General features: G+C 42.4%; 51 protein-coding genes and 1 riboswitch (1 of these 52 running past the window's edge). Of the genes, 15 read left to right on the plus strand and 36 right to left on the minus strand.

From position 1 onward, the window contains the following. A partial coding sequence (locus NFS43_RS13730; RefSeq protein ID WP_251552237.1) for a hypothetical protein occupies positions 1 to 246 on the plus strand: 246 nt, incomplete at its 5' end. On the opposite strand, the gene NFS43_RS13735 is transcribed toward NFS43_RS13730, so the two are convergent. From NFS43_RS13735 to NFS43_RS13805, 15 genes are all read right to left on the minus strand, one after another. Then, complete coding sequence (locus NFS43_RS13735; protein WP_251552238.1) at positions 205 to 1,614, minus strand: MATE family efflux transporter; 1,410 nt, start codon at positions 1,612 to 1,614, stop codon at positions 205 to 207. The genes NFS43_RS13730 and NFS43_RS13735 overlap by 42 nt on opposite strands. Then, positions 1,607 to 2,485 (minus strand): DUF4422 domain-containing protein, encoded by an 879-nt coding sequence (locus NFS43_RS13740; RefSeq protein WP_251552239.1) that lies wholly within the window; start codon positions 2,483 to 2,485, stop codon positions 1,607 to 1,609. Before NFS43_RS13740 ends, NFS43_RS13735 begins: the two co-directional genes overlap by 8 nt. 18 nt (positions 2,486 to 2,503) lie before the next feature. Then, the gene (locus tag NFS43_RS13745) at positions 2,504 to 3,211 is read right to left on the minus strand and encodes an acyltransferase (RefSeq protein WP_251552240.1); all 708 of its coding nucleotides are present in this window, start codon (positions 3,209 to 3,211) and stop codon (positions 2,504 to 2,506) included. Positions 3,212 to 3,216: 5 nt separating this feature from the next. Then, positions 3,217 to 4,437 (minus strand): hypothetical protein, encoded by a 1,221-nt coding sequence (locus NFS43_RS13750; RefSeq protein ID WP_251552241.1) that lies wholly within the window; start codon positions 4,435 to 4,437, stop codon positions 3,217 to 3,219. A gap of 155 nt (positions 4,438 to 4,592) precedes the next feature. Beyond that, positions 4,593 to 5,762, minus strand: a complete 1,170-nt coding sequence (locus NFS43_RS13755) for a CDP-glycerol glycerophosphotransferase family protein (RefSeq protein WP_251552242.1) — start codon at positions 5,760 to 5,762, stop codon at positions 4,593 to 4,595. After that, positions 5,749 to 6,642 (minus strand): glycosyltransferase family 2 protein, encoded by an 894-nt coding sequence (locus NFS43_RS13760; RefSeq protein WP_251552244.1) that lies wholly within the window; start codon positions 6,640 to 6,642, stop codon positions 5,749 to 5,751. The genes NFS43_RS13755 and NFS43_RS13760 overlap by 14 nt, the downstream gene beginning before the upstream one ends. Continuing rightward, entirely contained in the window at positions 6,642 to 7,793 is a 1,152-nt protein-coding gene (locus NFS43_RS13765) for a glycosyltransferase family 4 protein (protein WP_251552246.1), read from the minus strand. The genes NFS43_RS13760 and NFS43_RS13765 overlap by 1 nt, the downstream gene beginning before the upstream one ends. Next, positions 7,790 to 7,996 carry a GDP-mannose 4,6-dehydratase gene (locus NFS43_RS13770; RefSeq protein ID WP_251552248.1) on the minus strand — a complete coding sequence of 69 codons (207 nt, stop codon included), beginning with the start codon at positions 7,994 to 7,996 and terminating at the stop codon, positions 7,790 to 7,792. The genes NFS43_RS13765 and NFS43_RS13770 overlap by 4 nt, the downstream gene beginning before the upstream one ends. 17 nt (positions 7,997 to 8,013) lie before the next feature. Then, positions 8,014 to 8,409, minus strand: a complete 396-nt coding sequence (gene tagD, locus NFS43_RS13775; RefSeq protein ID WP_251552250.1) for a glycerol-3-phosphate cytidylyltransferase — start codon at positions 8,407 to 8,409, stop codon at positions 8,014 to 8,016. A 245-nt stretch (positions 8,410 to 8,654) separates the two neighbouring features. After that, complete coding sequence (gene cps2T / locus NFS43_RS13780) at positions 8,655 to 9,941, minus strand: beta 1-4 rhamnosyltransferase Cps2T (RefSeq protein WP_251552251.1); 1,287 nt, start codon at positions 9,939 to 9,941, stop codon at positions 8,655 to 8,657. Positions 9,942 to 10,090: 149 nt separating this feature from the next. Beyond that, complete coding sequence (locus NFS43_RS13785) at positions 10,091 to 10,768, minus strand: sugar transferase (protein WP_420910333.1); 678 nt, start codon at positions 10,766 to 10,768, stop codon at positions 10,091 to 10,093. 19 nt (positions 10,769 to 10,787) lie between these two features. Continuing rightward, the gene (galU, locus tag NFS43_RS13790) at positions 10,788 to 11,681 is read right to left on the minus strand and encodes a UTP--glucose-1-phosphate uridylyltransferase GalU (protein WP_251552252.1); all 894 of its coding nucleotides are present in this window, start codon (positions 11,679 to 11,681) and stop codon (positions 10,788 to 10,790) included. 387 nt (positions 11,682 to 12,068) lie between these two features. After that, positions 12,069 to 12,833: a tyrosine-protein phosphatase gene (locus tag NFS43_RS13795; RefSeq protein ID WP_251552253.1), complete on the minus strand. Its 765-nt coding sequence runs from the start codon at positions 12,831 to 12,833 to the stop codon at positions 12,069 to 12,071. Positions 12,834 to 12,941: 108 nt separating this feature from the next. After that, positions 12,942 to 13,646, minus strand: coding sequence for a CpsD/CapB family tyrosine-protein kinase (locus NFS43_RS13800; protein ID WP_277613944.1), 705 nt, complete (start codon positions 13,644 to 13,646; stop codon positions 12,942 to 12,944). Continuing rightward, the gene (locus tag NFS43_RS13805; protein WP_251552254.1) at positions 13,636 to 14,385 is read right to left on the minus strand and encodes a YveK family protein; all 750 of its coding nucleotides are present in this window, start codon (positions 14,383 to 14,385) and stop codon (positions 13,636 to 13,638) included. The genes NFS43_RS13800 and NFS43_RS13805 overlap by 11 nt, the downstream gene beginning before the upstream one ends. 251 nt (positions 14,386 to 14,636) lie before the next feature. On the opposite strand from NFS43_RS13805, the gene NFS43_RS13810 reads away from it, so the two are divergent. Next, positions 14,637 to 15,431, plus strand: coding sequence for an SGNH/GDSL hydrolase family protein (locus NFS43_RS13810; RefSeq protein WP_251552255.1), 795 nt, complete (start codon positions 14,637 to 14,639; stop codon positions 15,429 to 15,431). Between the two features lie 99 nt (positions 15,432 to 15,530). On the opposite strand, the gene NFS43_RS13815 is transcribed toward NFS43_RS13810, so the two are convergent. Beyond that, positions 15,531 to 15,686: a YwzD family small protein gene (locus NFS43_RS13815; RefSeq protein WP_251552256.1), complete on the minus strand. Its 156-nt coding sequence runs from the start codon at positions 15,684 to 15,686 to the stop codon at positions 15,531 to 15,533. A gap of 281 nt (positions 15,687 to 15,967) precedes the next feature. Here NFS43_RS13815 and NFS43_RS13820 point away from each other — a divergent pair, with 281 nt between their 5' ends. The 5 genes from NFS43_RS13820 to NFS43_RS13840 all read left to right on the plus strand — a co-directional run bounded on the left by NFS43_RS13820 (position 15,968) and on the right by NFS43_RS13840 (position 25,084). Then, positions 15,968 to 17,185 carry a C40 family peptidase gene (locus tag NFS43_RS13820; protein WP_251552258.1) on the plus strand — a complete coding sequence of 406 codons (1,218 nt, stop codon included), beginning with the start codon at positions 15,968 to 15,970 and terminating at the stop codon, positions 17,183 to 17,185. Positions 17,186 to 17,334: 149 nt separating this feature from the next. Continuing rightward, complete coding sequence (gene tagU, locus NFS43_RS13825) at positions 17,335 to 18,276, plus strand: polyisoprenyl-teichoic acid--peptidoglycan teichoic acid transferase TagU (protein WP_251552259.1); 942 nt, start codon at positions 17,335 to 17,337, stop codon at positions 18,274 to 18,276. 437 nt (positions 18,277 to 18,713) lie between these two features. Continuing rightward, positions 18,714 to 20,330 (plus strand): SWIM zinc finger family protein, encoded by a 1,617-nt coding sequence (locus NFS43_RS13830; protein WP_251552315.1) that lies wholly within the window; start codon positions 18,714 to 18,716, stop codon positions 20,328 to 20,330. 331 nt (positions 20,331 to 20,661) lie between these two features. After that, positions 20,662 to 23,565 (plus strand): DEAD/DEAH box helicase, encoded by a 2,904-nt coding sequence (locus tag NFS43_RS13835; protein WP_251552261.1) that lies wholly within the window; start codon positions 20,662 to 20,664, stop codon positions 23,563 to 23,565. A 211-nt stretch (positions 23,566 to 23,776) separates the two neighbouring features. Beyond that, positions 23,777 to 25,084 carry an ATP-binding protein gene (locus tag NFS43_RS13840; RefSeq protein ID WP_251552264.1) on the plus strand — a complete coding sequence of 436 codons (1,308 nt, stop codon included), beginning with the start codon at positions 23,777 to 23,779 and terminating at the stop codon, positions 25,082 to 25,084. A 318-nt stretch (positions 25,085 to 25,402) separates the two neighbouring features. On the opposite strand, the gene NFS43_RS13845 is transcribed toward NFS43_RS13840, so the two are convergent. Then, positions 25,403 to 25,615 (minus strand): hypothetical protein, encoded by a 213-nt coding sequence (locus tag NFS43_RS13845; protein WP_251552265.1) that lies wholly within the window; start codon positions 25,613 to 25,615, stop codon positions 25,403 to 25,405. Positions 25,616 to 25,644: 29 nt separating this feature from the next. Further along, positions 25,645 to 25,728, minus strand: a riboswitch (cyclic di-GMP riboswitch). Between the two features lie 196 nt (positions 25,729 to 25,924). Between NFS43_RS13845 and NFS43_RS13850 the strand changes: the two genes are divergently transcribed. After that, the gene (locus NFS43_RS13850) at positions 25,925 to 27,235 is read left to right on the plus strand and encodes an ATP-binding protein (RefSeq protein WP_251552266.1); all 1,311 of its coding nucleotides are present in this window, start codon (positions 25,925 to 25,927) and stop codon (positions 27,233 to 27,235) included. 30 nt (positions 27,236 to 27,265) lie between these two features. Here the strand turns inward: NFS43_RS13850 and NFS43_RS13855 are convergent, their stop codons facing one another. Beyond that, positions 27,266 to 27,778, minus strand: coding sequence for a hypothetical protein (locus tag NFS43_RS13855; RefSeq protein ID WP_251552267.1), 513 nt, complete (start codon positions 27,776 to 27,778; stop codon positions 27,266 to 27,268). A gap of 164 nt (positions 27,779 to 27,942) precedes the next feature. Here NFS43_RS13855 and NFS43_RS13860 point away from each other — a divergent pair, with 164 nt between their 5' ends. Together NFS43_RS13860 and NFS43_RS13865 are read left to right on the plus strand one after the other, a co-directional pair. Then, positions 27,943 to 28,122 carry a hypothetical protein gene (locus NFS43_RS13860; RefSeq protein WP_251552268.1) on the plus strand — a complete coding sequence of 60 codons (180 nt, stop codon included), beginning with the start codon at positions 27,943 to 27,945 and terminating at the stop codon, positions 28,120 to 28,122. A gap of 80 nt (positions 28,123 to 28,202) precedes the next feature. Next, a complete protein-coding gene (locus NFS43_RS13865) occupies positions 28,203 to 29,249 on the plus strand; it encodes an acyltransferase (protein ID WP_251552269.1) in 1,047 nt (348 codons plus the stop codon). 30 nt (positions 29,250 to 29,279) lie between these two features. Here NFS43_RS13865 and NFS43_RS13870 read toward each other — a convergent pair whose 3' ends face one another. Both NFS43_RS13870 and NFS43_RS13875 read right to left on the minus strand, forming a co-directional pair. Next, entirely contained in the window at positions 29,280 to 29,732 is a 453-nt protein-coding gene (locus NFS43_RS13870) for a hypothetical protein (RefSeq protein WP_251552270.1), read from the minus strand. Positions 29,733 to 29,944: 212 nt separating this feature from the next. After that, positions 29,945 to 31,636: a methyl-accepting chemotaxis protein gene (locus NFS43_RS13875; RefSeq protein ID WP_251552271.1), complete on the minus strand. Its 1,692-nt coding sequence runs from the start codon at positions 31,634 to 31,636 to the stop codon at positions 29,945 to 29,947. A gap of 388 nt (positions 31,637 to 32,024) precedes the next feature. Between NFS43_RS13875 and NFS43_RS13880 the strand changes: the two genes are divergently transcribed. Together NFS43_RS13880 and NFS43_RS13885 are read left to right on the plus strand one after the other, a co-directional pair. Next, positions 32,025 to 32,390 (plus strand): flagellar protein FlaG, encoded by a 366-nt coding sequence (locus NFS43_RS13880; protein ID WP_251552272.1) that lies wholly within the window; start codon positions 32,025 to 32,027, stop codon positions 32,388 to 32,390. A 110-nt stretch (positions 32,391 to 32,500) separates the two neighbouring features. After that, positions 32,501 to 32,773 carry a late competence development ComFB family protein gene (locus tag NFS43_RS13885; RefSeq protein ID WP_251552273.1) on the plus strand — a complete coding sequence of 91 codons (273 nt, stop codon included), beginning with the start codon at positions 32,501 to 32,503 and terminating at the stop codon, positions 32,771 to 32,773. A 96-nt stretch (positions 32,774 to 32,869) separates the two neighbouring features. Here the strand turns inward: NFS43_RS13885 and NFS43_RS13890 are convergent, their stop codons facing one another. Then, positions 32,870 to 33,796: a metal ABC transporter substrate-binding protein gene (locus NFS43_RS13890; RefSeq protein ID WP_251552274.1), complete on the minus strand. Its 927-nt coding sequence runs from the start codon at positions 33,794 to 33,796 to the stop codon at positions 32,870 to 32,872. Between the two features lie 505 nt (positions 33,797 to 34,301). Between NFS43_RS13890 and NFS43_RS13895 the strand changes: the two genes are divergently transcribed. Continuing rightward, a complete protein-coding gene (locus NFS43_RS13895; RefSeq protein ID WP_251552275.1) occupies positions 34,302 to 35,177 on the plus strand; it encodes an alpha/beta fold hydrolase in 876 nt (291 codons plus the stop codon). Between the two features lie 159 nt (positions 35,178 to 35,336). Here NFS43_RS13895 and NFS43_RS13900 read toward each other — a convergent pair whose 3' ends face one another. The 10 genes from NFS43_RS13900 to NFS43_RS13945 form a co-directional block, all read right to left on the minus strand. Next, on the minus strand, positions 35,337 to 36,260 hold the full coding sequence (locus NFS43_RS13900) for a bifunctional helix-turn-helix transcriptional regulator/GNAT family N-acetyltransferase (protein WP_251552276.1): 924 nt from the start codon (positions 36,258 to 36,260) through the stop codon (positions 35,337 to 35,339). A 230-nt stretch (positions 36,261 to 36,490) separates the two neighbouring features. Next, positions 36,491 to 37,753, minus strand: a complete 1,263-nt coding sequence (locus NFS43_RS13905; RefSeq protein ID WP_251552278.1) for an oligosaccharide MFS transporter — start codon at positions 37,751 to 37,753, stop codon at positions 36,491 to 36,493. Between the two features lie 13 nt (positions 37,754 to 37,766). Then, on the minus strand, positions 37,767 to 38,762 hold the full coding sequence (locus NFS43_RS13910) for a glycoside hydrolase family 43 protein (protein WP_420910334.1): 996 nt from the start codon (positions 38,760 to 38,762) through the stop codon (positions 37,767 to 37,769). A 589-nt stretch (positions 38,763 to 39,351) separates the two neighbouring features. Then, complete coding sequence (locus NFS43_RS13915; RefSeq protein WP_251552280.1) at positions 39,352 to 40,734, minus strand: sugar porter family MFS transporter; 1,383 nt, start codon at positions 40,732 to 40,734, stop codon at positions 39,352 to 39,354. Positions 40,735 to 41,250: 516 nt separating this feature from the next. Further along, a complete protein-coding gene (locus NFS43_RS13920; protein WP_251552281.1) occupies positions 41,251 to 42,453 on the minus strand; it encodes a response regulator in 1,203 nt (400 codons plus the stop codon). 1 nt (position 42,454) lies between these two features. Further along, on the minus strand, positions 42,455 to 44,254 hold the full coding sequence (locus NFS43_RS13925; protein ID WP_251552282.1) for a cache domain-containing sensor histidine kinase: 1,800 nt from the start codon (positions 44,252 to 44,254) through the stop codon (positions 42,455 to 42,457). Beyond that, positions 44,244 to 45,254, minus strand: a complete 1,011-nt coding sequence (locus NFS43_RS13930) for a substrate-binding domain-containing protein (RefSeq protein ID WP_251552317.1) — start codon at positions 45,252 to 45,254, stop codon at positions 44,244 to 44,246. The genes NFS43_RS13925 and NFS43_RS13930 overlap by 11 nt, the downstream gene beginning before the upstream one ends. Before the next feature lie 169 nt (positions 45,255 to 45,423). After that, entirely contained in the window at positions 45,424 to 46,848 is a 1,425-nt protein-coding gene (araA, locus tag NFS43_RS13935) for an L-arabinose isomerase (protein WP_251552283.1), read from the minus strand. A 37-nt stretch (positions 46,849 to 46,885) separates the two neighbouring features. Next, positions 46,886 to 47,587, minus strand: coding sequence for an L-ribulose-5-phosphate 4-epimerase (locus NFS43_RS13940; protein ID WP_251552284.1), 702 nt, complete (start codon positions 47,585 to 47,587; stop codon positions 46,886 to 46,888). A 2-nt stretch (positions 47,588 to 47,589) separates the two neighbouring features. Further along, positions 47,590 to 49,221 (minus strand): xylulokinase, encoded by a 1,632-nt coding sequence (locus NFS43_RS13945; RefSeq protein ID WP_251552285.1) that lies wholly within the window; start codon positions 49,219 to 49,221, stop codon positions 47,590 to 47,592. A 271-nt stretch (positions 49,222 to 49,492) separates the two neighbouring features. On the opposite strand from NFS43_RS13945, the gene NFS43_RS13950 reads away from it, so the two are divergent. Then, the gene (locus tag NFS43_RS13950) at positions 49,493 to 50,584 is read left to right on the plus strand and encodes a GntR family transcriptional regulator (RefSeq protein WP_251552287.1); all 1,092 of its coding nucleotides are present in this window, start codon (positions 49,493 to 49,495) and stop codon (positions 50,582 to 50,584) included. A 144-nt stretch (positions 50,585 to 50,728) separates the two neighbouring features. On the opposite strand, the gene NFS43_RS13955 is transcribed toward NFS43_RS13950, so the two are convergent. Further along, the gene (locus tag NFS43_RS13955) at positions 50,729 to 52,123 is read right to left on the minus strand and encodes a glycoside-pentoside-hexuronide (GPH):cation symporter (protein ID WP_251552289.1); all 1,395 of its coding nucleotides are present in this window, start codon (positions 52,121 to 52,123) and stop codon (positions 50,729 to 50,731) included. Between the two features lie 2 nt (positions 52,124 to 52,125). Continuing rightward, positions 52,126 to 54,522: a hypothetical protein gene (locus NFS43_RS13960; protein ID WP_251552290.1), complete on the minus strand. Its 2,397-nt coding sequence runs from the start codon at positions 54,520 to 54,522 to the stop codon at positions 52,126 to 52,128. Positions 54,523 to 54,707: 185 nt separating this feature from the next. On the opposite strand from NFS43_RS13960, the gene NFS43_RS13965 reads away from it, so the two are divergent. Then, on the plus strand, positions 54,708 to 55,583 hold the full coding sequence (locus NFS43_RS13965; RefSeq protein WP_251552291.1) for a helix-turn-helix transcriptional regulator: 876 nt from the start codon (positions 54,708 to 54,710) through the stop codon (positions 55,581 to 55,583). A gap of 89 nt (positions 55,584 to 55,672) precedes the next feature. Here the strand turns inward: NFS43_RS13965 and NFS43_RS13970 are convergent, their stop codons facing one another. From NFS43_RS13970 to NFS43_RS13980, 3 genes are all read right to left on the minus strand, one after another. Further along, positions 55,673 to 56,146 (minus strand): hypothetical protein, encoded by a 474-nt coding sequence (locus NFS43_RS13970; protein WP_251552292.1) that lies wholly within the window; start codon positions 56,144 to 56,146, stop codon positions 55,673 to 55,675. A gap of 381 nt (positions 56,147 to 56,527) precedes the next feature. Further along, complete coding sequence (locus NFS43_RS13975) at positions 56,528 to 56,806, minus strand: DUF3949 domain-containing protein (RefSeq protein WP_251552293.1); 279 nt, start codon at positions 56,804 to 56,806, stop codon at positions 56,528 to 56,530. 92 nt (positions 56,807 to 56,898) lie between these two features. Then, positions 56,899 to 57,671 carry the 3' portion of a 3D domain-containing protein gene (locus NFS43_RS13980; protein WP_251552294.1) on the minus strand. It continues 307 nt past the right edge of the window, so only the last 773 of its 1,080 coding nucleotides appear in the window; its start codon lies off the right edge, out of view; the stop codon is at positions 56,899 to 56,901.

Below are 57,671 nucleotides of genomic sequence, written 5' to 3' on the forward strand. Positions count from 1 at the left end.
GATTTGACACCCCGTATCATACCAAGAGGGCTCTTTTTTGTTCAAGTCCCCGAAAATCCTTCTAACAGGAATGCTCCTTTCTCAGTGTTTACATTACCTGCAATGTTTGGCCACTTATCAATAAAAAGTACAGACTTACATTTTGCCAAGTATGCAAAAAAACTGAGCCTTAAAACCCTGCTCCAACCAATAAATAATAGAATGTCAGCTCTTATTAACTCTAACGAGTTTGCGGAAAACCGTTAATTTGCAAATTTTAACTAAGTTTATAAATTCCCCTTTCATTAATAGTAATGATAATACCACAGTACATACTACATAAATCACAAACCCCAAAATAGAATTAAGTCCATATCCACATACTAAGTATAAAACTACTTCAACTATCAAATAGAAAATCTCTTTTAATGAAAAACTAATTTCTTTGTGATCAAGACTGCAGAGTATCAACCAAACAATAGCTGAAAGAAATGTTCCAACAGCAAAAGCCTCTTTTACATGGTATAAAGAATAACAAACAATATTAAACACAAACCCAACAAATATAACTATGACAAGCTTAATAAAATATTTATGCTGTTCTTTATTTGCTTTATATAGATTCACATAAATACTTTTAATTATTATATAGAATAATTGTGCGCCAAATAACAAAAATATAACTTTTGTTGACTCTAAATATTTTTGCAAGAAATGTTCCAATATGAACTTCACCGGAAAAGCACACGAAATAAGTGCCACCGCAAAAACCATCACAGAATTTCGGATTTGGTGTATCTTATTTATATCTTTCTCTTTGCAAAAATAGTTATACATCGTAATTGATATTGGAGTAACTGCAACATTCATGAAATTCTGCATACTAACAGCAAACGAGTATTGCGCAAAAGCCGTACTATTCATCAATAATTTAACAAACCACAGGTCCAACCCCGTTAGTAAAATTGATGAAAAGTTCCCCAAAGTTAAGAGAATTCCACTTTTTATGTTATCAAGTAATACATAAGGTGAAAACCTAAAGAAGTGAAAGCTCAACTTTGTTTTTCTTTGAATATAAGTTTCCAATATAATCCAAAGTACAACATCTACAATGATAAAAACAAAAATATATGGATATGGATTATCCGTTCTAACAATAAAAATTAAGATTATATCTAAAACAAAATATGAAATAGTTGTCCCGTTCAGGACCCGCCCATATATGTCAAATTCACCAACTGATTGGTATAGATATTTAAAATAAGCCACCATATTTGCTGGCAGGATTGAAAGGCCAAATAACACAAGGATTGGATCTCTTGCAAAAACTCCAATTAGGACCCCTATAATATTCACTACAATCTGGAATATCCTTAATGTCGAAAGACTATCTATTAATGAAGCCCTTCCTATTTCAGAAAGATTTTTTCCCCCATATTTCAAATAAACTCCGTCAACATAACCCAAATGTAGCAATCCAGCATACGCCGCATAAAGCTGAAAGGTTTTTATCGATGCGTAGGTATCAACCGTGAGAAAACGTGGCAAAATAAAGCTACTTAACAAGCTAAAGCATAGATTAATAATATTAGCGATTAAGACAACAGTCATTCCTCGCTTAAGTGAATTATTCATGATTCTTTTCTCTTCTGATAACCAGCAAGCCAAGGATTCTAATGTATCTAACTGCAGTCAGTAGACTATGATGTTTTCTTATAAAACGAATAAGTTTCGCCTTCAAATTATCATGCTGGTACTCATAAAAACCATCTGTCTCTGTATTTCTTACTTCAAGTCTGTAAATTTCTTTTTGAGTAAACTTATTGTAAAACCATACTAATAATAGGTATTCTGAAATAAATCCATCTACTCTAGGTATTCTTTCTTCTCCCCTTAAGCTTATTTCGTTATCATATTTTTTCAATACCTCAAAAACCCAAGAAGAATACTCATCAAATATATCTTTCGAGGTTATAAGCATATTTCCCCAAATGGTAAAACGGCCATACATAACTTTTTTAAAGCTTTCATATAATTCTGGATAATCACTTTTTATGATTTTATTGATAATAACCCAGTGCTTGTCCTGTTTTTCATCCGGTCTATTTGGATAGAGCTTTCCATAACCAGGATATTTCACAGTAGGATAAGCCATTATAACTTTATATTTACCTAAAATAGTCCTTATTTGATCGGCCGTCAGGATATCATCTTCATATGATTTTGATTTTCCGGAATACCCAAAAAAATATCTTCTATAATGGCATATCCCTGTGTATTTAATGGTATCTGGCATATTCTTCCACGCCCAATACTGAGCTGTCAATTCGCAATAATACGGATTCTCCATCGCAATATTATCTCCTGTATCATCACATAAGTACCCTAACTGAGATGCTTCTTCATCTGACAGAACATTGCCAACTTTAATGACACTATATCCATTAGGAACTAATGCATCATCAAATTTCTTATGCGTAACTACGAGAATATTTATATCATTCATTCTTCTTACCCCATCTGTTTATAAAAAATGATAATGCTTACCTTTAAATTGATACATAAGGGATTTATTCCTTGTACCAATTGGCTTTGCCGGAACTCCACCAGCTATAATAAATTCCTCAACATCCTTCGTTACTACAGCCCCCGAAGCTGCTACAGATCCCTTGGAAAGACGCACGCCTGGCAAAACAGTCACATTACTGCTTAGCCAAACATAGTCCTCAACAACAACAGCTTGGCCCTCATCAAGGCATCTAAAGTATTCATCATTAACAGAGTGCTGTAATGTCCATATTTGTACACCCGAAGATAAATTTACATTATGTCCTATTTCAATGCCCATTCTTCCATCTAGAATGCATTTGTCCCCAATCACACTATCTCCAATTGTTATATTCCACGGTTCTCTTATCTCGAAACCATAGTAAAGTACTGTTTTGGGAGTCATCTTCATTCCATATATATACTTCAATATAATCTTTCTCCAAGTATGAGACGGAAAATAGGCTAATAAAAACAGTTTGTATCTGATAAATCCATCAATCCACATTATTACAGCTGCTATAATGGATTTTTTATACTTCTTTTCCGGTGAAGCGCTCCTATAATCGCCCGTATTTCCATTCTTTTGTTTTCTCAAAAATCGTTTTCTCATTAATCGAGCATAAATCGACGTAAGAATTGCTTGGGCTATAACTATTAAAAGCAATAATGCAATCTTAATCATAAACCTCATTCCTTCTGATAATATTTACTTGCACTGAAAAAGATCATCACCACGGGCATATACAAAATTTTATTAGTGTCTGTAAAAATAAGGTTAACGCTAGTTATAGCCAAATATACAATTAACATAAAAAGGAGCAAATAATGTTCGTCATCAATCTTGTTTCTAAACAGTATTAATTTAGATATCATCGCTCGATACAAAATACACATCCATATAAGACCAATAGCCCCAAACTTACTTACAAAACCTATAATTCCAACATCACTTTGATAGAAATTTCCATTCCCCCCCAGAAGAATCGATGAGGTTGATAATGTCTCAGATCCACTTAAGAACCCTAGTCCTGTCAGTGGGTATTCTAGGAATTTATCCCAATAATAATCTAAAGCTTTAAACCTCACCGCAATTCCCATATCTTCTTGGAACAGGGTATTAATGGATACCATTATATTTGATAAAAACAAACCAATTACGCAAAAGCCCAGTAACGCGTATAATAATATTTTTATCTTTATGCTCGTTTTTTTATTAAATAAAATACCTATTATTAGTGCAACAATAAGGTAAAGCATGAGACTTCTGGTCTTAATAATAAAGTACAAGTTTATGCATAATAATATCAAATAACTGATGTATAAGCGCTTTTCCTTCGTACTAATATCCCTAGCAAGAAGCTTAGAAATAGCAATAAAGAATCCAAGTATTAGCGCCAAACTACCTATTTCGAACCGTGGAGTATCATATCGATATTTTATATACGTATCTAGCCTTAATATATCTACTCCGCCAAGCAAAGAAACATATTCTACTATAGATATAACTGAACATATTATGGCTACAATTACAATTGCCTTTTTCAAATACTCTATAGCATCTTTATTTTTACAATAATGTTTCATAGCAAACGTCGCCAGAATGGCTGCAACATAATAAATGGATTCCTTAATCGTGTAATACCATGGTTGATCATAACGCAGTCTTGCAACAACAATTGATACCAGAATCATAGCAATAAATAATATGTTGGCAAGCAAAAAACCATCTTTATAAATTTTTATTCTAGAAAAAAGGAACAATACTATAGATATCAGTATTATAAATATTGCTTGCTGGTCCACATTGTAAACACTGCTGTTTATATAATTATAAAAGCCGAAAAAGGAAGCAAGTCCATTTACAAACAAAAATATATATAATCTTGATACTTTTATTTTTCCTTTCATAGACTATGCCATTCCTTTCATCACAAGCCTCTCTATCTGAGACTCCTAATTCTGCTTTTCACTGTTTCATCGATACATATCTCGCGCATACCAAGGAATCCCACTTGTGTAATCTTTGATATATGTTGGGCGGCCTGTTGATGCTAAATTATTCTCTATAGTATCTTCGATATAATCTTTTCGTATATATTATAACTAGAAGTAGCTTCCAGAACTGAATTCAAGTAGTTACTTATTGAGTGATACCTGTCTTCTTCAAAACATGAATCTTTGAAATAAGCAATTAAATCTTCGCTTGTCAAACATATTTTACCCGGTAACGTTGATTCTACATTATCAAACACAAAACCTCTATTATCCCGGTATTCATCAAAGTCCGGAATAAAAAATGCTAAAGATCCACCTGTAAGTACATAATCTATAAAAACAGATGAATAATCTGTTATCATCCCACAACTTCCAGCAATAAATCTATACAACGGCACTTTTTCTTCTAATAGCAACTGATCGTTAATAAGTTTTATATTTGGACAATTATCCAAGTAATCCAGATGTTCAACCGAATCCAACGGATGAGGTTTGACATAAAGCAATCTTGATTGCTCCATCAGAAGTTTATTTATGCTTTTCCATTCTTCTTTACTTAGATTGAATAGCTTATTTTCTATGATTGTTGCATCTTGCCTACTCAGCAATAACTTTGAATTGGTCTTTCTAAATGTCGGCATATAGATATAGTAATCACTTCCGTTTGCTTTAGAATACCTAAACTTTTCAAAAAGATAATCGTTTCGTGGCTGCCCACATATATATACCTGTTCTTTCTTTGCTTTAAATATTTTAGTAAATAACTCTTGAAAGACAGGCGCTGTTACAGAATAATAGTCACCTGTAGTAATTCCATGAGAAACATCTTTTTCATTCATGTACCCTATCTTTTTCAGGGGCATGCCATGCCACAATAGAACATGCTTTTGCTTTTTAGACTGAAAATCATATAAACCATGAGAAGAGATTAGAATTTTCGAACGCATATAGTAAAAAACAGAAGCCACAGAATATTTTGGAACGATGAGCGTCCTTATGTTGCGATTCTGAAATTCGTCTTCAATCCAACTTTGTATGTTTTCTTTTTTATTTTTATCTTGTAAATGCCAAACAAACGTATAGTCTTTTAATTTCGAGTTTTTCAACATAAAAGCATATAACGCTTGTGGATTGTCGCTAAAATCAGGATTAGAGCAGAAAGAAATCATTTTTCCTTTGGGCATTACTACATTTATCGCAGTAAGTATTGCTTTAACACTTTTTTTAAAATTGCCCAATTTTCCTTCTCCTTCCACACATTTGTTTAATTAGTGCGAGTATAGTCATCTCAATTGTTGAATAACCCATTGCAACTTTTAAAGCAGCTCTTTTAAATGCCCCGATTTTGTTATATTCAACTTCAAAGTAATATCTTGCTTTCATCATCAATTTATTGATTTGAAGTTCTTTCAAATACTTCTTTGTTGTCACTGAGTGCATGTGGTCATAATAAACATCTGTCACCAGTCCGCACTTATATCCTTGTTTTTTTAGTCGAAATGAAATTATTCTTTCTTCACAGTATAAAAACAACGTTTGATCAAAAAGACCAACTTGTTCTAATGCATCTCTTTTAAATGCAAGGAACGAGCCTGGTAGAACATCCACATCCATGATTTTTTGGGAGAAGTTCACTTTTCTTATTTTTTTTGAATTCCTTTTTCTATATACTGAAAAGCACATTCCAAGATCAAATTGATAATTAGGTAAATCCCAATAAGGGGCGTTTGAGATATTACCGTTAATATCATTCATAACTGGTGCCAATAAAGCATATGGTGTAGTTTGCAATAAATACTTAATCTCTTCTACCGTTTCATTGGTAAATAAAACATCTGGGTTTGCAATTACAATCATGTCACTATCAAAACTATCTATAGCATATCGAATTCCGACATTATTTCCGTATGCATATCCCCCATTTCGGTCGCTTTTAATAACATGACATTTGTTACTCTGGTTATTCAGCAATCTTTCGTACGAATCATTAGTTGAACAATTATCGACCACAACGATACGATCAATTGCTGAATAATCCTTTATACTATGAATTAAGTAATTTGTAGTTGTGTAATCATTATAATTCAACACAATTACCGCCAACTTATTGTTTCCCATTAACTCTGTTCCCCTATACTTTTGCTATAAGCCTCAAGAACTTGTTTTCCTATGGTTGTCCAGCTCAATCGAACTTCAATGTCCTTTTTACCATCTTTAGCGTATTTTTCTGCAATATCAGGGTTGTCTAAATAGAAGCATAAAGCATCGGCAAGTTGATCGGGATCTCTAGATTTTACAAGTAAACCAGTTTCTTTGTCTTTAACAACCGTCAAAAATTCACCTTCTGTTGTAGCAACTATTGGCTTCTCATATGCATACCCTAACTGAACAACACCACTCTGATAAATCTGTAAATATGGTAATGCAACAATATCTGAAGCACAAAAGTAATATTTGATTTCATCATCGTCAATAAACCGAATATCAGCCCGAACAAATTCTCCAATCTTCAATTCATCAATTATCTGCTGATAAATAGAAAAATCATCTTTCCATACCTTTCCGGCAATAACACAAAGCGATTCCGGATGTTTATCTGCCACCTTACGCATAGCCTTCAACAGAACATCGACACCTTTAACTTTCTTTATCTGTCCAAAGAATAAGATAACCTTCTTGTTTTCTGGTAATTTCAGATAATTTCTGCTTTCTTCTTTTGTTGCTTTCTCAGCATATTCCATAAAATGACCATGCGGAATATATACAATCTTCTCTTTTGATACACCAAAGTCATAAACCAGTGTCTTCTCATTCATTCTAGCTTGATTAATGACCAAATCTGAATGTGAATAAATCCTTTTATGAAAGTGAAAATCGTAGAATTTCTTATTAAACGGCAATAGGTCATGGATAGTCGTTACAACCTTAACTCCATGCTTTCTAAGCACCTGATGATAGTGGAAATCCAAAGGAGAGAAGATGTACCACTGAACATGAACAATCTTTACATTACTTTGAAGGCAATATTTCACAACTCTTTCCCAACTCCGACGATAACTTAAGAACTTGTTTACTGGCCACTTTTCCTTGCTATAGTTATAAAAATAGTTTAAATAGGTAACATCACTGTAGGAGGAAACATCATCATCTTCTATTCCGCACACTACAATATCTACACCAATTTTCTTAAGTGCACGAGCAAGAGAAAATGTATATTTATTGCTCACTTCTGGTATTTGGTTTAAAAACAAAACCTTCTCTTTTATCATAATGCAACTCTCCAATAATAAAGCATGTCTTCAGTGGTCTGATTCATAGGAATTTTCTGATGCCAACCGATATCTTTTTTCAGCTTTGTTACATCGCCAACAATAATTTTCTCGTCTGTCTGGCGAAGTAGTTTGGAGTCAAGTTTGATTTCCGTTCTGCCGCCAAAGAATGACATACGGAACTGTGTTTTTGTAATAATCATGGTTTCTTTCTCCGTTCTTACTTCTTGATCAAATCATTTTTAATCTGAGTAGTGCTAATTTCAGGTGTTCTAGGCAGATAGACCACTTCTACTCCTTCATCTTTCAAGAAATCAAATTTTCCTTTCCAGTCATCGCCCATTACAAAAGTATCAATGTGATACTCATGAACATCAGTTTTCTTTTGTTCCCAGCAAATTTCTGGAATAACCAAATCGACATAACGAATTGACTCAAGAAGAGCTTTTCTCTGTTCATATGTGAAATAACATTTCTTCCGTTTTTCATTCCAGTTAAACTCATCAGTCGAAAGTACAACTACCAGATAGTCTCCAAGCTCTTTAGATCTACGAAGCAAATTAATGTGACCATAATGTAAAAGATCAAATGTGCCATAAGTAATAACGCGTTTCATTCTAGTACCTCTCTTGTTTTTGATAATTATATTTTCAAAATTTTTGTCTAGAATTGTTTTTGAAAACTCTATTTTCTTAACCCTTTCACCCTTCAAAAAACCTTCAGATTATAATTCTCATGCTCCTCAAGCGGAACATGTATTAGGGAAAGAACTTCTCTTATATCATCCCATGTCTAAAGCACTACCAAGTACAAAATATTAAAGTCGTCCGTATCAATTTAGCACATTCAAATTTAATCTGCTTACACAGACCTCAAAAAATCATGTTTAAACTCATATACATCATGCCCTTGTTTCTGCCCAAGGAACACTTTCTCATATTCATCCACTATGAACTGCCAGCTATATGCATCAGCAATGCGAATCTTGGCCTTTTTGCCATACTCAGCAACCTCCTCGGCACTCATACTATCAGCATTCTCAATCAGTGTAGCCAGATTGTCATCTTCTTTGGTCCAGTAGAGGGCCGCATCTTCTGCAACTTCACGATTGAAGCCTACATTTAAGAGTAAATTGAGGTCTGTGGAGCCCAAAGCCTCCAGCAGAGATGGATTTGTACCGCCAACTTCGTGCCCATGAAAATATCCATACGCATTTTCACGTATCTTCTTCAGCAGCTCTTGGTCATAAACCGTACCTACAAACTTGATTCTTGAGTCACTCTTGTAGTTTAGCTTCTGTTCCAGTTCATCCAGAAACTTATCATTGACATTGGTGATGATTGCGAAGTCATGTGTAGAACTAGACTTCATAAATTCACGAATCATCGTCTCATAATTGTTTTCAGGTACAAATCTACCAACTACAAGATAGTATCCTTTTGCCGTCAATCCCTTTTGCTGATACCAGTTAATCAACCTTCTATCATTATCAGCAAGCTGACTCTTACTGGTCTCTGCACCATAAGCAATAAATGTGGTCTGAGGATTGGCTCCTCGAATACCCTTGCCATCATAATACTCGTGAATATACTTTTCGATGTTTACAGAATCACAGATAGCAAGGTCACAGTACTTTACCATTATCTGCTCTGATACTTTCCAGTACCTTCTAATCGGCGCAGACCACTTCGCCCTCATCCACTCATGTCCATCTGGGTTCAGAAAAACCTTGCCGCCAAGTTTGTGGATTTTCTTATAGAAGTGCGCGGCAAAAGGGCCGATGCGGCAAGCCATGATATACACGATTGGATGAGGAATCTTGTGTGTTTTGATATATTTACAGCATTCGTTAAGAGCTGCCACATCATAGTAAATAGCCTGAGCTGGACCAACATTCGGAACACGAATCTTGAAACAGTGGGCATTGTGGTAAAAAAATTCTGTGTCAGAGATTTTAGTCACTCCGTCCACTTTGGTTTCATCCATGCTGCCATCACCGTTAGCTTTGCATGCCACATGATATTTGACTTTTTCGTTATTCTGGTGATATTCAGTTAGCTTATTTATGAAAGTCTCATAACCGCCATATGCACCAAGACTTTTAGCGCCGACCAGAAAGACGTGCTGCACATTTTTAACGTTCTGCATAATACTACTCTCCACAATTCTTTTATTTAAGGGTCATGTCTCTCTGATAATCTTGCCTTTTGATATTTGAATCGGTTTAGTCTGATTTGTAATTAATTTCTACAATCATTTTGATAGTAATTTCAACATAATTGATTTATTTCTGTTTTCTAAAATGCATCTTTTGAGCCAAATAACACTAAAACTGTTTTTAAAATCAGCTTTATGTCAAAAAAGAACGACTGTTTACGGATATAAGTAAGGTCAAGTTCTACCATTTCCTTAAACCCAACACTGTTTCTCGCACTTACCTGCCAAAGTCCGGTACAACCCGGAGCAACCATTAATCGCTGTCTATCATATTCCGTATACTCGGCAACTTCTCTTGGAAGCGGTGGGCGCGGACCCACCAAGCTCATATCTCCCTTTAACACATTGAAAAGCTGGGGAAGTTCATCAATACTTGACTTCCTGATAAACTTCCCCACTTTAGTGATCCGCGGGTCTTCTTTCATTTTGAACATCGCACCGCTGACTTCATTATATTTTAATAGCTCCGCCAGCTTTTCTTCCGCATTGGAGACCATCGAACGGAACTTATACATTTTGAATTCCTTGCCGTATAATCCGACGCGCTTCTGAGAGAAAAAAACTTTTCCTTTAGGGTCTTCTATCTTAATTAAGATACCGATAATGATAAAGAGAAGACTTAATAGAATGATTCCGCAGGAAGCGCCGATAATATCGATGACTCTTTTAGAGAATAAATAGATTTTCCCATTATTCACAGGAATTCTTACTTTTTGACTTTCTAAATAAGTTGCTTCTTGATTCACCAACTCAGACACCCTCGACCCTTCTTTCTCTCTATACGGTTTCTTTTGCTTTTTCTATAGAAGAAACTAGATTCCTAAGGTATTCTAGCATCTCATCATGAAGGTCTTCGTGCTGCAAGGCAAACTCGATGGTCGTTTTCACAAAACCGAACTTTTCACCCACATCATAGCGTGTTCCTTCGAAATCGTAGGCAAATACTCTTTGGATTTGATTTAAATTTTGAATCGCATCCGTTAACTGGATTTCCCCGCCGGCTCCTGTTTCTTGGCGGTCTAAGAAGCGGAAGATTTCTGGTGTTAGCACATAGCGGCCCATAATCGCTAAATTGGAAGGTGCCGTTCCAGCCTTAGGCTTCTCCACAAAATTCTGCACCTGATATCTGCGCCCCGCTTGAGACGACGGATCAATAATTCCATATCGATGTGTTTCATTGTCAGGAACCGTTTGTACACCGATGACCGAAGAATAGGTTTGTTCATATTGGTCAATCAGCTGCCGCAAGCATGGCGTATCACTTTGGACAATGTCATCACCTAGCAGGACAGCAAATGGTTCGTCGCCGATAAAGTTTCTGGCACACCATACGGCATGACCAAGTCCCTTTGGCTCTTTTTGGCGGATATAATGAATGTCTGCCAGATTCGTAGAGTATTGGACTTTCTCCAATATATCGTATTTTTCTTTTTCTAATAGATTCCTTTCGAGTTCAGGTGCGAAGTCAAAATGATCTTCAATTGCCCGCTTCCCTTTACCTGTTACAATAATGATATCTTCAATACCGGAAGCAATCGCTTCTTCTACAATGTATTGAATCGTAGGCTTGTCCACAATGGGCAGCATTTCCTTTGGCATCGCTTTGGTTGCCGGTAAAAATCTTGTCCCCAGACCGGCTGCCGGGATAATCGCTTTTCTTACTTTCTTCAAACGTTAACCCTCCTAATTTTTATTGCTTCGATTTTCTAAATATCTGGGCAAAAAAATAAATACCTAATGGAATTGCAAGTGCTTTCACACTTATTCTTTCATTAGATATTTATCGTTGTTTTATTAAATGGGCATCTAACCCACCCTCACATCATACTCCTGACGACATGCGTCTAAGGCCCCTTTACCAAAAGACCCACAGCATGACCGAGTGCCCCCATGGATAACGGACAGGGAAGCCTCGCCGATCAGGCAATCAATAGCCTGATAACTTATTTAGCTGGCAGTTTGCTTAATGGTGCAATCGAAAGTTAATAATATAGTTCTGCAACTAATAAGTTATTTCTGTCAAACATTAAAATAGTCAAGGTGGATCGGATTGGCCATTTAAAACAGTCCTAAGACCTTTTTCTTTTTTACTCGTTCTGGTACATCCTTATAGACATGCTGTCCCTCAATGACCAGTGCGGCGTTCTCTTTGAAGGCATAAACCATTTCAAGACCATATTTTGCCTGAATGACATCGTATGCTTCTTGCATTTTGAACGTTCTTACTCTTGTGTGATGGGCATCCGAGGCAATAAAATGGGTCAAGTTTGCTTCAATTAATTGCAGCGAAAAATTCTTGATTTTTTTGCCAAAATCGCCGCAAATGCTTGATGCAGTAACTTGCGTTAATGCCCCTTTTTTCACAAGCTGATAAAGAATCTCCGGGCGCTCGATGATTTCCTGATTGCGCTCCGGGTGAACGACAATCGGAATAAATCCTTTCATCTGAATATCATAGAACAACTGCTCCGTGTATCTCGGGACATGACTAGAAGAAAATTCAACCAAAACATACTGTGTGCCATTGATTGGCTGAATCTCTCCCTCTTCTATCCCTTGTACCATTTCACCGTATATTCTAGTTTCCTGCCCAGGCAGAATCTTTAACTCTATCTTTTCTTGCTGTAAAACAAGGTTTAGCTTTTCTACTTGTTCAATTATTTTCGTTCTCGGGTTTTCATATTGGTTGTTCAAATGATGAGGTGTTGCTACAATCGTTGTAATCCCCTGCTCCACCGCGATTCGAGCCATCAAGATACTTTCCGACAAGTCCTCTGCTCCATCGTCGGCTCCAGGCAATATATGACAATGCAAATCAACCATAATCCCCACCCCTTCCATTAAACTTCCATTTTTCAGCGACTTATTTCATAGTACCATTGTAATAATTATCAGTAAAGGGTGTCTTTTGTCGAATTATGTTGAACTGCATTATTTTGCACCGTAATAGTAATAATAATCTCCTTTTTGGATCTGTTTGTTATTTAACACCACTCCAAGGAGCTTGCTTTTTACGTTTTGCAGCAATTCTTTTGCTTTTTTCGCCTGGTCTATTTCTGTTTTTCCGCTATATACAACAAAGACGGTCCCATCCACTTGATTGGCAATGATTTGCGGATCTGCTACAGCCAGAAGCGGCGGAGTATCTAAAAGGATATAATCGTAGATTTCTTTCGCCTCTTCGATAAATTGCTCCATGGATTTAGAGCTTAATAATTCGGCTGGATTGGGAGGGATCGGACCGCTGGTGAGCAAATATAAATTCTGTTCCTCTGTTTCAACAACGGTTTTATCCAGCGATCTTTGCCGTGTTAACACGCTTGTGAATCCAAATAGATTATTGACACCGAACGTATGATGTGCCGTTGGTTTGCGCAAGTCCGCATCCACCAATAGGACTTTTTTCCCTAACTGGGCGAAAGTAACCGCCAAGTTGGATGCTGTGGTCGATTTGCCTTCTCCTGGACCGGATGAAGTGACCATTATCGTCCTTATTTCATGATCAATTGAGGAGAATTGAATGTTCGTTCGAATCGTCCGAAATTGTTCTGAAATCGGTGATTTTGGGGCAATCGAGGCAATCAGTTTCCTGCCTGGATTATTACTTTTTGGTTGTTTTTTATTTCTAAGAGCCAAGAGACTCACCTCTTACTGTCTTATTTTTGGCCGCTCTGCGCGCTTTCAATTCTTCCAGTTTTTGATCTTCTATTGGTGAAACAACACCCAATATAGGCAATTCTAGTAATTTTTCAACATCTTGCTCGTTTTTGATGGTGTTGTCTAGATATTCAAACAAGAAGGCAAGTCCCACACCTGCCATCAATCCTACTACCAATGCAATCGCAATATTTATTAATGGTCTTGGTTTAATAGGAGATGGATTTTCAGACACGGAGGCTTTAGCCAAGATGCTCACGTTATCCACGTTCATGATTGAAACAATTTCCTTTTTGAACACTTCGGCTGTTTTATTGGCAATCAATGCTGCTTGATCGGGATCCGGGTCTTGAACGGAAACGTTGACGACCTGCGAATCCTTTTCGCTGGCAACCGTGATTTTTTCATTTAATTGCGAAACCGTCATATCTAACTTAAGTTCCTCGACTACTTTATCAAGAATCGCCGGACTTTTAATAATCACGTTATAGGTATTAATTAATTGAAGGTTTGTTTGTACCTCACTTGGATTGTAAACACCTTGGTCGCTTTTTTTCTGGTTTACGAGTATTTGTGTAGATGCCTGATAAATCGGGGTCAAGAAAAAGTAACTGATCATACCGCTGACGATGGCGGCTACTAATGTTATCGATAAGATCAGAGATAATCGTTTTTTTAGTGTTTCAAATAGTTCTTTTAAACTAATTGTCTCTTCCATTTCGTCCTCCTAGATAAATAGATACAAAACATTTATAATTATACCACAATCTGTCAGATTGTGACGAACATCGTTAAATTAACTTCCTTCCTTTATTAAACTATTTTTATTATGAAATGAAAACTGGAAATTATCCCTTGTGAAATATTTCCTTTTCTCCAGTCTCCAAGAAGAAATTAGTCATTTTAACATAATTTTCAGGTGTTATTTGCTATAATAGATTCGGACTAGTTAATGGGGGTCAGAAATACATGAATAAAGTTCTAACCGTGTTACTTGGTATCATCTTTATTTTTGTCGTTATTGCGGGGCAAGCCCACTGGAAGAACAAGGCTGCCGATGCATCTGCTGGTAAAGCTCCATCGCCTGTAGAAGCCGTATCCAAGAGTCAAGCAAAAGCAGAAGCAGATACCACCCTGCCAGACCTGCTAAGGTATACTGCAAATTGGCCAGATGATTCGGTGGCCACCTTTAAACAAGCACTTGAGGAGAAACGGCCTTATAAGATTCTTTTCCTCGGTTCTGAAGCGATGGGTACTGAAACGACTGGTGCCTATTCCCTTGTGAAACAAAAGCTTCTCGACACATTTGGCGAGAATACCGTTCAGGTCTCCTTAAAAACATTTAAGACCACGTCGGCGCAGTTTCTCAGCAGTCAAAAACAAACAGAAGTTGCCGATGAAAAAGCTGATATGATTATTTTCGAACCGTTTATTCTAAATAACAACGGTAATGTTACTATTAATAATACGAAGAAGGACCTTGAGAAGATTATCGATGATATCAAGGCCGAAAATCCCAAAACCGTTTTCATTCTCCAGCCTTCCTATCCGCTGTATCAAGCCAAAATTTATCCGACTCAAGTGGCGGATTTAAAGAAATATGCAGAGGAGAACAATCTGCCGTATCTCGATCATTGGACAGCTTGGCCAGATAGTAATTCTGATGAGATGAAACCGTACCTATTGCCTAACCAAAGCGCGCCGAGCGATAAGGGAAACCAGGTCTGGAGCGATTACTTGATCCATTATTTAATCAGCCAATAAGCGGTAATCAACCGCTTATTTTTTATGATTTCTCTCGTGACGTCTATATATGTAAAAAAAGCTGTTGGATTCGTTTCCACAGCTTTTTTTCATCCATTATTATATGTCAACACTGACCATTAAGTGTTGGAGGTCGTTTTTTAAGTCTTCAATCAGTTGTTCCATGGTTACTTCCGGATCATGAAGGGCTTTTTCGTACGCCTTTCTGAGTATTTCTGAAAAATCGACTTCTTCCGAGCGATTTCTCTGGGACATTCAAGACACTCCTTTCCTCACGTTCTTTTTATAGTAATAGATTCATAGCGGATTGTAAATGGATTTCCAGATGATTTGTGTGACAATTTTAATAATTTGTTGCATTTTGTAGATCATTATTCTTCAAGAATATTGTTCTTCGCTAGTATTATTCGGTTTCAATCTACATTGATCTGCTTTTTTTCCGAAAAAGTTTGCTGAAAATATTATTTGCGCCTCTCATAATTAGCAAACTATGGTAAAATTAATAGAACAATAGACTAAAATGAGGTGATATTCGAGTGAAATCTTCCGTTGTTCGTGTCTTATCGACATCCGCAGTTGTATCAGTTGCGTTCACAGGGACGGCTCAAGCAGCCACTTACAAGGTGCAGTCCGGCGATACCTTAACAAAGATTGCCAAAATGCATCAAACGACGGTTAATCAACTGAAAACGTTGAACAATTTATCATCAGATCGGATTTATGCGAACCAGGTTCTCCAGGTTCCTGACGTTTCAGTCTCTGTCTCGTCTCCGCAGCCGGCTCCGGCAAATGCCGCGACTTATACAGTGATGAAGGGTGACGCCCTTATTAAGATTGCTAACCGGTTTAATGTGACGGTAGGAGAGCTGCAGCAGTGGAACAACCTCTCCGGTACCTTAATTTATGCCGGACAAGTATTGAATGTATCCGCACCTGGCGGCAGTTCGTCAAGTTCTGCTCCCGCTCCGCAGCCATCTGCTCCTTATCCAGCTCCGCAGACTAGCAGTTCGGGGGAATATATGATTGTCAGTGGGGACAGCTTGAGTAAGATTGCTGTAAAGTTTAAGACGACTGTTCAGGAATTAAAATCCCTTAATGGGCTTACTTCTGACCTGATTTATGCTGGGAAGACGCTGAAGGTCCCTGGTTCTAGCTCGGCTGCTGCGCCTGCGCCTGCTGCTCCAGCCCCTGCTCCGACTGCTCCGGTTCCGGCAAGCGGATCGGAATATGTGATCCAGAGCGGAGACAGTCTTAGTAAAATCGCTGCTAAGTATGGGACTACTGTTCAGGAGCTTAAAGCGTTAAATAATCTTACATATGATATGATTTATGCCGGACAAAAGCTGAAGGTGCCTAGTCAAACGGTGACTTCTCCTGCTCCTTCTGAGTCTAGTCTGGCTGCACAAATGGTGAGTATTGCCAACAGCCTGAAGGGTGTCCCTTATGTGTGGGGCGGCAGTTCAGCAAGCGGTTTTGACTGCAGCGGGTTTATCTATTATGTGGCAAACAAGGCCGGAAAATCGATTGGCCGTTATTCCGCTGAAGGCTATCATGCCCGCAGCTACTATGTCGACCAGCCGCAGCCTGGCGATTTGGTCTTTTTCGAAAATACCTATAAGCAAGGGATTTCTCATATGGGGATTTATTTGGGGAATAACCAGTTTATTCATGCTAGCGATGACGGGGTCATGGTTTCGAGTTTACAAAATTCCTATTATCAATCTCATTTTGAAGGATTTAAGCGGTTCTATTAAATTTGCAGACTGCCCGGTGCTTTTTCCGAATAGTACCGGGCCTTTTTTCCTTTATTTACAGTTAAATTCCAGCAAAACTTTCTATCTTTTATCCTATATTTTTGATAATCTAGTTTTTGAGCAAAAAAATTTTCGGAGGTGCAATTTCCTTGCGATCACAAAAAAGGAAAAGCAAGAAATGGCTTAAGATCACAGGCATCCTTCTCCTCGTTCTCGTGATTGGGGCTGGAGTCTACAGCTATTCTGTCTATAAATCATTGAAAACGGCCGTTAATACGATGCACCAGCCGATTGAGCGAAAGCAATCTGAAAAACGAACAGAACCGGTGACATTAGAAGAAAAGGATCCCTTTTCCGTATTATTGCTTGGGGTCGACCAGCGTCCTGGAGATACGGGCCGTTCCGACACGATCATCGTATTGACCGTCAACCCAAACAATAATTCGATTAAAATGCTCAGCATTCCGCGCGACACGCGCACTGAAATTGTCGGCAAAGGGAAAGAAGATAAAATCAATCACGCCTATGCGTTTGGCGGCATCCCGATGGCCATGGATACAGTGGAAAACTTCCTCGATATTCCGATCGACTATTATATGGAAGTGAACATGGAAGGCTTTAAAGATATCGTCAATGCTGTCGGCGGCGTGAAAGTCCAAAACGACCTGGATTTTTCCTATGACGGTTTCCACTTTGAAAAAGGGGAATTAACGCTAAATGGCGAGAAAGCCCTGGCTTACTCAAGAATGAGAAAAGAAGACCCGCGCGGTGACTTTGGCCGCCAAACCAGACAGCGCCAAATCATCCAAGGTGTCATCAGCAAGGGTGCCAGCCTATCTACTTTAACGAATTACTCTGACATTTTCACGGCTCTTGGCAAAAATGTCAAAACCAATTTGACCTTTGATCAAATGGTCGATATCCAAAAGAATTACAAACAAGCCGGCCAAAACATCGAACAAATGCAGATTAAGGAAACAGGCACCACCATCGACAAGATTTATTATGGTTTAGTGTCTGCAGAGGAAAAGCAAAGAATTCAAAATGAATTAAAAACTCAGTTGGAGCTTAATTTGCAGGCTAGCAACTAAAAATGTGAGGCATCCGAAATCTTATTCGGATGCCTTTTGTGTGAAATCATCGAATCAAAGTATGGGGCAATAAAGAAGAGAAAATGCCTTAACGACTTGTTTCTTGGTTTCTGAAGCAGGTCGTTCTGTAAAGAGGCGGTTCTCTTTGTAATTGTTCTTTGAAGCGAGCCTTTTTTAGTTATCGGCACTTTGAACGGGTTTACCGGCGAAGTTCACATGTTTTCCGGCACTTTTCTGGGATTTACCGGCGATTCTGGGACTCTTATCAACCGGGTTCCCCCTTTTACCGGCATTTCCAGCTTAAATGCCAGGCTGGGGGCCTGTCCCCGCTAATAGGAATTTCTAAACAGATCAACCATGACTCCTATCCAATCCATTTTTGGGGTATAATATAAGAATATGGATTTTTGGAGAAGAAGGGGGCTTCGGCTTTGGAAATGACACACGAAAGCGAGATACAAAGCCTTTCGGAACAGCTGTCTGGCTATTTGAATCCGAATGACCCGGAAGATGCAAAACTCGTGCAAAGCGGATTGGTTTTGTACCGGCAAGGGCTAGTCAAACAGCTGCAATTTTGGAAGGATGACATGACTTCCACGGTTCACGATGTGACACCCTGCCATGTGAAGCTCAACTATACCTTTTTGTCGGAGAGCTCGTGCACCTGTCCGATGGATGGATTTTGCCGCCACCGGATGGCCGTGTTTTTTGAGGCCTATTCACGGACCAGCAGTGTCGCCGATTGGGTTTCGGAGTGGCGGGAACCAGTAAGGGAGCAGGCTTCTTTTTCGAAATGGGGCTTGCAGACCGCCAAGGATTTGATCAAAGCGAACGGTGTGCTGAAGCCAGATTACAGCCGCTGGGTCCATTCGTTTGAAGTCAGCTTTGATACGCTGCTGGCCACGAAAAAATACACGAGCCCTTATGTGATTCCCGAACTGTTTGGCATCTATTTGAAACGGATTGGCGCGAGCGCTCCATTGGAACCGGAGTGGCGCTTGTTATATGAGCTCGTCAGCTCGGTGGTTTCATTCCGCAAGCTGGCGGTGCTAAGTGAACAATTGGGGCATGAGGAGGATACGGTGCGCCGCGTCTACATCCATTTGTTCCATAACCTGATGGACGACATTTCGGATTTAACGGAAAAAATCAGCGTCCAGACGATGCCCTTTGCCTTTGATAAGTTTATTGAGCGGTTAAAGGATGAAGCCTTTGACGTGCTGACCTGCACAAAAGGGTTTGAATTGGAGCGGATCTATGTTCACCGCCTGCTGTGGACCGATTTATTCAAAAACAAGGAATGGCGCCAGGAGGAAATCTTAAAGATCGGCGGCCGCCTGAAAAGCCTGGAGGAGTGGGAGAATCCGGTTCCGCTTGAGATTGCCGCGGCCCATTTGTATTTTTTGCTTGGGAACGATGAGCTGGCGATGAAGTTTATCAACCGGATGGAGGATGACGTGGTCACCCCTTATATTGTCTATTGGATTGGTTATTTTTCCGCTGGCAAGGCATGGGGCCGGGCTTTGATGATGATTGAGCTGCTTTTGCAAAAATTAAAAGGGTATTTGGATGTGCTGGGCTCGTATCATAGCCGCTCCAAGTTTACCCGGAATGTGCTGCGGACGGTGGCGGTCTATTGCGGTGAAACGGACCGGCTGGATTTGTATGAGCGGGTGCTGCTGTCGACGCTGCCTTATAGTTTTGGCGAATATGAGTATTTATTGTTTGAGCGCGGGCAGTATGACCGCTGGAGTGAGCTGCATGCGCTGGTTGGTTTGAGTTTTCAGGATTTGCCGAAGGACCGGGTGAAGCTGGTTGAGAAGGAACGGCCGGAGGTTTTGCTGGGGCTGCTGCATCAGACGGCACAGCAGGAGATTGACCAAAAGAACCGCTCGAGCTACCGGACGGCGGTCCGGCATTTGAAGAAGCTGCGGACGTTATATAAGAAGCTAAAGCGGGTGGAGGATTGGGAATACTTCATCAATGAGCTGCTGGAGCGGACGAAACGCTTGCGCGCGTTTCATGAGGAGTGCCAGCGGAGTAAGCTGATATAGGTCAGTGTTGGTTGGGTCACGTAACCCCGGATTGCTGCCTATTTGATTTTCGTTTGGATAATAAGAGGAGAATTTCCGGCTAATTTTTATAGAGGGCTTATAAAAGCCAAAATAAGCGGAGATATTCCGCTTAACGGCTCTAAATCGGGCAAAATCAAAGGATTTGGATCAAATAGACGGAATAACTCCCCTTATTGTTAAGGAAATATGGGTATTTCCCAATTTAGACGGAATTCTTCCGCTTATTTTTCAAACACAGTGAAACTAACATTTTGTTATACGTTATTTTAAAGGGGTTATACTGGCCCCGATAGAAGGAGCACGCAACACCATGCTGAGATCCAGGTTTATGAAATTGCTGACAATTAAAATAGAAGAGAACCGCTTTCTTCTCGCGGCCCAAGACGAAACCGGTGAGCCTCTCCCCGTATCCGAGTGGAAAAATATCGTGTTTGGCAGCCATGAAGAAAGCTTCTTTGGGACACTGCTGGAGACCGTGACCATGGATGACAGGGAGGGTGTGGCCGTGAACGGCTGGCAGCTGGTTTCCCTTTTTGCCAAAGAATCCTTTAACCGGTTTATCGAATGGGACTGGAATGACCAATCCGAAATCTGCCTGGCCGCCTCGCAATCCATGTTCGAAGGCATCATCGAAAAAGACTGGCTTCCCGATTTTACGGTATGGGAGAACGGCGAATTTCGCTGGAAGCTGCCAGAACGGGTCAAAGAGGAATTCCTGCCCTCGTTCTTTGAGCAGGAAGTCGCCAGCAATGAGCCAGGAGAACCGTCCCCATGGACCGCAAAAGAGTATCTTTCTGATTTGTACAACAGTGCGCTGGATGCTTATTTGACGCGGAATTCGGCGATGAAGGAGCTGTTTGGTCCGAAGCTCGATTTGCTGCGGAGGCAGAACATTTCCGGCCGGGAGCTGGCCCGTTATTTTGATGAGGAAAGCTGGGCTGAGTGGGTCGGGATTACCGAGAGTGACACGCCGTTTACAATTGGCCTGCGCTTGGATGAACCGGTTGATGGCGAAGGCAATTGGACGCTCGATGTGTTTTTGCGCGGAAAGAAAAATCCGGACCAGATTGTCGATGTCGAAGCGGTGAAGCAAATCCCGGCAAAATGGCGTCCGTACTTAGACCGGGTCGATCGCGAGCAGGACCGCTGGGTGCGGCTAATTCCCTGGCTTGGTGAATATGATGGCGATGACGCCGCTCCTGCTCCGCTGAAAAACGAGCTCACCGAGGAGGAGGCCTGGCTGTTTTTAACCGAGGTCAGTGAGACACTGCTGGCACTCGATGTGGAAATCCTCCTCCCTTCCTGGTGGCAGGCCATGAAAAATGCCAGCCTGAAGGTGAAGGCGTCCGTAAAAGGAAGCTCCAGCCACCGGCCATCGTTTGTCGGACTTGATGCGATGCTTGATTTTAACTGGCGGTTCTCGATGAACGGAGTCGATCTGTCTGAGGAGGAATTTGGCAAGCTGGTCGAGGAAAAGCGCCGGCTCGTGTATGTCCGCGGCCGCTGGGTCAAGCTGGACCCGCAGTTTATCCGCCAAATTCAGGATTTGATGAAGCGCGCCGAAAAAGAGGGCTTGCATGTCCGGGATTTGCTCGAGCAGGAATTGGTTGACCCAGAGGCAACCGAAGAAGATCTGGAAAATCCAAAGGCATTTGCGAAAATTCAAATCGAGTTGAACCGGCAGTGGAAACAGATGGTCAAGCAGCTGTCAGAGACCAATGAAATTCCACTCGAGGCTGTGCCTGAAGGGCTGAACGGCGAGCTCCGCCCCTACCAGCAGCTGGGGATGAGCTGGCTGTGGTTTTTGCGGCAGCATGGATTTGGCGCGATTTTGGCCGATGACATGGGCCTCGGAAAAACGATTCAGCTGATTTCCTATCTGCTGCTCGTCAAAAAGCATTCGCAGCCGGAATTGGCAGAGGCTGGAGACTCCTCACTAAAGAAGCAGACAAACGCATCGTTGATTATCTGCCCGACTTCCGTACTGGGAAACTGGCAGAAGGAGCTCGAGCGGTTTGCGCCGGAGCTGAAGGTCTATTTGCATTACGGTTCCAACCGCCCAAAGCAGGATGATTTTTCGCAAAAAGCGCTGGAGGCCGATGTCGTGCTGACCTCCTATGGGCTGAGCCATCTCGATTCCGAAGAGTTTGGCTCGATGCTGTGGAGCGCGATTGCCATCGATGAGGCGCAGAACATCAAGAACGCCCAAACCAAGCAGTCAAAGGCGGTCCGCAGGCTGCGCGGGCGGCATCATATTGCTTTGACAGGCACTCCGATGGAAAACCGCCTGTCCGAGCTGTGGTCGATCTTTGATTTTACCAATCATGGCTATCTTGGCAGCCTGGGGCAGTTCCAGAAGCGGTTTATCATCCCGATTGAAAAGGGTGAGAAGAAGGAAAAGATTCAGCAGCTGCAAGCGTTGATCCGGCCATTCCTGCTGCGCCGCACGAAGAAGGACGAAGAAGTGGCGCTCAACCTGCCGGATAAGCTGGAGCAAAAAGAGTATATCCCGCTGACCGCCGAGCAGGCTTCGCTGTATGAGCAGCTGATCCACGATACGTTTGCCGAGATTGAGAAGCTGACTGGGTTTGAACGCAAGGGGCTGATTTTGCAGATGCTCAGCCGCCTGAAGCAGCTGTGCAACCATCCGGCATTATATTTGAAGGAACACGCAGCGGGACGGCAGCTGCTGGATCGTTCGAATAAACTGGAGAAGCTGGTCGAGCTCGTCGATGCGGTGTTGGATTCGGGCGAGAGCTGTTTGATTTTTACCCAATATATCGAAATGGGCGAGATGATCCGGACTGCGGTGAAGAAGAAGTTTGGGGTCGAGGTGCCGTTCCTGAATGGAAGTGTGGCGAAAACACAGCGTGATACGATGATTGAACGGTTCCAGAACGGCGAGTTCCCTGTGTTCCTGCTGTCGCTGAAAGCGGGCGGCACTGGGCTCAACCTTACGGCGGCGAACCATGTGATCCATTATGACCGCTGGTGGAATCCGGCCGTTGAGAATCAGGCGACAGACCGGGCCTACCGCATCGGTCAATCGCGGTTCGTCCACGTCCACAAGCTGATTTGCACCGGAACGCTGGAGGAAAAAATTGATGCCATGCTGGAGAAGAAGCAATTTTTGAACGACCAAATCATCCAGAGCGAAAATTGGATCACCGAGCTTTCGACCGATGAGTTGAAGGAATTGGTGTATCTGGGGTGAAACAGCGGGGACGGTTCTTCATTGGAAGAGCCGCCCCCTTTTGATAAATAATTCCTTTTTTTACACCATCAGCCTTTTAGGGAGCGTCCATGTTATAATAGTCGTGTGAAAAAATGCCTCTTTTTTAGTTTTTGGCATGAGGAAAAAGGAATGGCTCGAATGACAGAGAATAGTTTAGTGGTGTTAATTTTTAGATCGGTAGGTACATTCCATGAACATTCATTATGATTATATCCTGCTGCAGATGCTGATGGTGCTGTTCCCGATCATTCTTTATCAGGCCATCATGAGCGATAAAAAAATGAGCCAAAAGGCTGAAACCGCCTATTGGTTTGCGGTTTGTGCGATTACCGTGTCTCTTTGCATTGTTTTTTCGATTCAATTAGAAGAGGGAATCTATCTCGATCTTCGGATGATTCCATGGTTTTTAGCCTTTATTTATGGCGGCCGGGGAGTAGGGCTCCTTGTATCCGCTTTTTTTATCGTCATCCGGTTTTTGATGGGCGGAAATGGAATGATTACGGCATTTCTGGTGATGTTCGCCGGCTGTCTCGTCATGATTCGATTTAAGATGCAATTTACTAATTGGAACCGGCCGAAAAAAATCTATATGTCTATCGCATTTTTGGTCCTAACCTCGCTTGCGTTAATCATATCCGGAGCGCTGCTTCTGGATGTCATGACCACGAAGGTCCGATTGTTGGTCTACATTATTTTTACTGCCGCCAATAGCATCACGGTTTGGCTGACGGTTCACCTATTGGAGTCGTACCGGGAGAAGACCGAGCTATTAAATGAAATCCGGAAAAATGAGAAGCTCCATGTAGTTGGGCAGATGGCCGCCAGTGTGGCGCATGAAATCAGGAATCCGATGACAAGCGTCCGCGGTTTTGTCCAGCTGTTGTCGACCTCCTCCAGCCTTTCTGATTCAGAAAAAGGCTATCTTTCGGTTTGTCTGATGGAGCTGGACCGGGCCAATAAAATCATTTCCGACTATTTATCGTTAGGCAAGAGCTTGGACCAAGAAAAGCTCTGTCCGGTTAACCTAAGCTGGATTGCTTCCCAATCGGTTAACTCCCTTTCCTCCTATTCCTTAATGGAGAACGTGGAGGTGAAATTTACGATCGATCACAAAGCCATCGTCTTAGGGATTCCAGGGCGGGTCCAGCAAATGCTCGTCAATTTGATCAAGAACGCGATTGAAGCCGCCAGCCCGTCAGGACTAGTCCAGGTAACACTCCGCAAAAAGGAGGAGTCCGTCGAGGCCACCATTACCGATAACGGAACCGGCATGACTACCCAGCAGATTGAGAACCTCGGCCTGCCCTACTATTCCACGAAGGAAAAAGGAACCGGGCTTGGCATCATGGTCACCCTGCAAATCATTAAAGAAATGGGCGGTACCTGGACCGTCAAAAGCCAGCTCAACCAAGGCACCCAGTTCACCCTTACCTTCCCGCTGGCGCAGGAGGACGGGTCTCTTGCCTCCCAGGAAAGCTCTCTTGTATCTATTCCATAAATCAATGTTTTAACTGAACGTTGATTTTCTGTGCTTGAAAATAAACGGAAAAATTCCTCTTAAATCAGGAAATATGGGTATTTCCTTAAAAATAAGAGAGTTTTTTCCGTTTATTGTATCCAAAACCGTGAATTTTGGCTGATTTAGAGCTGTTAAGAGGAATTTCTCCGCTTATATCGGCTTCTTAACACCCCTCCATCTACAATAGAAGGAAATTCTCCGCCTATTCATTCTCCTACCACGAAAATCAACAATGAACCCTAAACAGAGCCACAAGAAAAAGGCAGCGGAAGCTCCCCTGCCAGCCGCGGCCTTTACTTAGGACCCCGTTGCGCTTAATTGAAAAAACCCCTTTTGATCATCATACCGTTCCAAGGCCACCAAGAATAACCTTCTTTCGAATAGTTCTGCTTCTAAAAATTGATATTCATGATCATACTTTTCCAATATACCTGTCACATATAGCTCTACTAACTTTTCATCACTTAGTTCTTTCACATCTAAATATTGTTCGTAAGCAAGAGCAGCCACAACTATATCCCCCTAAAATATGGACTATTTTAGGCAGCTCAGCCGTCATAGTTCGACACCTTAGACCTGGAGCTTTGCGTCCCAATCTTTCGAATGGTTTGCCTTTATCTATTTAAAAGTTATTTTACTATTTAAATTATAGTACATTTTTAAAATAATTTAAAACCCAATTGACAGGGAATTCCTGAAATGACACGCGCGCGCCTCAACAGATGGAAAATGCAGGAATAAGAAAAATAAAGGAGGATTTTCTCGAATAACAGCGAATTTTTAGTGATAAATTGATAGATCGGTGATGAGGTACATACCATGATGATTCAATATGACCATATCCTGCTGCAAATGTTGATGGTGCTGTTCCCGATTATTCTTTATCAAGCCATCATGAGCGATAAAAGAATGGGCCATAAGCTCGAGGCCGCCTATTGGTTTGCGGTTTGCGCAACGACCGTGTCACTTTGTGTCGTGTTTACGATAAAAATCGAAGAGGGAATCTATCTCGATCTGCGGATGGTTCCTTGGTTTCTGGCATTTTTATACGGCGGTCCAGCCGTTGGATTCCTCGTATCAGCCTTTTTTGTCGTGATTCGTTTTATAGCTGGCGGGCCCGGGATGGTTCCGGCCTTTGTCGTGTTGTTCATCTGCACGCTCGTCATTCTTAAATTCCGCCTTCATTTTAAAAATTGGAGCCGGCCGAAGAAAATCGGCATGTCGATCGTTTTCTTGGGCTTTACGGCTTATTCGATTCCCTATATCGGATCGTTGATATTAGATGTCCCTGTCACCAAGATCCGGCTTATCATTTACGGCGTTTATATTGCCGCCAATGGGATTACCGTTTGGCTTGCAGTCCACCTGCTAGAGTCGTACTCGGAGAAAAGCAAGCTATTAAATGAAATCCGGAAAAACGAGAAGCTCCAGGTGGTCGGGCAGATGGCCGCCAGTGTGGCGCATGAAATCAGAAACCCAATGACAAGCGTCCGCGGTTTTGTCCAGCTGCTGTCCACCTCCACCGCCCTGTCGGAGTCTGAGCGGAGCTATCTTTCGGTTTGTTTGATGGAGCTGGACCGGGCCAATAAAATCATTTCGGACTATTTATCATTAGGCAAGAACTTCGACCAGGAAAAACTGCGCCCGGTGAATCTGAGCTGGATTGCTTCCCAATCAGTTAAATCCCTTTCCTCGTATTCCTTGATGGAAAACGTGGAGGTGAAATTTACGAACGATCACCATGCCGTTGTCTTAGGGGTTCCAGGGCGTGTCCAGCAAATGCTTGTCAATTTGATCAAGAACGCGATTGAAGCCGCCAGCCCATCAGGATTCGTCGAGATGACCCTCCGCAAAAAGGGGGATAGTGTCCTAGTCATCATTACCGATGACGGAACCGGCATGACCTCGCAGCAGATTGAAAATCTCGGCCTGCCCTACTATTCCACCAAGGAGAAAGGAACCGGGCTTGGCATTATGGTCACCCTGCAAATCATCAAAGAAATGGGCGGCACCTGGGCCGTCAAAAGCGAGCTCAACCAAGGCACCCAGTTTACCCTCTCATTCCCGCTGGCGAAACAAGGGGAAGGCTCTCCTGCTGAGGCCGAGGAACGTGTGTATGTTTCTGTATAAGGTGGCGTGTGGTACGGTGCCTTCACACGCTCATTGCGAATAAAATTCCTTCTTCTTTTTGAGATAGTCGATCTCACACGGAAGGAGCTTGTAGGGAATCTCCCTGCCTTTTTTCTTGTTCCGGCCGGTTACTTCCCACCTGGCCTTTTCTAGTTTCAAGTGAACCATCACATTGGTATTATCGGGCTTCTTGTATAAGACATAGGCCTCCTGCGGCCTGACAAACAATCGCGGATTTCCGCGGGTGGCGACAAAGAAATGCTTTTTCAACGAATCATAGTACTCATCTTTTTCCTTCCCCCCGTAAATCATATTGGCCGCATCTAAATCCCTGGCAGACACTTCGATGTACTGATGTTCATCAATATCCAGCTGAAAGCTTGAAATGACATCTTTGATCACCTGCTGGGTAAATTGCTCATCCCGGGCCTTCCTTTGCTCCATGCACTCCGGTGTTAATCGAGGGGCTTCCGCATGCAATGGCTGTGAAAATGAGCCGAACAACAGGGACAAACCGAACATCAAGAATAATGCTTTTTTCAAAAAAATCACCTCACCATGTTTTGAATAGTATTTGACTTGGCTGAAGTGAATATCCCAAGGGCCGATGGCGTCCGTTTCCAATTTTCATGAATATTCACGGCTAAAGGAAAATATCTTTAGATAAGGATTTCACCAAATTCCATACTAAGACGGAGGCTGTTTCTTTGTATCGGAATAAGAATATCAACATCATCATCCTTTTGCTCTGCTGCCTGCTGCTTGCATTTATTGTGCATGTCCTTACCCATGTCCGAATTTATGTGGTCTATAGTACAGGGATTGGCCCGATTTTGGTCATTGGATTGATCATCGGTTTGATTGTTCTACTCTATTTCAAGGGTTAATCGGATTAGCTAAGCCAGGCGCATCGCCTGGTTTTTTGTTCATAATGCCTGGCATATCGGTAATAATAGAATGACTGAAGATGTCAGGAATAGAGGCCGGTGCCATGCAGAGGAATTATGCGATTGATTTTTTCAAGTTTTTCGCCATTGCGGCAGTCGTGGTGATTCATACATTTCCTAGCGATCATGAGCTGGGGTTCTTTTTTGTCGATAACTTTACCCGGTTTGCGGTCCCGTATTTTTTTGCGGCCTCGGGGTATTTGTTCGGCCTCAAGGTGAAGGATAACCCTCATTCTTGGTCCTATTTTAAACGGTATCTTTGGAAAATCCTCAAGATTTATCTCTGCTGGCTGCTGTTTTATATCGGCTATGATATTGTCCGGATATATTTAGAGCACGGCGGCAGCATCCGTGGCGAGTTATCCAAGTACCGCGAGAATTTGACGCTCCGGAATCTGCTTTATTATGGGGAGGGAACGAGCGGCTACCAGCTGTGGTTTGTGATTGCCCTTGTATGGAGCATGACGGTTTTATATGGTTGTTTCCGGATGAAAAAAATCGGCTTTCTGCTGATGGTCAGTTTAGGCTTGAATGTGGCCGGGCTGTTCGGGCAGTCGTATGCCTATTTTTATGAGCTGCCAGTGGAAAGTACACGTGATGCCCTGTATATCGGCCTGTTTTATACAACCTTGGGCTTCTCGTTTGCCTCTTGTCGAAAGCCGATGCGCTTCCGTAAGTGGACTTATTTGATTGGGTTTTGTTTGTTTGCGGTGCTGCAGGCAGCGGAGGGCTACTGGCTGGAGAAAGTGCTGTCAGCGAAGCACGGCGAGTATTTTTTATCAACGATTTTCTTAACGGTATTCCTGTTTCTATTGACGATCACTTGCCCAAATCTGGGCAAGGGGTTATGGATTTCGAAAGTCGGGGCCAGATCGTTGGGGATTTACACGATTCATGTGTTTTTCATCGACATGGTCGACCTCTTGTTTGACGGCCTCGGTGAAGGGAGCGTCACCCATAGTGTGCTGTGGAATGTGATCGACGCCTCCCTCGTCTTTTCCGCATCGTATTTGGCCTATGATGTGCTGCAGCTGGTGAAAAATAGAATTCCTTCTCCACAAAAATAGGGGTAGGTCCTCAGAACTGCCCCCCTTGGATTATTCGTCACGGCCAAATATTTTTTGAAATCCGTACATGATAAACGAAACACTATAAAACATTAAGAAGAAATAAAAATGGCTCATGCGTTTGAGTGAAAAGATGTTATATTTTTTAAATAACCACGTCAGCGGGTAAGCGAACAGCAAGTCGAAGGCCGTGTTTAAGGCTGTGTACTTCAAAAATTTTCCGTACGTCCATTTAAAGATCCACATGGACCCCGCTAAAAATGGACCGATAATAAAGGGAAGCTCTTGATTAAGATTGGGGGTGAGTCTTGTCCCAAAAACCCACCATTTTTTCTTCGTTCCAATGTACGACAGGTTCATGAGAATAAAGGATACGAAAAAAGACGAAGGCAGAAATTTTTTGATGTTCTTCCACCCAATAAACGGGACGGTCATCCAAGAAATGAGGACCATGCCCATTAAAATGATTTTGGATCTGCTCACTATTTCCACCCTCCTTTACATGATTAAAATCTCCATTCCTTTTTAAAATATGTTGTCCTTCTTCCAATAAAATTGCATGAAAAAACGCAAGTGGCTGGCACTTGCGCTTTCTATTTTGCTGATTGGAGTTTTTTACCAGAATTTTGCAGCGCTGGTTCGCTCGACAGCATCAAACGATTTGATAATCGTCCCTTTAGGAACGACAGTTTGTGCTACAGTTTAAAGCGGTTAATATGCTTCTGCAGTTCCTCTGCCATGCTGGATAAATAAGTGGCCGACTCTGTTACTTGCTGCATGGCTGAGGCCTGCTGCTGGCTTGCTGCTGCTACCTCTTGTGTTCCGGATGCTGCAGATGCAGCAACCTCCTTAATAGACTGGATTGTTTGAACCATTTGCTCAGAGCTTCCAGCCATTTCTTGTACAGCTGCGGATACTTCTTGTATCTGATATTTTACAATCGTAACGGCCTCTTTAATGTCTTCAAATGAAGTTCCCGCCGTATTGACGACTTCGATTCCAGAAGATACTTCATTCGTAGCAGCCTCCATTGATTGAATCGACTCTCTTGTTTCTTTTTGCATTGTCGAAATAAACTTAGAAATCTGTTCGGCGTTGTGGGCCGATTGTTCGGCTAGCTTCCGGACCTCATTGGCCACAACGGCAAATCCACGGCCATGATCTCCCGCTCTCGCAGCTTCGATGGAAGCGTTCAGTGCCAGCAAATTGGTTTGATCCGCAATGTTCGTAATCACGGATACCACATTTCCAATCTGCCCTGATCGTTCTCCCAAGCCTTCAATTTTTTTGGAGAGTCCAATAAAGGTTTCATTAATGGCATTCATTTGCTCAATGGCTCTTTCAATCATTTTACTGCCTTCTGCCGCTTTGTCGGACGCATTGACGGCACTATTTGAAACACTTAGAGAGTTATCGGCAATCTGCTGAACTCCGATGGACATTTCATTAATGGTATGAGAGGTTTCCTCTACGCTCTTTACTTGTTTAGTAACGCCCTCCGCTACATGCTGCATTGTGATGCCAATTTGCACAGAAGCAGCACTTGTTTCTTCTGCACTTGCGGATAGCTCTTCGGAAGAGGACGCCACTTGTTCTGCATTCACTCTTACTTGCTGAATCAAGTCCCGCAGATTGGCAGCCATCTCATTGAATGATTTTGCTAAGTGGCCAATTTCATCCCTATTTTTTATTTGAATGTTTTCAACAGTGAGGTCGCCCGCTGCTATCTTCTCTACCATATCAGCTAGCTTCACGATTGGTTTTGAAACCATTCGTCTGATTACATTTGAAACGATGCCGCCTATAACAATCGCGAGGATGCCCAAAATAATGACCCAGGTCTTGACGGAAGTCACTTCCGTGTTCGTTTCCTTCGTACCGGAATCTAGAATGCTTTGCTGCAGCTTACTTAACTGTTCTATTTCCTGGTCCATTGTATTCATCACTGCTTGGTCTTGAGAGTTTGATAGCTGAACAACATCGTTTATGTTATTTTGCTGTTTAAATAACACTTGTTGATTCCCCAAATTAAAAAATACTCTTTCTGTTGTCTTTAAGCTCTTTAACAGCTGCTTGGCTTGCTTATTCTTTAACAATTTTTCCAGATTTTTACTCGATGTCAAGAAGTCTTCATGCCCTTTTTTAAAATCCTCAAGAGATTTTTGGTCCCCGCTGAGTAAATACCCTCTTACATCAGCTTCTTCATTTTTTATAATTCCGTTCAGTTCTTCAATTAAAATGAGTTTCTTTGCTTTATCATTGATCAAATCATCATAGGATCCTTCAAGCTTCGTAATTTGTGTGAAACTTATGATGACTGTTACACCAAGAATAAGCAGGACAGAAAAAAAGCTAAAAAACAACTTTTTACCGATTGTGAATTTCATGGCAGTTATCCCCCAGTTTGTATTCGATTTCTGTTGAATGACAATGTCATACACTCATTAAAGGGCAGAACCTTATCTATCGTTCCAGTTCCTATAAAAGAGTGCACGTTTAAAATAATCGGTATTCTTAGAATTTTGTTTAATATTTTAAACAAAAAAACCAACTCAAAGGGTTGGCTTTAGAATGGTACATAAAGTTGTAAAAAATGGGGGCCAGGAATGTGCATGATTCCTTTGCAATCATCGGTAACACCATTCCAAAAGAAATATCGGTTTTAGAAGGGAAAAGTTTAGAAAACAGCGGCTAGGTCCATATTTCACCCTATACCAATTTCTATTTCAGCCGATTAGTCTATGTATATAAGTTTATCAAAAGGGGATGTACGTTTTGAGCATTCATTCAACCACATTCAATCTTCAAAACAACCAAAGCTATTCTACTAAATATAGTGGTGAGACAGGCAGTCCAAGCAGTCCGGAACAAACGAAACCAGCGGATGAACGCCCACAAACTGCAAATGGTACAGGGACAACAGAGGAAAGAGTTCAACATGCAATTAAAAATTTTAATCAAATTTTCAATTCTACACATATAGAGTTTCAGATGCATGAGGATTCTGGGAAATATTTTGTGCAAATCATCGATAATCAGTCCAAGGAAGTGTTGAAACAGATTCCTTCAGAAGAATTTTTAGAAATGGCCGCTGCCACTAAAGAGCAGCAGCAAAGTCTATTATTGGATACGCGCGTTTAAAAAGCAAAGTATATCAGTGAATTTTCACGTTGATAATAGTAGAAACTAAATGTTTTTTGCAAAACGTACGATAACTATATTAGTTTCTAAAACATAAAAGGAGATTCAGCGTGAAACAATACATCAATGTTATGGAAGAAGTTGTTGAGTCTTTAGTTACCTTTATGCTGCAAAGTCCCGACTATCGCCTTTTTTGCAAATGTGAAAAGTGTAAAACAGACATAATCGCCTATAGCCTAAACAATCTGCCGCCGCACTATGTAACAACCGAAGAAGGAAGAAAAAATGTTTTTGAAAATTTAAATACAGATAAAAATAGAGAATGGGTCAATAAGCGAATTATCAGTGCGATTCATTTGGTTCATAATTATCCAAAGCATTAAGTAAGATACAGTCATGAAAGAGCCAGACTTATTCATTATCTCTCCCTTTATATAAATAGAGAGGCCCTCGAAAATCATTTTTTCGAGGGCTATTTTTTAATTCATAATGGTCAGTTTAAGGGCCTCCAGATTTTTTTCCATCACACCGATATAATCTAACCCTTGATCCTGCTCTTCTTTTGTCAGACCTTCCAGCGGATTTAATACCTCTGTTTTCGCACCGATTTCTTTTGCTAACGTTTTGGCCACTTTGGCGGAGGTCATCTCCTCAAAGTAGATCACCTTCACGTTTTTCTCTTTCGTCATTTCCGTTAATTCCGAAAGCTTGCGCAGCGTCGGTTCCACATCTGGCGACAATCCGGCAATTGGGATTTGCGTTAAGCCATATTGATTAGCCAAATAACCAAACGCCGCATGCTGTGTCACAAATTCCTTCGTTTTGGCTTGATCGATTGTTTCCTTGTATAACTGGTCCAGCTCCACAAGCTGGGAATTGAGCGCGTCGGCATTCTGTTGATACTGCTCTTTGTGGGCTGGGTCTGCCTGTTCTAATGCCTTGGCGATCGTCTTCACCTCTTGCTGGGCCAAAACAGGTGACAGCCATACATGGGGGTCTTTAGAAGACGCATGCTCATGGTCGTCCTCTTCCTCTGTCTCCAGTGCATCCATCAACTCAATCCCGTCGGAAGCCTCGACTACCTTTAACTCGTCGTTCTTCACACTCTTTAGGACTTTTTCAGTCCAGGTTTCAAAGTATTGGCTGTTGTAAATGAACACGTCCGCGTCTTGGATTTTGGCCATATCCTTTGTCGATGGCTCCCAATCGTGGGGCTCTACCCCATTTGGGATCAATAGTTCCACATCGGCTAGATCGCCGGCCACTTTTTCGGTAAAGTAATACATTGGATAAAACGTCGTCACAATCTGCAGCTTTTTCGATGCTTTTTCTTTCGTTGAAGCCGCATTGGAGCAGCCGCTAACGGCCAGCAGCAAAATAATTAATGCAAACATCATTTTTTTCATGGTTTTTTCTGCCTCCATTTCCATAATCCGAAATCATTACGATTTAAAGGGGATAATTATTTCATATTTTTTAAGTTTAGTAGGAATTACAAATCGTAATTGTTACGAATTACATCATATAACGAGTCCTTGTTTATGTCAATAAGTAAATTTTAACGGAATTGAAAAACGCAAGCTGTTTTCACTTGCGCATCATCTTTTGCTCCTATTTTCTTTGAAATGTAAATTTATAAATGACAAAAGGTACAAGCCCTAAGAGAAACGGATATTTTTTATCAATGGATCTGTCGAATAATCCTCTGTGGATAGAGATTTTATCCGGCAGTATCGCCATCCATAACACCATGATGATCACTGGTCTAACGAGTATTAATAGATCAATTTGTTGAAAGCTGTCAGTTCTCAATGGATGTGACCTATGATAAACTTAGGTTGTAAGAGTTTTCCAATTGAGTATGAAACTTATAGACCTATATTTCTATAAGCATAGGGGGAAGGATGTTTTTTGGGAAAAGGATCGATTTATAAAAATGAAGGGAAAAGGCATATTACTCAACATTACGATCATTATCTAAAGATGTTTGATTTTAATATCGAGCAGATATATGTGGATACAAGTTATGGTGAAACACATATTCTTGTAGCAGGGCCGCCAGAAGGAAAGCCTATTTTTATTTTTCAGGGTGGAAATTGTATAAATCCAATGACTTTATCTTGGTTTTTACCACTCATAGATAAATACAGAATTTATGCACCAGATACAATTGGTCATCCAGGGTACAGTAGTGAAAGGAGAATTTCGGCGAAGGACCATAGTTTTGCCCAGTGGATAAAGGAACTTATGGATTACTTTCATATAGATCGCAGTGCATTTGTTGGTCCGTCCTACGGTGCAGGTATTATTTTAAGATTAGCCACATTTATGCCAGATAAAATTGACTGTTCTATATTGGTATCACCAGCAGGAATAAGATTAGGTTCTAAGATGAGAATGATTAAAGATATCTTACTTCCTTTAGTCTTATTTAATCGTACTTCATCACAAAAATATCTCAATAAAATCACGGATGCTATGTCAAATAATAGTATGAGAGAAATGGATAAAAATATTATTGGAGATGTATTTAAATATACTAGACTTGAACAGGATATGCCCAAATTAACTACAAAGGAAGAATTATCACATTATAGCGCGCCCACTTTAATCATAGCAGGAAAAAGGGATATCTTTTTTCCTGAAAGTAAATTAAATAAAGCTGCTAGAGAAATCATTCCAAATTTAATTGCATATAAGACTTATGATATGGGACATTTCCCATCTGAAGAGTATCTCGTGAAAATTAACCATGATATTGTAGAATTTTTAAAGGATCATTACTAACCCTGTCTCTTTTATAAATTGATGGAGCTTTACTGCAAAAAGAGAACTTCACACCAATATGAAGTTCTCTTTCATGTTTAAAAAAATTACCCATATAAAACAACAAAGTAAACGAAAACAGATTAACATAGCTTTTTTTAAACAGGCTCGCCTTGCGCCTCACTTGGTAAGGTCTAAGTCCCAGCGTTCTTCCACAATCGGGGTTTTGGTCCATTCCTGATTCGATTTTTCTTCTGTCCGCCTAAAATCGTAGCGGCTGTATAGATGGCGCGCTGCACCTAAAATGTTGACGGTCCATAAAAAGACATGCTGATAATGCTGTGCTTTACAGAATTGAAGTGCCGTCTCGATCAGCTTTTTGCCAATGCCCAGTCCTTGATACTGTTCATCGATGATAAACCATCTAAGCTGCGCATCCGTCTCCGTTGCCTTCGCGATGGCAATCGATCCAACCGGTTTTCCATCGACTTCAGCAATCCAGAGTTCTCCTCGATCATGGTCGAGCAGAAATTCCGTCAAGCCCTTCATGACGTAGTATTCAAAAATGGGGCCAAATTGATAGGTTTCGGCATATAACGTTCCATGCAGCTGAGCGACGAACCCAGCATCTCCCGGCTGAAATGTGCGAATCGTTACCTTCGGCTGGGCAGGAGTTTCTTTCGCGAAGATGGATTCGATTGTTTCCATGGAACCGGTCAGCCGGGCCACATCATGTTTTGGTAGGTCCTGAATCATTTTTCCCACTTCATGGTTGGCTGTTGCCACTAAGTTAGCATAGATTTGTTTGCCTTCGTCTGTGAGAAATAGCAGGTATTGGCGTTTATCGTCTGTTGCTTGTTTTTTCAAAATAATGTTTTCTTCTTCTAATTTTTGAACGATCCGGCTCATCTGTCCGCGGTCTATGCCAAGTTTTTCTCTGACTTCTGTTGCGGTGCAGCCATTTCTGGAATGGAGTTCCGATATGACCCGCGCTTCGGTTAAAGGAAACGGTTTGTGATAGATTTCTTGGTCGATCTTCCCTAGAACGTTGGCATAGTACCGATTGAATTTCCGGATTTTTTCTACATGTTGAATGGTTTCCATCCTGTTTCTCCTTACTATTCAGAATTTTTAATTATATAGTATAGTATTTAGTTGATTTAGTCAACTATATACCAGATACATTATAAGCAGGAGCTAACTTTCCATTCCCCATCTTATCTATCCAAAACCTAATAATAATCATAAGACAAAAAAGTGTCTGGCAGTCCCTATCAAAACCAGTGGATGCCAGACACCTTATTCATTTTAGCTGAAATGGTTCATATAAGTTTTTAATTTGCGATTTTCCGCTGGATTTGCAAGGATTTTTCAGCATGAAATTTTTCGCTTGCCATAATCAATCCACCAGCGATGACAAATGCTAAAATAACAACAGCCATCACGATATAGGAATTTTGGAATCCAATAGAGCCATATAAAACTCCCATGAGTGAAGAGAAAATCGTAATCCCGATCTGTTTGGCAAAGTTGAATGCCAGCATATAAACCGTTGCAGACAAACGGACATCAAAGACGCCGGTAATATATTTCATAATGGAAATCAGCATTAATGGCATTTCAATTGAGGCTAACAGTCTCCAGAATGCCAGCATCCAAACTTCTGTAAGGAATGCCGAGCCGATGACACGTACGAATAAAATGACACCTGCGAGGATCAACCCATTTTTCGCGCCAATTTTATTGATAAACCATGGAGTCACTACCATGAAACCGGCCTCAATAAATACCTGGGCAGATGCAATTCGGCTAAATACAAGCTCTCCTCGTGACTGCTCATCGAAAAAGCTGGCAAAATAGTTCGGGAACTGCTGGTCAAATACATCAAACATCGTGGCTGAGCCGATAATAATCAGGCAAAGCCCCCAGAAGCTTCTATTTTTAAAGACATTCATCATATTTTCTTTTGTTACAGGGTTTTCTTTCTTCTTAGTTCCAGAAGATTTCGTTCCTTCGATCTCTTCATCCTTCACTCGAAGGGCCCACAATAACACACCAAGCAAAATGGCGGAGCAAGTACCGGCCCAGAAGATGCTGTATGGGTTTTGCACAAACATGATTCCACCGATAAATGCTGCGGTTCCGCCTGCAATCGAACCAAACAACCGAACATGTCCATATTCATAATGGTTGGCACGGGTACCGCGCTCGATATAGGCCTCAACCACTCCAACGCCGCCGTTCAGACATAGGCTTAAGTATGCCCCGCCGACAATGGCGCCGAATATGGCATTAAGCTGTAGAAGTGGCAAAAAGGCAAACTGGACAAATGGTCCGACAAACAACAGACATAGTACAACAAATCCAAATAGGTACTTTTTCAATCCGAGCCTATCTTGAATCACTCCGTAGATCGGCTCTAGAATTAAAGCTGTTACCGCCATTGCCGAGAATACGAGGCCTGAAACACTTGTACTTAAATGCGCTGTTTTATTCAGCCAGAATGGCAGGAAACCAAAAATGAGCGCCCAAATCATAAAATAGAAGAAATACATGCCGCCGAAATTCCAAAACTTTATCTGTTTTAAATTGTTCATCTTATTCACTCCTTTATTTCAAGACTTCTGGTGTCTTAGGTGTCCATCTTGCATCAGGTACCGGAACGCCAAAGATAGGATTTCCTTGTTCATCCCAATCAAGTTTTTGTGCCCTGGCCTGACGGTTTGGTTCATATAGCGGATCGCCGACAAGCTCTGTGTAATTGCGGGCATGATAAACCAAAATGGTATCCTTGCCATCCTCTGATTCCGTAAAGCTATTATGGCCTGGTCCATATTGGCCATTTTCCGGACAGCTTTGGAATACTGGTTCCTGACTCTTTGTCCATGAGGCAGGGTTTAATAGGTCATCCTCTGCATTTGCCGTTAATAGGCCCATGCAATAATCCACACCGGTGGCGCTTCCAGAATAAGTAATGAATACCTTTCCATTTTTGATTAAAACGGCAGGGCCTTCATTTACCCAAAACCCTTGAATTTCCCATGTCAATTCAGGTTTCGTAAGCATGACCGGTTCAGTTGCCAAGGTCCAAGGGTTTTCCATCTTTGAGATGTAAAGATTAGAATGGCCCATAATGTCCAAATCCTGCTGTGCCCAAACGAGGTATTGTTCTCCTTTATGGAAGAAGGTGGTGGCATCCAATGAAAATGTAGACATGGTAGTCTTCAATTCCCCTTTTTCCACCCAAGTTCCCTCCAACGGATTATCAGAGGCGTTTTCAAGAACATATATTCTATGGTTAAATGTGTCATCATCAATATTGGTATCAGGTGCAGCCGCGAAATAGATATACCATTTTCCATTTGCTCGATGGATTTCCGGGGCCCAGATCAATTGGCTCAATGGCCCGTTTTCGTGTTTCCACCAAACGGCAACTTCTTTGGCTTCCTGCAAATCATTTAGGTGTTTCGCTCTTCTTAACACAATTCGGTCATATAGCGGATAAGAACCAGTGAAATAGTAATATCCATCTGTATGTTTATAAACAAAAGGATCTGCCCGCTGTAATACGATTGGATTCAAAATTTCTTCTGCCATTGTTCTCATACATCCCTTCAATAATATCTAAGAAAACGTTTGCGTTTTTCCTCATTCGCAATCCCTATTTTTCTACTAGGATTCTAATGAAGCCCTTTCAAAGAATATCGTAGTAAGGTTATTTGTAAAAACGTATCCGCTTTCGTATAGGTTGATAGTACCATTTATACGTACAATTGTCAATATATTTAATAATTGTACGTATATAATTTTACGATTAATAATTCCCTGCATTCCCCCATCTATCCACACCGTACGAAAATAACTTATTTATGCAATTTCAAGTTAAACCAACGGGTTCACCTCCACTTTTCCCTGTATACTCGATCTCTATCGTTAGCCTCAAACTAATTTGTACGCATAAATATTTTTCTAAACAAGATGTTGTATGTCTTTATGCATAAAAAAAGAAGCTTCATAGAATGAAAGCTTCTTTTCTAAACAAACCGTACCTGTGGTTTTCCTGATATATTGTTTTTTTACCGATATATCGATTTTTTTACTGATATATTCAAATTTTTGCTGATAAACCCGCAAAATTACCTGATATCGTTCACTTCACTGGTTTTTGCATCAGCCCGTTTTCGCACTTTTTTCTTCAGCTAGCTAATCTATTTTCTCCCATTTTCTCAATTTCCTCTAAAGTCTGTCCGCGCGTTTCAGGGACGCATGTCCGGATAAATAACACACCTAGTAAACAAATCACCCCGAAGATGGCAAACACAGCTTCTTGCGGCATCGAAGCCGTCATGATTGGGAATAGCAATCCCACTAAGAAAGAACCGATCCAGTTAAAGGATGAAGCTAATCCTGACGCACGGCCGCGAATCGCCAGCGGGAAAATCTCTCCCACGATAACCCAGGTTAACGGGGCCCATGTGAAGGAATAAAGCGCCACATAAATACTTAGGAAAACAACGATCATCATCGGGCTGGCATTCGGAATCAATGAATTCAAAATGGCTGGCAAAATAAAGGATAGTCCCATGATCGTTCCGCCGATGGTCAATAAAGTCCGGCGATTGAATTTGTCCGCAATCAGCAGGAATACCAATGAACCGATGACGAGAATAACCCCTTGAATAATCGGCCATAACAGCGCGGAACTGGCTGAGTGTCCTGTTGCTTTTTCTACAATTAACGGAATGTAATAGAAAATCGCGTTAGCGCCCTGGAATTGCTGGAAGGCCGCAACCCCTACACCAGCCATGACGAGATAGCGGTATTTGCCGCTAAATAATGTGCCCCAGGATGCTTTCTGGTTTGCCTTCATTTCCTGTTTAGCCGTCTCTTGAATTTGTTTGATTTCCGCATTGATTTCTTCTTTGTTCGAGCGAATATAGCTTAACACCTTGCGTGCTTCATCGAGCTTATGATTCTTGATTAAAAAGCGTGGTGATTCGGGTAACCGCAGTACGCCAATGAATAAGATCAAAGCGGGTACAGCTGCTAAACTAAGCATCAAGCGCCAGGCCATGGTTTCTGGCAGCCCTTTCAGTAAATAGTCCACAATGTACGAAAGCAGCATCCCGGATACAATCATCGTTTGATTGATGCCTGACAACCGCCCGCGCAACCGTGCAGGTGACATTTCTGACATATAGGCCGGTACCAGTGCTGAAGCAGCACCAACGGCTAATCCTAATAATGTCCGGACCGCAATCAAGAAGAATTGCCCATTGTGAGGGGCGATCCCTGACAAAATGGATCCGATTACAAAAATTAAGGCAGAGATTAAAATCATTTTGCGCCGTCCTAAGCGGTCAGAAAGCTGTCCGGCCAAGGCGCCTCCGAAAATGGCGCCAAACATGACCGAAGAGGTGATCCAGCCAATTGCGCCAGCGTTGTTATGAAGGTTCCAGTCATTTTCCAAAAAAGGCAAAGCCCCCGTCATGACGCCAATGTCGTAGCCAAACAGAATGCCTCCGAAAGCCCCAAAAAAGTAGATGAAACCGCTTGAAATTTTCTTTTCATTCCCCATTGATGTTCCCTCCTCAAGACCTATAAATCATATTATTTCAATTTGCTATTTTTAACGCTTTCATTTGGTTGTTTTAACTATAACACCGCTTTCAAACACGCACTTTTAAAAAAATGACCTATTTTTATAAAAATTTAACTTATTTAAACCGTTTTCATAATGAAAGATCTAGGGGGCAGCCGAGTGTGGGTGGTGTTTCCTTGCTTTGGGAACTGAACCGTTCTTTTCAAGGAGGTTTTCCCGCTTTATTCGTTCTCTTATGAGAGGGGGTTTTTGGTTACCGGCACTTTGAACTGGTTTACCGGCGAAGTTCACCTTTTTACCGGCACTTTTCCGGAGTTTACCGGCAGATTTCCTCCTTTTATCAACCGATTCCCCTCTTTTACCGGCATTTCCGGCTTAAACGCCAGGCCACCGCCTGGCTGGATCATTGTCCCCTTGCTTCGAGAACTAGACCACTTCTTTTCAAATAAAAAAAAGACAAGCCATTACGACTCGCCTCTTGCCTGCTGCTTGTTATTTCAAGTTTTTCCGATACTGATTCGGGGAAACCCCGACTTCCTTTTTAAAAGCCGTACTAAAATAATGCTGTGTATCATATCCGACCTGTTCCGCAATCTCCAAAATCGACAAGTCCGTAGAAACCAACAGCAAACTGGCCTTCTTGATCCGCAGCTTCGTGATATAGCTGACAAAAGAGATCCCTAACTCCTTCTTAAAGGTCCTGCTCAAATACACCGATGATACCTGAAGAGATTCCGCCGCCTTTTCCAATGTCAGATCCGGGTCTGAAAAATGTTCAACCATGTACGCTCTGGCCCGCCGGACCACCGGGGAAATAGCCGATTCCTGTTGAATCGCAAGCTTGCACTTACTATAGGCCTCAGGAATCGAGGCTACCCCCTCACCAATCGGTTCAAAACACGAATGGAGAGTCAGATTTACATCCGCTTTTGCCCTTTTTTCCATGCTTAAGATCCGCTCTTCCGGAAGGGAGTCCCAAAGCAGGAGTAAGATGAGTCCCGAGTCATCTTGCAACAGAAGCTTTTCATACCGCTCCAGAACATGCAAAATTAGGCTTTTGAGCGAATTCGACAAGGCCTCCCTGTCCTGTTCCGGCAAAAAATCTTTATTGGCACTATATTCCACACATTGAATGATTCCAATCTGCTCTGGACACCTCAGCGGGAACCCCAGCAATTGAAACTGCTGCACCGCCTCCTCCTCACTCCATTTTCTGGCGATTAAATCAAAAAACAATTGCTCACGCAGAATATCGATATTTTTGGCAATTTGAGTAGTGGCCACCTTGACAAATTCTTCCTGCTGCGAGACATCCTCCCACTCATGGCGGACCTTTTCAAGCACGCTTGTCAGCTGCGCAGGGTTCACAGGTTTCAAAATATAATCGGATACATGTAATCTCACAGCCTCCTGGGCGTAAGTAAATTCGTCATGTCCCGTGATGATGACAATCTTGCATTTCGGAAGGTGCGACCTGATTTGTTTAATGAGTGTCAGGCCATTCATAATCGGCATGTTCAAGTCGACCAGCAATAGATCGATCGCGTGCTTTACCGCGAGCTCCAGCGCTTCCTCCCCGTCTTCTGCCTCTGCCGCCACCTCCATATTTAGTACCTGCCAATCCACTGACTCCCGAATTCCTTCCCGGATCAGCGGTTCATCATCTGCAATCAACACCCTCATGCTGGCATTCAAATTATTTCACCTCTCCTATCAGCGGAAGCAAAATGGCCACTGTTGTTCCTTTACCTTCTTCACTCTCAATCGATAAGCCATAGGGTTCCCCGCATGTATATTTGATTCTTGTCTGGGTATTTCTCATGCCATATCCCAGATTCGTTCCACTTTCTGGTGCTGCTAAATTCCGCTGGAGCTCCGCTAATTTTTCCTTAGGCATTCCTTTTCCGTCATCGATGACGCGAATTCTTAAATTCCCCATCCATTCCTTCGCTTCAATGAGAATATGGCCCGGCCCTCTTCGCTCCTTTATCCCATGGTAAATCGCGTTTTCTACGATCGGCTGGAGAACGAGCTTCGGCATGCTGGCTTGATGGAGGTGTTCATCTACGTCAAGGGTATAATTTAATTTATCTTTGTATCTTGCCTTCTGAATCTTCAGGTAGCTATGGATATGTTCGATTTCTTCGCTTAAAGGGATGTTGTCGCGCCCCTGGTTGAGGCCGATCCGAAACAGCCTGGATAAGGATCCGACAAGGTCCGCCACATCCTCTGCCCCATGCTTGCGGGCCATCCAGTTGATCGTATCAAGCGTATTATAAAGAAAATGCGGCTTGATGTGTTCCTGGAGACTCCTTAGCTCTGCTTCTCTTTTTTGCCGCTCTTGTTTTTCTGTTAAGGATATCAGCTTATTGATTTGGGCCAGCATATGATTGAAGCTCCGGCCGAGCATCCCCAGCTCATCCCTGCGGTCCTCCGAATAACGGACCGTCAAATCCCCTGACTCCGCTTTTTGCATAAACGACATCAGCTGGCCAATCGGCCGGGACATGGAATTAGACAAATAATAGGAGGCCGTCACGCCGAATAAACAAACAAAGAAGACAAAGCAAATCACATAAAAATTGATTTCCCTTATTTCGAAAACCGCTTCATCTGTAGGGAATACGCCTACCGTGATCCAATTCGTAAACGGTGATTTTCGGTAAATGAATTGCGTTTTGCTTCCATTTACCTGCTTAATAAAGGTGCCCGATTCCCCCTTGCTGACCCATTGCAAAGGAAAATGCTCAATGAGCTTTTTGGCTGGTGAATAGATATTCTCGCCCTTTTCATCGATGACCATTAAATAACCAGTTTTTCCTAAGCGTGCATCCTTTGTCGCTTCGGCGATGACCAATAATTTTAAATCCATAAGGACAACGCCTTTTACCTTTTGCGTGTCCGGGTCAATGATCGCACGGACCACGGATACCACTTCATCGTTATTATACTGAACATAACTTTTAATTTGGCGGTCAGAAGGATGTCCGAGAATCTTAAAGATCCCCTGATTGGCAACGGCCTCCTGATACCATGCCTCTTTGGTCAAATTTTGGCTGGCGCCGGCATACAGCTCATTGCTCATGTATTCGCCGCTGCTATTTACCACCAGAATGCCTGCCACCTCTGGATATAAGGTGGTAAGGCTGCGCAAAAACTCCTTGACGTCATAATCATTATTTTCACCTGCCGATGGAGCCGTTTCATAAATAAAATCCTTCATGTCCGGATTGGAGGAGATCAGGTAGCTGATATTTTGCATATTTGCCGCATAGTTGTCCAATGTTTTATTGACTTGGCCAATTAGCTGCAGGGTGTTGTCAGTCACCTGTTTTTCGACAATCCGCTCTACGGTCATTCCCGTTAGCAGGCTGAGCCCAATTGACGGCACAATGCTGATCAGCAGCAAAAGGGCAATTAATTTATAGCGAATCGGAAAATTATTGAACTGCAGCCGTTTGACGCCTCTTGATAGAAAGGGATGTTTACTTGCCATAGAAATCCCCTGCATTCTCCTTGGTGACAACGGAAACGCCTGTGTCGATATTGGGCGGCAGCGGCGGTGTGTTGATTCCCATTTTCGAATCCTCTGTCAGCTGATGCTTTAAGTGAAATAAAGACAGCAGCGACCAATAGCCCATTTTCCAAGTGCCTTGTGCGAGTGTGGCAGAAATCGTTCCGTCCTTGATCATATCCAGAGTTGGTTTATCTGCGTCAAAGCTGACAATTTTCACGTCCTTTTCCCGGTTCATGGAAATGGCCGCGTGGCCGACACCGATTCCCCCATTTGCTTCCGTTACAAAAATCCCCTTTAAATCTGGATATTTTTCTAAAAGCTCTACAGCCGCTTGCTTGGAAACCAGTTCGTTTCCTTTTCCATCCTTCACTTCCACGATGTCAATTCCAGGATAATCCTTCTCAATGGTGTCTTTAAAGCCTCTTAATCGCTGCTGGTGGTTCAGCTGATTCGGAAGGGTGACAATCCCTACTTTTCCTTGATTGACCATCAGCGCCGCCATCTCCTGGGCGCCGATTACGCCGGCATTATAACTGTCCGTGCCGATAAACGTGGGCGCATCGCTCGCTGGGGATCCAGAGTCAAAGAGCACCACCGGGATCCCGGCCTTGATCGCTTTATTGATGGTTGGAGCTATTTTCGCCGCTTCAATCGCCGTTATGGCGATTCCATCCGGCTTTTGGGCAATTACCTGTTCCAAAACGGTAATTTGCTCGTGCACATCATACTGGGTGGCCCCCCGGTATTCCACCGAAACATTTAATTCGTTGGCTGCATCCTCGAATCCTTTCAAGGCCCGCTTCCAATAATCACTTCCTGACTGGAAGGTCACCATGACATACTTTTCATCGATATCCCCGCGAATCCCCTCCTGAACCTGTTCGGAGGATGTGCCATTGATATCCTGAAAATGATAATAAGATAAATATAAAGCAAATAGTCCAAGCAGAAAGATATATACGAAAAATAGTTTTTTCAGTTTGGTAATCCCCTTTCGTTGCACCAGTCTAAAGGCGAAAAGGAGCATCCCTGTTAACTGCTTAACAGGCTGCTCCTTTTCTATTATATCAATATACTGAATACTCTGTTTCAAAAATTGGCAAAGGGATATTTTTTTCTCCAAGGAAGCCTAGCGCTCCTAACGAGAATTACTTAATAATCACGTATTCCAGGTCCACCAATTTGGCATAGGTGACAATTTGGTCTGTTGTCAAATTCAAGGAAACCACGGTATGGTGGCCGCCGCCATTCTCGATCCAAGCTTTGACGCCGTCCTGGAAGTTCGGCTTGATTTTCCAAAGCACGCGGGCCACTGGAAGTTTTGGCGCTGGAACTGTTGGTTCAAAGGCAGAAACCTCGTTGATCAGCATTTTGTAATGTGTGCCAAAGTCAGCCATGGATACGACAACGCCCTCTCCTGCTTTGCCGTCAAACACGAGACGGGCAGGGTCTTCCCGATCGCCGATCCCTAATGGAGAAACAATGATTTTTGGCTTGTTGCTTGCCATCGTTGGGTCGACCTCCAGCATATGGGATTGCAGGGCTGCTTCTTGTCCAGCCGCTAATTCGTAAGTGTAATCTTCCATAAATCCAGTGGATTGGTTATGGCTCATGACTTTGAGCAAGCGGTCGAGTGCCGCGGTTTTCCAATCTCCCTCGCCGGCGAAGCCATAGCCTTGTGCCATCAAGCGCTGCACGGCAAGTCCAGGAAGCTGCTTCATGCCATATAAATCTTCAAAGTTCGTGGTGAAGGCATTATAGCCGCCGTCATCAAGGAAACGTTTAATCGCGATTTCATAGCTTGCCTGCACTTTGACGCTCTTCTCCCAGTCTTCCTTGCTGTAGGTGCCATAATCAAAGTCATACAGGTCGGCATATTCCATAAATAGATCATTGATTTCTTCTTCTGTCACCGCATTCACATATTGCACAAGGTCGCCGATGCCAAAGTAGTCAACGGTCCAGCCAAATTGGATTTGCGCTTCCACCTTATCCCCTTCGGTTACGCCAACGTTCCGCATGTTGTCACCAAAGCGGGCTACTTTGATATGGAAGCTTTCATTATAGGCCACCGCTACGTCCATCCAATCAGCAATTTGCTGCTGCACTTCCGGGCGCTGCCAGTAACCGACAACCACTTTATTTTGCTTTTTCAAACGGGCATTGATAAATCCGTACTCACGGTCGCCATGGGCGGCTTGGTTCAGGTTCATGAAGTCCATATCAATGGTTGCCCAAGGAATGCTTTCATTATATTGAGTCGCTAAGTGAAGCAATGGTTTTTGCAATAATTTCGTGCCGCGGATCCACATTTTTGCAGGCGAGAACGTATGCATCCAGGTGATGACACCGGCCACTTCATCACGATAGTTGACTTCTTTCATGATGCTGGTGATTTTATCAGCACTGACAGCCAAATCCTGCAAGACGAGCGGGTATGGCAACACGCCGCTTTCATTTAATGCATCTGTCATTTCTTGTGCGTGTGCTTTTACTTCTGCTAATGCTTCTTCTCCATAAAGATGCTGTGAACCTACGACAAACCAAAATTGTTTTTTACCTGCTGTTGTCATGATAACTCCTCTTTTCCTATTTTAATGGTTTCCTAGTTTATCTTTGTGTTTGGCCATAATAGGCATTTTTTCCATGCTTTCGCAAATAGTGTTTATCTAAAATGCGCTGTGGCAATTCATTGGCAAAATGGTTCAATTCCCGGGTGAATAAATTCATCTTCGCGACTTCATCCAGCACGACACTATTGATGACCGCTGATTTGACCGTTTTTCCCCAAGTGAATGGGCCATGGCCGTGAAGCAGGACACCAGGAATCGCTAAAATGTCCAGCCCGCGCTCCTCAAAGGTTTCGATGATCACCTTGCCTGTTTCCACTTCGTATCCCCGGTCAATCTCCTCTTGTGTCAGGTAGCGGGCACACGGCACGGCACCATAGAAGGTGTCGGCATGCGTCGTTCCCATCGCCGGAACATCAAGGCCGGCTTGGGCCCAAATGGTGGCCCAGGTGGAATGGGTGTGGACGATGCCGCCGATTTCCGGATAATGCTTGTAAAGCACGGCGTGTGTCGCTGTATCCGATGAGGGGTTCAAATCACCTTCCACCACATGGCCATCGAAATCCACGACGACCATATCGCTGGGCTTCATCGTTTCATAATCCACTCCGCTCGGCTTGATGACGAACAGGCCGCTTTCACGGTCCACAGCACTTGCATTTCCCCAGGTGAATTTCACAAGCCCATGCTTTGGCAATTCTAAGTTTGCTTGAAAAACTTCTTCTTTCAGGCGTTCTAGCACGTTTATTCCTCTCCTTTTTCAACCATATAATCAAAGTGATCGACAGCGGCCTGCTCAATCACTAAGCCCTTTTTGTAGCGTTCAATAAAGGCTTCAAATCCCTTGACATCAAATTGATCAGGATAGATCTCTTGCACATCGGCTTCGATAAAGACTTTTTGGTCAAGGAAGTCTTCTAAACTTTCATTTTGGTCCTTGTTCATTAAATAGGATGCGAGAATCGCCATTCCCCAGGCGCCGCCTTCACCGGCCGTTGCCATCAAGGATACGGGAGCATTCATCGCGGCTGCCACGATTTTTTGGCCGACAATCGGCGTTTTAAACAATCCGCCGTGTGCCAAAATGCGATCAATCGCGACCTGTTCATTTTTCGTCAAAATATCCATGCCGATTTTCAAAGCGCCAAACGCTGTAAAAAGATGGGTCCGCATGAAGTTGGCTAAATTGAAGCGGCTCTCAGGTGTGCGGACAAATAGCGGCCGCCCTTGTTCCAATCCTGTGATATTTTCTCCTGAGAAATACCCGTAGCTCAGCAGGCCGCCGCCATCCGGGTCCGCCTCCAGCGCTTTATTGAACAGCACTTCGAATAATTGATGGGTTTCCACCTTAAATCCCATGGCCTCAGAGAATTCCCGGAACAATCCCATCCAAGCATTGATATCACTTGAACAGTTATTAGCATGGACCATTCCTACCGGGCTGCCGGTTGGTGTCGTAACCAAATCGATTTCTGGATAGACCTTGGAAAGTTCTTTTTCCAGCACCATCATCGCAAAAACGGACGTTCCTACCGAGATGTTTCCGGTCCGCTTCCTTACGCTGTTCGTTGCCACCATTCCTGTTCCGGCATCGCCTTCTGGCGGACAAAGCGGAATGCCTGGCTGCAGATTTTGTGAGCGGTCCAGTATTTTGGCACCTATTTCGGTCAATTCACCTGCTGGCTCGCCTGCTTGATAGACTTTCGGGAGAATCTCCCTCAGCTTCCACGGATACCCTTTGGCGGCTATTTGTTCATCAAACTGCTTGACCATTGATTCATGGTAATCGAGCGCTGCTTCATCGATTGGGAACATGCCGGAAGCATCCCCAATGCCAATCGCTTTCTGTCCAGTCAACAGCCAGTGGATGTATCCGGCCAACGTGGTCATATAATCAATCCGAGGCAAATGCTTCTCTTCGTTTAAGATCGCTTGATAAAGGTGCGCGATACTCCACCGCTCCGGGATATTGAATTGGAATTGTTCCGTTAATGCCTTTGCTGCCACACTGGTGGTGGCATTGCGCCAGGTCCGAAATGGCACGAGCAGTTCTCCTGTCCGGTCAAACGCCATATACCCATGCATCATGGCAGAGATGCCAATCGACCCAATGGTTCGGATGGTGATGCCATAGCTTCGTTCAACCTCTTGCTTCATTTCACTGTAGGCCGCTTGCAGACCCGTAATAATATCGACTAAGCTGTATGTCCAAAATCCATCTTCTAAGCGGTTTTCCCACTCATAGCTTCCTGATGCAATGGTTTCAAAACGCTGATCAATCAGTACCGCTTTAATACGGGTGGATCCGAATTCGATTCCAAGGGACGTTTCTCCATTGATGATCGCTTGTTTCCTATTTATTTGATGTGCTTTCACATGTTTCCCCTCTTTCTGACAGCGGTTTCAATATGCGCAATTGAAAGGAAGCGGTTTCGATTTCGCTTCACATTATTTATAGTCTTAGTATATTTTTTGTGCGTACATTTGTCAAATAAAAATCTAATATATACATACAAATATCACATATGTTTAGTTGGCCGTATTCCGGTTCAGCTTTTTATTTATGGAAAACCATGATAAAATATGTCCATATAAATAGTTCGAAAAAGCGAATTCGTATGCGAACAACTGGGAAAGAAGTGATCAAATGAAACCAAAGTATCAAATCATCATTGACGATATAAAAAGCAAAATTCTATCAGGGGATTACAGTATAGGGGAACAAATTCCTACTGAATCCGCCCTGCAGGAAACGTACAACGTGAGCCGGCACACTGTTCGAATGGCGATATCCGAACTGGCAAACGACGGATTCTTGCGAAGCGAAAAAGGGTCTGGCACGTTTGTCAGCAATCAATACCAATCCAAATCGGGCGGAAAAACCAATAGTAAAACGATCGGCGTCATCACGACCTATATTTCCGATTACATTTTTCCCTCGATTATCCGCGGAATTGAAGGAAGACTGAACGAGGATAATTATTCGCTGCTGTTGGCCAGCACCAATAATGATGTCGAGCAGGAGAAAAAAGCGTTGGAAATGATGCTGAGCTTTGGCGTGGACGGATTGATTGTGGAACCGACAAAAAGCAATCTTTACAATCCCAATATCGCCTACTACCTATCGTTCAAGGAACAGGATGTCCCGTTCATCATGATCAATGCTTATTATGAAGAATTGGATGTTCCTTTCCTTTGTCTCGATGATGTGCAGTCCAGCTATCTCGCCACAAAAGAGCTGATTTCGAAAGGGCATACACAAATCGGCCTGATTGCCAAAATGGATGACCTGCAGGGGAAGTACCGCATGAAGGGGTATATAAAAGCGATCGGAGAAGCCAAATTGCGGTTCCAGCCAGATCTGGTGCTGTCGTTCGATACAGAAACAAAGCAAGACTTATCCAAGAACCTGAAGACGTTCCTGCATGAAAAACGGGACGAGCTGACAGCCATTGTCTGCTATAACGATGAGGTCGGGCTGGAAGTGGCAAATGTATGCAGACAACTAGGGATTTTGGTACCAGACAACTTGTCGATCATCGGGCAGGACAATTCCTATATTGCCAAAAATGCCAATATCAAGCTGACGACCTTGACGCACCCGCAGGAACAGATGGGACGGGATGCGGCGGATTGGATCATTAAGAAACTGCAAGGGAAAAAGGATTTGCCAAACGAGACCTATTATCAGCCCGTTTTAATTGAGGGCGAAACGGTGAAAGAGCTAAAGGCGGAATAAATTTAAGTATGGCCTCATAAGAAAAGCGCAGGGCGCCGTATGGCCTGGTGCTGGACCATTCTCAAAGTCTAAAACTTTTATACTTATAAAAACAAAAGAGCTTCAAGCAGCCGTACAGATTGCTTGAAGCTCTTTTTTATCTGGTTAATTAGTCTTCGGATCCAATCTTGCTTCCAATTCCTGCTTAATCTTACCTTCATTTTTTTCATACTTAATGTATTTGCCCATAATGATGGCTCCAATTGCAAAGAAAATGGCCGGCAGCCAGGTGAAACAAAACTTAATGGCTGCTAATGCTTCAGGTGTCTGGGTCGTATTCGCCGCATAACCAGCTGCCCCTAAAATTAATGAAGGAATAAAGCTGCCTAATCCAGAGCCCAGCTTAATGCAGAAAGAAATACCGACGGCTGTCAAAAATCCGCTTGCTCTAATGCCGCTCTTCCACTCCCCATAGTCGACTGTATCGGAAAGCATGGCAAATGGCAATGTGACCGCAATCCCCGTACCGAGTGAAGCTATTGTCCAGCCAATAATGATCATCGTGATGCTGCTTCCCGCGAACCCAATGATGAGCTGGCCCAAAGCCGCCAATGACAAGCCAATAATTTGGGTATGCGATTTTATCAATCGTTTCACTAGAAATGGCAGCACGGTGATCGAGACCATTTGGACAACGACCAGACCATTTAAGATAGACGCCAAATTCTTATGCCCTAAATTATATTCACTGTAATAAATCACGGTTGACGATCTCGCCGTGTTTCCTAACCAATAGAAGATGAACACTAATACTAGCGTAATCCATGGCCAGTTTCCTTTCACCGCGCGGAAGCTCTCACGAATCGAAATCGATTTTGCTTTCTGGGCGGTGCCAATTTCCTTTGTTCCGCTAAAGGCGAAAATCAGAAGGAGAATCGCAACAATGGCAAAAAGTCCTACCGTAACGCTAAATCCTACTTGATCGTTCCCTTGTCCAAATAAATCAATTAACGGAAGCGCAAATGAAGCGGTAATTAAATAGCCAATCATGCCCCCATTACTTCTCCAAGAATTTAAGCGCACTCTTTCATCCGAATCGTACGTCAGATTTGGAAGCGCAGAAGACATCGATGCACTAATGCCCGTGTAAATTATGCCAGCTGCAATATAGGTGATTAAGGCATAAATGGTTTTCCCCGTTGTTGATAGATCCGGAACGAGGAATGCCAGAAACACAGCCGCTCCAAAAGGAACCGACAGCCAGAGCCAGTAAGGCCGGCTTTGTCCCCATCTAGTGCGCGTATGGTCGATCACAATCCCCCAAATCGGAGCATCTAAAGCATCAACAAACCGCGCTACCAGCAAAATCATCCCGGCTGCCGCGACAGAAATTCCAAGCACATCCGTATAAAAATACATAATATAACTCGTCAGGGTACAGTAGAGCAGGTTACCCGCTGTATCGGTACTGGCGAAAGCCAGTATTCTCTTTAATGATAATTTCGAAGGTTTTGAATCACTGTGATGGACGGTTTTTAGTTCTCTTTGCGTCATTGCCATTTTCATCCTACCTCCTGTTCTTTTTTAACCAACGTAAAGCAGCCTTCTGAAAAAAGAATTTCTCTTACTAATTCACCATTTGGAGAAATAAAATGGGAATCCTCATCATAAAAATGGTATTCTGTTGGGTATGGAGCGTAGCTATGGATGATAAGTCCCTGTTCCGTATGCTCCATACAGCCATTTATTACCTTCAGCTGATCGTCTTGCTTGTATAGGAATGTTTTTTTGCCAAAGCCCTCAAGATAAGCAGCCAATTCCTCTCCCATATCCCAGTCAGACGTTTCTTCTTCTTTGGTGAACAGCTTTGAAAAAATTCCGCCGTCTCGATAAAAAGTCGATTGCCCAAAACGGTTTCTTGATAAATCAGGGCGGTTAAGATGCGGGCCGGCCACACTATAGGTCGATGCAGCTTCTCCCGGATTCAGCCTCTTGTCCGTTGCCTTAGCGTCCGGATCATAACAATATAAAATTCCTGCAGTTGCTCGATAGGCTGCCTTTAGATAGCGCGGATCATGCAATTTTTCATAGACTTTCAGAGTGGCAGCTGCCGTTAATCCCCCCCACAAGGAATGGATCATATAGGAAAGGGATTCCCACCAGCGGTCCGGATTTTGCGCTCGGAAATCATTCGAAAAACCGATATTGGCAATCAATAATTCTCCGTACTTTTTAGCCGCCTCGCTATGGCCGGCGCTTGCTAATGCGCCTGCTGCCGGGCCAAATCCCGCGTTATCATAAAAGTGCTCCGTCACAGCCGCTTTATAGGACTCGCTATCCTTCGCGACCTTCGCGGCGATGCCAGACCATAAAGCATCGATTTCATGATATTTATCTGTTAATCCTCGATTTTTAAGTTCCTCTAACAAGCCATCAATATACAAGAAGAACGTGCCTAGCATTTGGGCTTCTTCTTTTCCTCGTTCCGTGTGATGCAAATCTGGATTGACACGTAATCGAAATACGTCTGCCGCCCACTCTAAATACGTATCAGGGCTATTCAGCTTTAAAACGCTTTGGTCAAACTGCGACAACAAATAGAAAACGTGGCCGATATATTCGAAATCCATGCACCGGTAGAAATCGCCATAAAGGAAGGCGGGCTTTGTAAAATCTCCATCCACAAACCATTTAGGGCGAATGTAGTGAACACAGCTTTCTTCAGCCTTTTGTACCTCAGAAAGATCAGGAGTCCCTAATAAATTCTTCTTCAAAACAAAGCTGAGTTTTCCTAACGACTCGCCTTGATTGGAAATCGGGGTATAGGCATATGGCACTTCCCCTTCAGGACCGCTATAGAGAACATGGCTGATATATTGCGCCCGATTGTCGAACAGGCTTTGAATCGGTTTCATCACATTGATAATCACACTATCGATTTTTCCATTATCAAGCTCAATCGAAACCTTATGTTCACCCGGTTCTTCAAAAGTTAACGCCGCCTTATAACCGCTTTCATCTTTTTGTATAAATGGCAGGATATTTTGTACCTTGCTCCGATCATTGGCATCCCGATACTCTGCATAAGCATCCTTTAGTGATGCAGCGGCTGGCAGGCGAAACGAGAAATCATAGGGCTGGCTGGTGATGGCCAGCGGTTCAAACTGATAGCTGGGATGTCCATATTTCATCCCTGTCTGATAGAAATCGTCTTGATCCACGAATTCCTCAAGTGCAAATTGCCAAACCTTTATTTCATCCGCTTTTACCAAAAGACCATCTTTCGAATAGATCCAATCGGAATTCGTAAAATCTTGATCGTACCCGCCTGCTAACACCAATTGGTGAAATAAAATGCCATCTAATGAAGGTGAAACGTTTTCAAAAAATCGATTTTCATATTCACAATACGTTCCTGCTGATTTTGTTTCGCCTTCAAGCTGGTAGATCCCGAGGTGGGGCGCCTGATTGCTTCTTCTTACGCAGGCCAATTTCGTAAAGTCTTGTGAAATCGATGGAAACACAGCCGTTGAGTGATTGGTCTGCATCGTTAAATCGTTTATCCGATACATGACATAGGCAAAGGATGTCCAGACTCTAAAATCAGCTATATAGGCATCCCGATTGGAATGATTGACGACTTGAATCGTCCAACGCAAGGAATCCGCTGACTGGGTCAAGTCATAAACAAACCGGATCTCCACCTCATCCAATGCGTATGTGACCGTTGCCATTTCTTTCGCTGCCGTTACTTTCCCTTGCATTCCATTACTTTTATACTCTTTATCGTTTATCGTCACGGAAAAATGGCCAAATAATTTATCTCTATCATCATAATGTACTTTTTCTAAATACTTCTCGTCGACTACCCAATTCATTTGGTGCGGATCATTTTTCAGGATTAATTTTGATAAATTTCCATTCGGGCAGAAATCGATCAAAAATTTATGATTTTCCATCTAGTATTCTCCTTTATTATAGTTGAACCTTCAGAACACCATAGCAAATAGATATCTATTGAATTTGCAAACGATTTCCGAAATCGCTTACCTTTAGTATAATGATAATGAATTAAACGTTTACAATAATTTTTTATACATTTTCACTTTTAGTGATCGGATTTTAATATAGGAGGGCCCGACCCATGGAGGATCCATTCATTATATCTATCGCGATTCCGCCTTTTCCCATCTTTATCGAAGGGAATTTGACCGAATATGGCACCGGCGTTATGCATCCTGATCGAAGGAACCTGCCGTATTTTGACATTATTCTCGTTAAAGAAGGGGCCTTGTACTTAGGAGAGGAAGGCATTGATTACACCGTTAAAAAGAATGAAATGCTGGTCTTGCTGCCCAATAAGCACCACTATCCAGTCAAACCAACAGATGAAACAACCCAATTTTATTGGATTCACTTTTTTACCACTGGCAATTATGTACAAAGTCATCAAGCAAGACAGCTGGAATCGAATATCCCGATTCCTTCGCTGCACTTTCATAATAAGTTTCATACCCTTCATCTGGCTAAAAAGTGCCGGCTCGTTGATACGGATGAACTTTATCAAAAAATCCAGGAATTACTGGAGAGCACGACAAGAAAAGATATAAATATAACGTTTTGGGATCTTCAGCAGCGGTTTTTTTCTCTCTTAAATCTATTGGATGGGCAAAATCAGGCAAAGGATACAAGCGTTTTAATAGCGGAAAAAGTGGAGCAATTCATTCGTGAAAATTTTAATAAGGATATTACCAATGATACTTTAGTGGCGAAATTCAATTTACATGAAAATACGCTTGCCAGGTATTTAAAGCAGTATTACGGCTTTACTCCCATGGAATATTTAAAGGAATATCGGCTGCTGCAGGCTCGAGATCTCTTGTTAAAAACCGATTATCCGATCCAAAAAATAGCGGAACTTTGCGGGTATCGTTGGGGCCCTTATTTTTCTAGATTGTTCAAACAAAAATATGATCGCTCCCCGCTTCAATATCGAAAAAATCATTTTGGAAAACAATAGAACCAAGCAGATGGAGGAAAATAAAAAGAAAGCATCGATTAACGAATGCTTCCTGTTAAATAAGATTTCCATGTGGGTGCCACCTGGCTTTAGTATCTTCTTCTTCTAAAAATTCTTTTAATCAACGAAATGATCACGACAATCAGCAGGATGTCGACCAATAGTCCCATAAGGGAGAAGCCGGCATATCCGCCTCCATAGTAGCCGCCGAATGGATGGAACATGCTGCCGAAAAAGGTTCCTGCCCCAAAGAGGGCTGCCCCCTTCCAAAAGCCGCTGGAGCTTTTCGCAGCAGGCTGGGTTTGGCTATAAGGGCTCTTCGAGGTGGATGGCGCTTTTTTTACACTGCCTGAAGGTGCCCGATATCCTGAACGGTATGATGAACCGGAACGTCTGACCGATTTGACCTTGGTAACTTGAGGGGTTTTGGTTTGGGTGGAATACGTTTGCCCCATTGGACTTGCTTTAGGGCTGCCGTTCAATCCCGCTGCATCCACGCTCACCGGCATTGCCAACGTAACAAGCAATACGAGAGACAACAACGATTTGATGGCTTTTTTCATTTGTACTTCTACTCCTATCCATTTTGTTGGGTACGCTTGTATATACGAATCGGCTGAAGGAAGGTTTCAATTTTTGCCCTCCTCAGTAGTTTTAACAATTTGTTCATGAGAAATTAATAATTTGTTAAGGATCATTCGTTATGATACAAGCATGAAGGAGTTAAAAACTTTTTCATAGACCCCCCTTAAATTCAAATAGATCTTGGGCCCTCGAGCATGATTTCGAGGGCCATTTTTTTCAATCACGTGGTACCAAGGGGGTACCAAGGGGACGGTTCTTGTGGTATTTGCGGATAAACCCACGGACGGTTTTCTTGATACCCAATCCATTGATCAAACCAGCAAAAATGACGTGCGGTTGCGGCCACACGTCATTTTTTTCTATTTTGTTAACCCAGGCGTCTGTTTATTTTTCCAATGATACAAAAGAGTCGCAAAAAGGTTAGCCAAGATGAAAAAGGGATTCCCTTGTGCATTCAAATGCAGCTGCTGCTCTTCAAAGCTCATGTCCTCATACATTTCATTCTGTGTTTTCCCTTGCCGCTGCCGTTCTTTGTCCATTTCTTTAAGTGATTGAATATATGGGTACTGAACAGGTGTCAAAACTAACGAAATGAGCAGGTAGCCTCCCAAAATCCATAACGTTACCGATAAACTCATCCTCAATTCCCCCTCAATTCATTATACCATATTTTGGAATTTACCAATAATAAAAAATGACGTGTGGGCTTTCACACGTCATTTTTTCATGATTAATTTAGAATAATAACCTTAACGGTTCTTCTTCCCCAAGCCAAGGCTTCCGCCCGGTTTGGCTTTAGAACATCGATTTTGTGGCCTCGGATGGCGCCGCCCGTATCTCCGGCAATCGCTTCACCGTAGCCTTCCACCCAAACCCTGCTTCCAAGCGGGATAACGGCTGGATCGACAGCGATAAGCTTCATATTCGGGTTGGCAGCAATATTGTAGCCAAGCTTGGTAATCGCTCCAGATTCCTCTGGGCTATACGCGGTAGCGCTTACGTAAATCTCTCTTCCGCTAACGTTCGGGCTCGCTGCCGCAGGGGCTGCTGCTCTAGGCGCTGATTGCTGCTGGGCAATTCTTGCTTGCAGCTCAGCCATTTGTGATTGGATGCCGGCTTTTTCCTGCTCGGCCATTGCCATTTGCTGAACGATTTGATTGTATTTTTCCTGCATGGCCGTTAAGTTTTGCTGTCTTGCCTGCAAGTTTGTGTCGAGTTCTGCTTGCTGCTGTGCTAAAACGGTTTGCTGCTCTTCTAGAACCTGTTCTTGTTTGTCGATTTCTTTTTTATCGTCTTCGATTTTCTTGAGGTCTTCTTTTTGCGCTGTCAAGATGTCCTTGTCCGCATCCATCAGCTGAGATGCCGCGCTGGCACGCTGAATAAATTCAGAGATGCTGTCGGATTCAAAAAAGAGGTTAATCATCATGCTGACGTTGTCGTCTTCTTGAAGAGCTCGGGCACGTTTTTCCATAATGTCTTTGCGGCCGAGGATTTTGTCCTCAA

Source organism: Neobacillus muris, assembly GCF_943193175.1.
Lineage (GTDB): Bacteria > Bacillota > Bacilli > Bacillales > Cytobacillaceae > Neobacillus > Neobacillus muris.

Excerpts from the sequence above, each read along its gene's own strand:
- NFS43_RS13735 (WP_251552238.1), bottom strand. The coding sequence starts at position 1,614 with ATGAATAATTCACTTAAGCGAGGAATGACTGTTGTCTTAATCGCTAAT.
- NFS43_RS13740 (WP_251552239.1), bottom strand. The coding sequence starts at position 2,485 with ATGAATGATATAAATATTCTCGTAGTTACGCATAAGAAATTTGATGAT.
- NFS43_RS13745 (WP_251552240.1), bottom strand. The coding sequence starts at position 3,211 with ATGATTAAGATTGCATTATTGCTTTTAATAGTTATAGCCCAAGCAATT.
- NFS43_RS13750 (WP_251552241.1), bottom strand. The coding sequence starts at position 4,437 with ATGAAAGGAAAAATAAAAGTATCAAGATTATATATATTTTTGTTTGTA.
- NFS43_RS13760 (WP_251552244.1), bottom strand. The coding sequence starts at position 6,642 with ATGGGAAACAATAAGTTGGCGGTAATTGTGTTGAATTATAATGATTAC.
- NFS43_RS13765 (WP_251552246.1), bottom strand. The coding sequence starts at position 7,793 with ATGATAAAAGAGAAGGTTTTGTTTTTAAACCAAATACCAGAAGTGAGC.
- NFS43_RS13770 (WP_251552248.1), bottom strand. The coding sequence starts at position 7,996 with ATGATTATTACAAAAACACAGTTCCGTATGTCATTCTTTGGCGGCAGA.
- tagD (WP_251552250.1), bottom strand. The coding sequence starts at position 8,409 with ATGAAACGCGTTATTACTTATGGCACATTTGATCTTTTACATTATGGT.
- cps2T (WP_251552251.1), bottom strand. The coding sequence starts at position 9,941 with ATGCAGAACGTTAAAAATGTGCAGCACGTCTTTCTGGTCGGCGCTAAA.
- NFS43_RS13795 (WP_251552253.1), bottom strand. The coding sequence starts at position 12,833 with ATGGTTGATTTGCATTGTCATATATTGCCTGGAGCCGACGATGGAGCA.
- NFS43_RS13805 (WP_251552254.1), bottom strand. The coding sequence starts at position 14,385 with ATGGAAGAGACAATTAGTTTAAAAGAACTATTTGAAACACTAAAAAAA.
- NFS43_RS13810 (WP_251552255.1), top strand. The coding sequence starts at position 14,637 with ATGAATAAAGTTCTAACCGTGTTACTTGGTATCATCTTTATTTTTGTC.
- NFS43_RS13815 (WP_251552256.1), bottom strand. The coding sequence starts at position 15,686 with ATGTCCCAGAGAAATCGCTCGGAAGAAGTCGATTTTTCAGAAATACTC.
- NFS43_RS13830 (WP_251552315.1), top strand. The coding sequence starts at position 18,714 with ATGACACACGAAAGCGAGATACAAAGCCTTTCGGAACAGCTGTCTGGC.
- NFS43_RS13835 (WP_251552261.1), top strand. The coding sequence starts at position 20,662 with ATGCTGAGATCCAGGTTTATGAAATTGCTGACAATTAAAATAGAAGAG.
- NFS43_RS13840 (WP_251552264.1), top strand. The coding sequence starts at position 23,777 with ATGAACATTCATTATGATTATATCCTGCTGCAGATGCTGATGGTGCTG.
- NFS43_RS13850 (WP_251552266.1), top strand. The coding sequence starts at position 25,925 with ATGATGATTCAATATGACCATATCCTGCTGCAAATGTTGATGGTGCTG.
- NFS43_RS13865 (WP_251552269.1), top strand. The coding sequence starts at position 28,203 with ATGTCAGGAATAGAGGCCGGTGCCATGCAGAGGAATTATGCGATTGAT.
- NFS43_RS13875 (WP_251552271.1), bottom strand. The coding sequence starts at position 31,636 with ATGAAATTCACAATCGGTAAAAAGTTGTTTTTTAGCTTTTTTTCTGTC.
- NFS43_RS13890 (WP_251552274.1), bottom strand. The coding sequence starts at position 33,796 with ATGAAAAAAATGATGTTTGCATTAATTATTTTGCTGCTGGCCGTTAGC.
- NFS43_RS13900 (WP_251552276.1), bottom strand. The coding sequence starts at position 36,260 with ATGGAAACCATTCAACATGTAGAAAAAATCCGGAAATTCAATCGGTAC.
- NFS43_RS13905 (WP_251552278.1), bottom strand. The coding sequence starts at position 37,753 with ATGAACAATTTAAAACAGATAAAGTTTTGGAATTTCGGCGGCATGTAT.
- NFS43_RS13910 (WP_420910334.1), bottom strand. The coding sequence starts at position 38,762 with ATGAGAACAATGGCAGAAGAAATTTTGAATCCAATCGTATTACAGCGG.
- NFS43_RS13915 (WP_251552280.1), bottom strand. The coding sequence starts at position 40,734 with ATGGGGAATGAAAAGAAAATTTCAAGCGGTTTCATCTACTTTTTTGGG.
- NFS43_RS13925 (WP_251552282.1), bottom strand. The coding sequence starts at position 44,254 with ATGGCAAGTAAACATCCCTTTCTATCAAGAGGCGTCAAACGGCTGCAG.
- araA (WP_251552283.1), bottom strand. The coding sequence starts at position 46,848 with ATGACAACAGCAGGTAAAAAACAATTTTGGTTTGTCGTAGGTTCACAG.
- NFS43_RS13950 (WP_251552287.1), top strand. The coding sequence starts at position 49,493 with ATGAAACCAAAGTATCAAATCATCATTGACGATATAAAAAGCAAAATT.
- NFS43_RS13955 (WP_251552289.1), bottom strand. The coding sequence starts at position 52,123 with ATGGCAATGACGCAAAGAGAACTAAAAACCGTCCATCACAGTGATTCA.
- NFS43_RS13960 (WP_251552290.1), bottom strand. The coding sequence starts at position 54,522 with ATGGAAAATCATAAATTTTTGATCGATTTCTGCCCGAATGGAAATTTA.
- NFS43_RS13965 (WP_251552291.1), top strand. The coding sequence starts at position 54,708 with ATGGAGGATCCATTCATTATATCTATCGCGATTCCGCCTTTTCCCATC.
- NFS43_RS13970 (WP_251552292.1), bottom strand. The coding sequence starts at position 56,146 with ATGAAAAAAGCCATCAAATCGTTGTTGTCTCTCGTATTGCTTGTTACG.
- NFS43_RS13975 (WP_251552293.1), bottom strand. The coding sequence starts at position 56,806 with ATGAGTTTATCGGTAACGTTATGGATTTTGGGAGGCTACCTGCTCATT.